Origin of the sequence: Burkholderia sp. TSV86 (assembly GCF_001522865.1) — a bacterium.
Taxonomy (GTDB): Bacteria; Pseudomonadota; Gammaproteobacteria; order Burkholderiales; family Burkholderiaceae; genus Burkholderia.
Window position 1 is genome coordinate 1 of sequence record NZ_LOWB01000021.1, and the last position, 56,706, is coordinate 56,706.

Sequence of the window (56,706 nt, forward strand, 5' to 3'; positions counted from 1 at the left end):
CATCCGTCAACAACTTTTTATCGCCGTCGCGCACTCGGGACTCACTTCCTACCTCAACCCGCCGATCACTTCCCGCTCATCTCGATCGGCCGGCCAAGCTTCCTTCCCTCCTTCACGCCTCGTTTCCGTTTCCGTGAAAGAGGCGTGATTCTAGTCAGCCCGCGCCCTTCGCGCAACCCCATATCGAAAAAAAGTTTGCATGCCTTCAATCGCATCCTGGTCGAGATAAAAATCCGATATTGGTTTTTTTGTTCTTCCCGCCAGTTTTTGTCGATCCCATCCGGGCATCACTGCAAATTGCATTCGGCGTAAAGATACAGGCACAGCATGCGCCAGTTGTAGCGCGACTACATAGGACGCGCGCCCACAAAAACGCCACCCCGCATTCGAAGATCAGGCGTGAATATAACGCGCCGCTCAAAGCTCCAATAAAGGCGACGTCGGCAAGCGAGCACATCAACACGGCTGCCGTACCCGCTGGGCGGCTTATTCAGAACCGCCCAGTCCGCCCCAAGCCATCCTCTCTTTTCCACCTCGCCCGTTTGTCTGAATTTTTCCTACACCTTTCAGCTAGGCCGACACTTCGTAAGTATTTTGTCATCATGGTGCAGGCGACACTCACCGTTTTCTCGATCAATCGGACAATCGGAGGCATACACATGAGGTTTCTGGTGCTCAATTCGGACGCGGAACGGCGCGACGGCTTGAAAACCCTGCTGCGGCAAATCGACCGGCACGCCGGCTATAACGATGCAAAAGATTGGCGACAGGCACAGCGGCTGATCAAGCAACAAAGTTTCGACCTGATCGCAATCGATTGGCGGGACATCGAGCGGCTCGGCGATCTGCATGCGCTTTGCAAAGCGTGCTCGCCGACGCCAGTCGCCGCGCTGACGGACGACGCGTCGCCTGAGCAGGCTCAAGCGCTTTTTGATGCCGGCGTGCTTGGCGTCATCCCGCGCTCGACGCGCCCGCACCTGATCATGCGCGCATTGGAGATCGTGCTGCTCGGCAGCTACTACGTGCCGCCGAGCGCATTCAATCTCGCAGAGCCATCCACACGCGTAAGCGACAGCCGCGCCGATTCGCTGGCCGGTCAACTTCCGGCCAGGAAGCGTTCACCGTGCAATTTGCTGTCGCCGCGCCAAGCGCAGATCATGCGATTTGTTCACATGGGCAGCACCAACAAGATGATTGCGCGCACGCTCGGCATCAGCGAAGGCACGGTCAAGATTCATTTGGCCAGCATCTTCCAGCAATTGGGCGCGAACAATCGCGCGTCGGCCGTCGCCATTTACAACGGCTGGCTACCGCCGCACCTCGAAGTGTTGCTGGCCGCGAACGAAGGCTCGCCAAGGCCGGTGCATGGCGCGCCCGGCCCCGTACCGCTGCGCGCCGTGAAAACGCGACACAAATACCCGCTCTCCGCCGAAAACGAATCAACCAGCGAACCTCTCATCGCGGCCGAACCGCCTGCTCCGTACAAAACGGATGAATAGCCCGTAAACCCGGCGCTTCCCGGCGGTTGCGCGAATCCATTCCCATCTTTTGTATTCAACGAGTAATATAAAAACATGGGTTTTCTCTATACGCCGCTTCCGTTCTGGGTTGCCGTGGGTGGCTGGATCGCCGCCGTGGGATTGCTCGTCCTCGCGTCATGGAGACGCCCGTTCGGCCGCCTGCAGGATCCGACTCTGCAGCACGTATGGCTTGCGCTCATCACGTCGATCACCGTGCTTTGGGCATCCAACGCATGGCTCGACGATGGCCTCGTCATGCATCTGCTCGGCGCCACGTTGCTCGTCACGCTGTTCGATTGGGCTCTATCTCTCATCGCCATGGCCGTCGTCATCGGTATCGCGGCGTTCGCATTCGACGCGACCTGGCAAGGCGTCGGACTCACCTATTTGATCTACGGCGCGCTACCTGTCGCGGCATCGGCACTGCTGCAGCGCACGGTACTCACGCGGCTGCCGCATAACCTGACCGCCCTCATCGCCGGTCAGGGCATCGTATCGCCCGCGGTCGCGTCGGGCGTGGTGTCGATCGCGGCAGCAGGCGTGCAGATCGCGCTCGCCAACGGCGCGTTCGTCGTCATACCGTCCGGCTATGTGCTCAGCGCGCTGCTGCTCACACTCGGCGAGGCGTGGTTCACCGGCGTCGCGACCGCATTGATCGCCGTCTACCGCCCCGCCTGGGTCACGACCTCCGACGTGCGCCGCTACCGTCTCGGCGGCCCCCGCCTGTAGCGCGCCGCCGCGAGTTGCACATCTGCGCGCGGGGCCAAAGATATCTGCCGAGCGCGCTACTGCGGCACTCAAAAATTACGCTAAGATGGAACCCTGCTCTTCATCGGGCATCTGACATGCCTGGTGTCTCGATCTCCGTTATCTCTACCCAGATGGACAGCTTCCCCGCCCCGCAACGCCTCCTTGGCGCGCTCGGCACGTTGACGGCCTGCATTGCCGGCCTGACGCTCGCCTTCGCCGCGCCCGCATTCGCCGATCTCCTTGACCAACGCGCGGAGCTCGTCAACAAATACATCAACGACATGCACGCCGATCCGCTCGTCGCGGATTGCGCGGCACACGGCAACTTCATTGCAAGCACGTCGAACAGTTTCGATCATGTCGAATTCCCGCCGAGCGCATTCGAAAGCGACAGCGCAACAATCGTCCCTTGGAACGATTCGTTCGACGAAGGCAAGCAACGCGTGAAAGTCGACAACGTCGTAACGGTCGAGGGGCTCGGCATGCGTAACGACGGCGGCGAGCCCGCGCATCTGAAATTCCGCTGCGGGTACGTCGGCACGCAGATGCTCGCGTTCAGCTGGAACGATCCATCGCCGCCAGTGAAACCGCGCGCCGCGCGGCCGGCAGCATCGAAGGCGAAGTTTCACAAGCACGCAGGCAAAGGCAAGGGAAAGGGTAAAGCAAAGGCATCGGGCAAAAGCGGCAAACGATCGTCGACGGTGAAGGCCGTGAAGAAACATTCGGCCCGCAAGGCACGATGATCGGCTGCCGCGGCCTGACCGGCCGATAAAACCGAATGAGACGCGCCGGTCGCCATTCACGAAAAAAAGCCGGAGCGCGGCAAGCTCACTCCGGCTTTTTCATGCGTCGGCGCATGGCATTCTTCCGCCGACGCGTGTCGATCGCGTCCGGGCAAGCGCTCAGGCGAACGTGCGCACGTGCTCGAGAATCGCAGTCAACATCGCCGCACCGAGCGCCGCACTACGCGCACCGCTCCAGCCGGCATGCCCGTCGGGCAGGTTCGCGTTGTCCTTGAACGGCATCTCGAGCGTCAACGACAGACAGCCGAACCGATTGCCGATGTACTTCGACGCGAGCTTGAGCGCCTCCTCGTTGTACTTGCTGGCCGCATAGCCATGCTCGTCCTGGAAGTCGGGGCTCGCGCGCTTGAATGCGTCGATGAATGCGCGCTGCTCGACGCGCTGACGTTCGGTGAAGCCCGGCAACATCTCCGAGCCGGCCACAAACACGTATGGCAGCGCCTCGTCGCCGTGGATGTCAAAAAAGAGATCGCAACCTGCGGCTTCGATCGCATCGCGCACGACGAGCACCTCGGGGCTGCGCTCGGCATCGGGCGCCATCCATTCGCGATTCAGGTTCGCGCCCACCGCATTCGTGCGCAGATTGCCGCGCACGCTGCCGTCGGGATTCATGTTCGGCACGATATAGAACGTCGCGTGATCGTAAAGCTTGCGGGCCACTGGATCGCCCGACCAGTCGCCCCAGCCGACGAGCCGCTTGACCAGCCCCTCGACGAACCACTCCGCCATCGATTCGCCCGGATGCTGGCGCGCGATGATCCAGACTTTCTTTTTCGCGACGCCATCCTCTTGCGGCGTGCCGAGCACGATAAGCGACAACGGCCGCCCGTCATGCGTGCGGCCCAGCTCGACGACGTTCGCCTGCGGCATCTGCTGAACGGCCCCCAGAAACTCCGAATGGCGTTCCTCGCTGTACGGCTCGAAATACGCGTAATAGATGCTGTCGAATTCGGGCGTGTGGTCGATCGTCAGAGTTTGGCCGTCATACGCCGTCGGCACGCGGAACCAGTTGACCCGGTCGTAGCTCGCGACCGCGCGATAGTCGCGCCAGCCGTCGGGGTATGCGCAGTCGTTCGCATTCTCGAACGTCATCACGCAGCGTTCGCCGCGCGCGCCCGCGACGCGGAAATAAAACCATTGCGCGAACTCGGAATGATTGTCGCCGCGCACGCGCAGCCGGATCGCGTCCGCCCGCTCGCACGACAGGACGTCGATCGCGCCCGCATCGAAATTGCTCGTGATCGAGAGAGTCATTGCTGCGTCTCCTGGTGACGGCGGCCGCGCACGGCCGCCCGGATTTCATACGGTTTCACGCGCCGGCTCGGCGGCGGAATACATAAGTGTCGTCGTTCGACGCGGCTTCGTCGAACGCATAGCCCTCCGACGAAAAGCGCGTCAGCGCGTCGGGCGACGCGAGCCGCCCTTCGACGACATAGCGCGCCATCAATCCGCGCGCGCGTTTCGCGTAGAAGCTGATGATCTTGTAGCGGCCGTCTTTCCAGTCTTCGAACACCGGCGTGACGACGCGCGCGCCGAGCAGCTTCGGCTTTACCGCCTTGAAATATTCGGCCGATGCGCAATTGACCAGCACGCGCGATGCGGCGTCGCGCTTGTCGAGTTCGGCGTTCAGCGCGCGCGTGATCCGCTCGCCCCAGAATGCGTACAGATCCTTGCCGCGCGCGTTGGCAAAGCGCGTGCCCATTTCGAGCCGGTACGGCTGCAACAGATCGAGCGGCCGCAGCAACCCGTACAGCCCGGACAGCACGCGCACATGCCGTTGCGCGTAATCGAGATCGGCCGCCGACAGCGAACGGGCGTCGAAACCTTCGTAGACATCGCCGTTGAACGCAAGCAGCGCCTGTTTGGCGTTCGCCGGCGTCGACGCGCGCGACCAGTCCGCGTAGCGTTGGAAATTGAGCCGCGCGAGCGGGTCGGAAATATTCATCAGCGTCGAGATCTGCTGCGGCGACAGCCGGCGCAGGGCGCCGATCAGTTCGGCCGCGTCGTCGATAAACTGCGGCAGCGTGTGGTCGGCGACGTGCGGCGGCGTTTCGTAATCGAGCGATTTCGCGGGAGACAGAACGATTATCATAGAGGTTTGCTGGCATGCCGTGCGATGCCGGGCAATCAAACGAAAACCCTCAATTGTAACGAATGCCTAGCCCCGACGCTTTATGCGACGGCCGCCGCGTGGTGCTCGATTCGAACGTGTGGATCGATATCCTCGTGTTCGACGACCCCGCCGCCCGTCCGATCCGCGCGGCCCTCGAAACCGGCGCCGTCACCGCGCTCATCGACGCCCGCTGCCTCGGCGAGCTCGAGCGCGTGCTCGATTACCCTCAGTTCAAAGCGCGCGCGGTCGACAAGGCCGCCGCGCTCGCGACGGTCGCGCGCTTGACGCAGCATGTCGCGGGGCCACGCGACGGCGGCGGCTCGTGCGCAGCGGCAACCGCCGGCACCGCAGCGAGCGGCCCGAATTCGGCCGCATCGGCCGCCGATACGCAGCAGCCTCCGCCGCCGGACGACGCGCCGCCGCGGCCGCTGCCCAAATGCAAGGATCGCGACGACCAGAAATTCCTCGAACTCGCTTACGCGGCGCGCGCTGGCTGGCTCGTGTCGAAAGATCGCGCGCTGCTGAAACTCGCGCGCCGCACCGAACGCGATTTCGGTTTCCGGATCGCGCCGCCCGAATCGTTCGCCGCGCGAGCGCTTTCGGCCGGCGCGCCGGAGCCGGCGTAAGCGCCCTTTCCGCCCGGTCTTGCACGCACGAGCCATGATGAACGCATCGCACGATATGCCCAACACACCTGCCTTCCCGTCCCGCCTACCCCATGTCGGCACGACGATCTTCACTGTAATGAGCGCACTCGCCGCGGAAAAAGGCGCGGTGAATCTCGGCCAGGGCTTTCCGGATTTCGACTGCGATCCGGCGATCGTCGATGCGGTTGCGCGCGCGATGCGCGGCGCCCATAACCAGTATCCGCCGATGGCGGGCGTCGCGCCGCTGCGCGAAGCGATCGCGGACAAGACCGAACAGCTCTACGGCCGCCGCTACGACGCGGCAACCGAAATCACGGTAACGGCCGGCGCAACGCAGGCACTCCTCACGGCGATCCTGTGCGCGGTGCATCCGGGCGACGAAGTGATCGTGATCGAGCCGACCTACGACAGCTATCTGCCGTCGATCGCGCTCGCCGGCGGCACGCCGGTCTTCGTCACGCTCGAGGCGCCCGATTACACGATTCCGTTCGACAAACTCGCCGCGGCGATCACGCCCAAAACGCGCGCGATCATCATCAACACGCCGCACAATCCGACCGGCACGATTTGGCGTGAAGCCGACATGCGCGCGCTCGAGGACATCGTGCGCGGCACCGACATCCTGATCGTGTCGGACGAAGTCTACGAGCACATGGTCTATGACGGCGCACGGCACGAGAGCGTCATTCGCTATCCGGAGCTTGCGGCGCGCAGCTTCGTCGTGTCGAGCTTCGGCAAAACCTTTCACGTGACGGGCTGGAAGGTCGGCTACGTGGCCGCGCCCGCCGCGCTGACGGCGGAGTTCCGCAAGGTGCATCAGTTCAACGTGTTCACGGTCAACACGCCGATGCAATACGGTCTGGCCGATTATCTGCGCCACCCCGCCCCTTATCTGACCTTACCCGCGTTCTATCAAAACAAGCGCGACTTCTTCCGCGCCGGACTCGCGAACACCCGTTTCAAGCTGCTGCCGTGCGCGGGCACGTACTTCCAATGCGTCGATTATTCGGCGATCAGCGATCTGCCCGAGGCCCAGTTCGCAAAATGGCTGACGGCGGAGATCGGCGTTGCCGCGATTCCTGTATCCGCGTTCTATCATGAGCCGCATGAATCGGGCGTCGTGCGTTTCTGCTTCGCGAAGCGGGAAGAAACGCTCGCCCTCGCGCTCGAGCGGCTAGGTCGTTTATAGCCGTCAAGCGGCGCATCCGGCGGGCGGGTTTGATCCGGCGGCGCGCCGCGTGCAAGCGCGCCGATCCCGCGCGCGGCGCTCGTGCCGCCCATGCCCCATTCGGCACTCAAGCAATCAAGCCGGCTTCGCGAGGCCCGCGACATAAGCCTTGCGATCCGCACTCACGCGCCGCGCGGCCGGATGCTGCGCCTCGATGCACTTGACATACGCTTTCCAATCGATTCCCGCTTCGATGACCAGATCGCGGCCATAGATCGGTTTGGTCGCAAGCGCGACGATCGGCAAATGGATGAACGCGGCAATATCGGCAACGCTGAACGTGTCGCCCAGCAAGTACGGCGAGAACGACGCGAGCCGCTTGAAGCCGTCAAGCGCATGCGGCAGGCGCTTTTCGACACGCGCCTTCGTGCCGTCGCTGATCTTGACGCCGAAAAACGCCTCCGGGAACAGATCGCGGGCACACCATTCGATATATAGCTCAAGCACGATCGTGATCTCGCGCGCCTTCGCCGCCGCATACGCATCGGCCGGGTAAATCCGCTTTTCCGGATAGCGCATCGCCAAATAATCGACGATCGCCTGCGACTCGCTGATTGGGCCGTGTTCCGTCTGCAGATACGGTACCTTGCCAAGCGGCGTGTCGGCCCGCTTCGCGGCGCCGTCGATCGGCGTCGTGACGAGCATCTCGTCGAACGGAATACCGTATTCGAGCAGCGCGAACTTGGCCTTGTTGTAATAGTTGGACAACGGAAAACCACAGAGCCTGAGCATCGATGACTCCTTGTTCATGGGAAAACCGCGCGCGATATGCTTCGCGCGTCGGGATCGGCCACCGCCGAAAAAGCACGTCCGTGTTATTCTAAAACGCTCGAATCGGACCGCGTCATCGCAACCGCTTCGAACCGCCACCATAAGCGCCGGCTAAACCGGCCGGCGCGTGAGTCGCGCGCCAGCCGGATGCCCGCCGCATCCCAGGAGACTGCCGCATGAGCGCAGAACTGCTCGCATCGCGCCCGACCGAAAGCGAATCGACGCTCGTCCTCACCCTTTCCAATCCCGGCGCGCGCAACGCGCTGCATCCGGACATGTACGCCGCCGGCCTCGAAGCGCTCAATACGGCCGAACGCGATCCGACGATCCGCGCGGTGGTCCTGACAGGCGCGGACCGCTTCTTTTGCGCAGGCGGTAATCTGAACCGGCTGCTCGACAATCGCGCGAAAGACCCGTCCGTGCAGGCAGCGAGCATCGATCTGCTCGGCGAATGGATCACCGCGCTCACCACCGTGACGAAACCGGTGATCGCCGCGGTCGAAGGCGCAGCGGCGGGCGCGGGCTTCTCGCTCGCGCTCGCGTGCGATCTGCTCGTTGCTGCCGACGATGCAAAGTTCGTGATGTCATATGCACGCGTCGGCCTGACGCCCGACGGTGGCGGTTCGTGGTTTCTCGCTCGTGCGCTGCCGCGCGCGCTCGCCGCCGAACTGATGTTCGAAGGCAAGCCGGCCGCCGCCGCCCGGCTGCACGCGCTCGGCGTCGTAAACCGCCTGAGCCGGCCGGGCGCCGCGCGCGACGAAGCGATCGCATGGGCCGACGAATTGGGCAGGATGTCGCCGAACGCGCTCGCGCGGATCAAATCGCTGATCGCCGACGCGCACGCGCAGCCGCTGGACGCGCATCTGATCGCCGAGCGGAATCATTTCGTCGAATCGCTGCGTCACGCAGATGCGCTCGAAGGCATCACCGCATTCCTCGACAAGCGCCCCCCCGTCTACAAACGCTAAAGCGAGCATCCTGACATGCCTTTTCAATTACCCAAGCGTCGCCGTATTTACCTGATGCGTCACGGCGACGTCACCTATTTCGACGAACGCGGCCGGCCATTCGATTCGGACAGCGTGCCGCTCAACGCACGCGGCCAGGCGCAGGCATCCGCCGCGGGGCGCGTGTTCGCCGAGCAGCGCGTGCAATTCGACCGCGTGATCGCGAGCGGCCTGCCGCGCACGATGGAAACCGCGCGGCGCGTGCTCGCCGAAACCGGTCAGTCGATCGACATCGGCATCGAGCCTGCGTGGCGCGAAATCCGCGGCGGCCACCTCGCCGACATTGCCCCCGACGAGCAGGAAGCCGCGTTCCTCAGCGCACTCGACGGGATCGTCGCGGAGCACACCCGATTTCTCGGTGGAGAGACGATCGGTGAGTTGATCGACCGCGCGCTGCCACCGCTCGCCGCGCTGCGGGCGGACCCGTCGTGGAGCACCGCGCTGCTCGTGCTGCACGGCGGCGTGAATTGCGCGCTGCTGTCGCATGCCATCGTGCCCGGACACCGCTTCTTCCTCGGCACGTTGTCGCAGGACACCGGCTGCATCAATGCGCTGGACGTCGGCGAGCGCAAGCATGATTGGGTCGTGCGGCTCGTCAACTATTCGCCGCCCGACGCACTGCACCGCGACAGCCGCAACACGACGATGGAAGTGCTTTATCACCAATTCGTACACGGCACGCGCGCGTAAGCGCATCGGTTCGCCCTCATATTCACACCCGGATTTCGCCACGGAGACAACGATGGCTTCGAACGAACAAACTTCTGCTCAAAACGTTTATGCCGCCTTCGAAGGCACCCGCCCGGTCGACGGCGCGCAGCGCTTCGACGTGAATGCGCTGAGCGCGTGGCTCGCCGAGCATATCGACGGCTTCGCCGGGCCGCTTTCCATCGAGCAATTCAAGGGCGGTCAGTCGAATCCGACGTTCAAGCTCGTCACACCGCAACGCAGCTACGTGCTGCGCGCGAAGCCCGCGCCGGCGGCAAAGCTCTTGCCGTCCGCACACGCGATCGAACGCGAATACCGCGTGATGGCCGCACTCGCCGCGACCGGCGTGCCCGTTGCACCGATGCTCGCGCTCTGCGACGACGAAAGCGTGATTGGCCGCGCGTTCTATGTGATGGCGTTTGTCGAAGGCCGCGTGCTGTGGGACCCGTCGCTGCCGAATCTGACGCCCGCCGAGCGCGCCCGCCATTACGACGAGATGAACCGGGTCATCGCCGCGCTGCACTCGATCGATCCGCATGCGATCGGCCTCGCTGATTACGGCAAGGCCGGCAACTATTTCGAGCGGCAGATCGCGCGCTGGAGCAAGCAATATCTCGCGTCGGAAACCGAGCCGATCGATGCGATGCGCAAGCTGATCGACTGGCTGCCGCAGCATCTGCCGCCCGAAACCGGGCATGGCGCGCGCGTGTCGATCGTGCACGGCGACTACCGGCTCGACAATCTGATCTTCGAGCCGCGCGAGCCGCGCGTGCTTGCGGTGCTCGACTGGGAACTGTCGACGCTCGGCGATCCGCTCGCCGATTTCGCGTATCACTGCATCGCGTGGCACGTTGAGCCGGGGCATTTCCGTGGAATCGCGGGGCTCGATCTGCCGTCGCTCGGCATTCCGGACGAAGCGCACTACGTCGCCCGCTACTGTGAGCGCACCGGCCTGAAGGTTCCGGACAACTGGAATTTCTATCTCGCGTACAACCTGTTCCGGATCGCGGCGATCCTGCAAGGCGTGATGAAACGCGCGGTAGACGGCACCGCATCGAGCGCGCAGGCGCTCGATGCGGGCCGGCGCGCACGGCCGCTCGCCGAGATCGCATGGCGCTACGCGCAACAGGCGCATTGACGGCACGGCGGCAAGGCGCGCCAGCGGCGCGCGGGCGCGTTGCCGAACGCGTGCGCGCCGTCTGCGGCGCGCGTCGATCTATGCTCTAATTTCCTCGTCCGTGCCGCGGCGCTCCGCCAAGCCGCGACGACCGAACCGCAAACGAGGAGCGACGATGATCGACGTTTATAGCTGGGCCACGCCGAACGGTCACAAAATCCACATCATGCTTGAGGAAACCGGGCTTGAATATCGCGCGCACCCGATCGATATCGGCGCGGGCGACCAGTTCAAGCCGGCGTTCCTGAACATCAGCCCGAACAATAAAATCCCCGCGATCGTCGATCATGACGGCCCCGGCGGCAAGCCGGTCTCGCTGTTCGAATCGGGCGCGATCCTGATCTACCTCGCCGAGAAGACCGGCAAGTTCCTGCCGTCCGAGCCCGTCGCGCGCTATGCAACGCTGCAATGGCTCATGTTTCAGATGGGCGGCATCGGCCCGATGCTCGGCCAAGCCCACCATTTCCGCCTCTACGCGCCCGAGCGGATCGACTACGCGGTCAACCGTTATACGAATGAAGCGAAGCGCCTGTATGGCGTGATGGACAAGCAGCTCGGCCAGTCCGCGTACCTCGCGGGCGACGGCTACACGATCGCCGACATCGCCGCCTACCCATGGACGCGTTCATGGCAAAACCAGGGCATCGCGCTCGAGGATTTTCCGAACGTGAAGCGCTGGCAGGACGCAATCGCCGCTCGCGGCGCGGTGCAGCGCGGCGTCGAAGTGCTGACGTCCGAACGCAAGCCGCTGCAGGACGACGCCCGCGCACGCGAAATATTGTTTGGCGCGACGCAATACACGCGCCGCTGAGCACGCTGCCGGCGCTCTCCAGCGCCGTTCCGGCCGGCGAGATGCGAGCCGCCGCTGCAGCGCAGCCTTCGGCGATCAGAAGAAGTGCAGCGTGACGAATTCCATCGCGCATGCCAGCTCCTGTTTCTCCGGATGCTCGATTTCGACCGATATCGACCATGTCACGCGCACGCTGCCCTGCGTGCCGTCGGTCGTATCCTTCACCCCGAAGCGCGCCCGCACGCGCGAGCCGACCGGCACCGGCCGCACGAAGCGCACGCGATTGAGTCCGTAGTTCACGCTCATGCGCTCGGCGAAACGGATCGTGCGGGACATCAGCGCCGGAATCAGCGACAGCGTCAAGAAACCATGCGCGACCGGGCCGCCGAACGGCGACTCGCGCCGCGCACGCTCAGGATCGATGTGAATCCATTGGCGATCGTCGGTCGCCTCGGCAAAGCCATCGACGCGCGGCTGGTCAACAACACACCAATCACTGACGAACGGCGCCGCGCCGACGAGATCGCGCAGCGCCTGCGCCGACGCAATCGTCGGCAGCGCCGCTTGCTCTTCTTGCGTCACATCGGCCATCATGCTTGCCCCTTCGGTTCGCGCAACCCGAACAGCACCTTCGAGCGCACCGTGATCACCGTCTCGCCGCGCTCGTTGACGCCTTCCCATTCGGTCGACACGATCCCGCGATCCGGGCGGCTCGCCGACACCCGCTTATCCAATATCTTGTTGTACATCGTGATCGTGTCGCCGACGCGCACCGGCTTTAGCCAGCGGATTTCGTCGATGCCGGGCGAGCCCATGCTCGTCGAGCCTTGCAGCACGTTGCGCACGAGCATTCCCATGAACACCGAGCAGGTGTGCCAGCCGCTCGCGACCAATCCGCCGAACATCGACGCCTTTGCCGCCGCCTCGTCGAGATGAAAAGGCTGCGGATCGTAGGCCTGCGCGAACGTCACGATCTCGTCGGCGGTAAACGTGTGCTTGCCGACTTCGGTCGCGCTGCCCACTATCAGATCTTCATAGCTGATGCCCATCAAACGTCTCCGTCAAAGTGAGTGATCCGCGCCGCGCTCAAGCAGCGTGCGGCGCCGTAAAATCCGGCAGCGAAGCAAAGCGTGCAACGTGATGATCGACGTCGCCGAGGGTCGTTTCGATGATTGACAGCCGCTTGAACCAATGCGCGGCCGCGACTTCATCAGTGACGCCCATGCCGCCGTGCAACTGCACGGCCTGCTGGCCGATGAAACGCGCCGCCTGCCCGAGCCGCGCCTTTGCCGCCGACACCGCGCGGCGGCGCTCGTTCGCGTCGCGGCTCGCATAGCGCACGGCGGCCAGGTAGGTGAGCGAGCGAGCCTGCTCGGCATGGATCAGCATGTCGACCATCCGATGCTGGAGCGCTTGAAAGCGCGCAATCGGTCCACCAAATTGTTCTCGCGTCTTCGTGTAATCGAGCGTCGCGTGATTGAGCGCATCGAGCGCGCCGAGCGCCTCGGCGCATAGCAGCACAGTGCCGTAATCGGCAATCTGCTCCCATGCGGCCTCGCTGGGCGTGCCGCCCGCGAGCGCACGGGCCGGCGCGCTCGACAAACGGATCGTCGCCGCGCGCTGGCCGTCGATCGTCCGGTAATCGGTCACGTCGACGCCCGCCGCGCCGCGCTCGATCGCGAACAGGCCGAGCGCGCCGTCAGGCAGCCGCGCTGGCACGATCAGCACGTCCGCTTGCGCGCCGTGCGTCACCACGGATTTCACGCCGCTCAACGCGAACGCATCGCCGTGCGGCCGCGCGCTCGTTTCGATCGCGAACAGGTCGTAGCGCGCACGCGGTTCGTGAAATGCGACCGCGAGCTTCGCGTCGCCTTGCGCAACCCGTTCGAGCAGCGCGGCGTCCGCCGCGCCACCCGAGCCCGCGATGCGCAACGCCTCGATGCCGACCGCCGTCGCCCAATACGGCTCGACGACGAGCGCGCGCCCCAATTCCCGCATCGCGACCAGCATATAAACGGCATCGCCGCCGAAGCCGCCGTGCGCTTGCGGCACCGGCAGCGCGGTCAAGCCGAGTTCGGCGAGCGCACGCCACTGGCCGGCGGATACGCCGGCCTCCGAGTGAATGATCGCGCGCCGTGCGTCGAAATCGTAGCGCTCGGTAAGATAACGGCGCAGTGCGTCGCCGAATTGCTGCTGCTCTTCGCTGAAAGTGAAATTCATCACTTGTCTCCTATGTCGGCCGGCATCAGCGCCTCTAGCACCTGGTCCCGCCGCATGCAACGCAGCCGACCGGATATTGGTCCGGCGCTGGCGCGTTCGCACCCGGTCTGGCCCGACGATGCAACGCCGCAGGCGTTCAGCGCCGGCGCCGCCCTCATCCCATGCTCACAATCCAAGCATCATCTGCGCGATGATGTTTTTCTGGATCTCGTTCGAGCCGCCGTAAATCGACGTCTTGCGATAGTTGAAGTAATACGCGGCGAGCGGCGCCGCGGCAGCGTCGTCGACGACGCTGCGCTCGCGCTCTCCGTCAAGAAACGGCACGTCGAACGGCGCGGCAAGCGGGCCGATCGCATCGACCATCAACTCGGTCAGCCCCTGCTGGATCTCGGTGCCCTTGATCTTCAGCATCGACGCCTCCTGCCCCGGCCCGCGCCCGCTCGCTTCGCTGCTGACCACACGCAGCACCGTCACCTCGAGCGCCATCAGTTCGATTTCGAGCGCGGCAATTCTTGCGGCAAACACCGGATCGTCGATCAACGGCCGGCCGTTCTTGCGCTCGCGTGACGCGAGCTGCTTCAGGAATGCGAGTTCGCGTTTGGACGCGCCGACGCGCGCGATCCCGGTGCGCTCGTGCCCGAGCAGATACTTCGCGTAGGTCCAGCCGCGATTCTCGTCGCCGACGAGATTATCGAGTGGCACCTTCACGTCCTCGAAAAACACTTCATTGACCTCGTGATCCTCGTCGAGCGTGATGATCGGCCGCACGGTGATGCCAGGCGTCTTCATGTCGATCAGCAGAAACGAGATCCCTTCCTGTTTCTTCGCGGCGGGATCGGTGCGCACGAGGCAGAACATCATATCCGCGTACTGGCCGAGCGTTGTCCAGGTTTTCTGGCCGTTGACGATGTAGTGATCGCCGTGACGCTCGGCGCGCGTGCGCAGCGACGCGAGATCCGAGCCCGAGCCGGGCTCCGAATAGCCCTGGCACCACCAATCGGTGCCGTCGAGGATGCGCGGCAGATAATGACGCTTCTGCGCTTCGCTGCCGTACTTCATCAGCACCGGCGCGACCATCGACACGCCGAACGGCAGCACGGGCGGCGCGCCGATCCGCGCGCACTCCTCTTCCCAGATATGACGCTCGATCGCATTCCAGCCCGGGCCGCCATATTCGACCGGCCACGCAGGCGCGGACCAGCCGCGCGCGCCGAGCAGCCGGTGCCAATTCGCGTAGTCTTCGCGATTCAAACGCTTGTGATCAAGAACTTTCGCTCGCAGCTCGCGAGGCAGATTCGCCTCGAGCCATGCGCGGATGTCGGCGCGGAACGCGTCGTCGGCGGGGGAATAATCGAAATCCATGCCGGTGTCTCCTCCAGGGCCTGGACCGCACCAGCGGCCGCCGAGGCCGCCCGGCAATCATGAACGATTACTGGAGAGGTTCCTTCAGCGCGGCCGGAACCGGCAGCGGCAGCACATCGATGCCTTCTTCAACCAAGGCTTGCGCGTCCTCAGGCGTCGTCACGCCACGAATGCTGCGCGCGGGCGCTTCGTTGTAATGAATACGCCGCGCTTCCTCGGCGAAGCGCTCGCCCACGTTCTCGGTCTTCGCCAGCACCTCCCGTAGCGCGCGCATCACCTGCGCCTGCAGCACGCGCGGATCAACCGGCTGCTCGCGCGTCGCGCCTGACAAATTCAGGCGAGGCGCGGACGGCATGCGGCTGACCTCAGTCGCCCCGCAAACCGGACATTCGACCAGCTTGCGAGACAACTGCGCGTCGAACTCGTCGGCTGACGCAAACCAGCCTTCGAATCGATGGCCATGGGGGCACTGTAAGTCGAGAACCTTCATGCTGAATCAGGGCGTGGTGCCAGTGTAGCGCAAAAAGAAATTTTGTGAACGATCGTGCTAAATTAGTTTGGTGAATGAGCGGCTCTCGCTATCACCACACTCACACCGATTGTATCGTGGTCCAAAATCTCCCGCTTGGCCCGCCCGCGAGCACGGGCTTACGGCCGCACGACCTCGCCGAGCGGCCACGCGCCCGACAGCGCCTTTTCGAGCCACATCGTCCCGATGATCGTCTTCACGTCGCTGATCCGTCCGGTGCGCACCCATTCGAGCAGATCCGGCAGCGTCGCCGTGAATGTCTCGAGGAATTCGCCGTCGTCGAGCTTGCGCTCGCCCGGCGTGAGGCCGCGCGCGAGATAAATGTCGATGAATTCGGTCGAATACGAAATGATCGGGTGGATACGCGTCAGAAACACGTATTCGCGCGCGGTGTAACCGGTTTCCTCGCGCAGTTCGCGGATCGCGCAGGCGAGCGCACCCTCGTTCGGATCGAGCTTGCCGGCCGGAAATTCGGTCATCACCTTGCCGATCGGATAACGATATTGGTTCTCCATCAGCACCCGGCCGTCGTCGAAGACCGGAATGACCATCACCGCACCGGGATGGGTCACGTATTCGCGCGTCGCATGCTTGCCGTCGGGCAGACGCACCGTATCGCGCTTCACTTTCAGGAACGTACCGTCGTAGGCGGCTTGGCTCTCGATACAGGTTTCGAAGAGCGTGGCGTCGTGATTCGGCAAATCGGCCATCGGCGGCTCCGGTTGGGGACGCGACGGCCAGTCCGTCAGCGCCGCTTGACTAGATATTGGAACGTGAAGCCGGGAAACGCGAACACGACAAAAAGACTGAACGTAATCGCATAGAACTGCCAGCCCTGTTCGAAACGGTTGCCGGCGCGCGATTCGAGCCAGAAGCCCAGCGCGCCGACCACGAAATACAGCACGATCAATTCGCCGATCCGGAGCCACGCGCTCTTTTTCGCCGCTGCCCCGCCATTGAGCGGCACGACGGCGAACAGGCGTTGATTCAGGAACGGCAGGTTGGCGCCCGCGAGCGCCAACAACACGATGAACCAGCCCGCAGCCGACATTACAACGGCAGCGTATGGCTGATTGCCTGCAGGCAGATCGTCATCAGCGGGCCCGGCAGAATGCCGAGCAGCACGACGGCGACGCCGTTCAGCACGAGCACCGTGCGCTTGCATGCGTCACCTGCGATCGGCGTCGTGTCTTGCGGTGCATCGAAATACATCAGCTTGACGATGCGCAGATAGTAGAACGCACCAATCAGCGACGTGATGACGGCCAGCACCGCGAGCCACGTGAGGCCGGCGTTGACCGTCGCCTCGAGCACCGCAAGCTTCGCGTAGAAACCAACCGTCGGCGGAATGCCCGCGAGCGAGAACATCATCGCCATCATCACGAACGCGAACACCGGGCTGCGCTTGTTGAGCCCCTTGAAGTCGTCGAGTGTTTCCGCCTCGAAATCTCGGCGCGCGAGCAGCATCACGACACCGAACGCGCCCATCGTCGTCACGAGATAGATGATCGAATAAAACATCGCCGAGCTGTACGCGCTCGCAGCCGATGACGGATTGCCGCCGATGACGCCCGCGAGCAGCCCGAGCAGCACGAAGCCCATGTTCGAAATCGCGGAGTACGCGAGCATGCGCTTGACGTTGCGCTGGACAATACCGGTCACGTTGCCCACGATCAGCGACAGCGCCGCCAGGATCACGAGCATCTGCTGCCAGTCGGCCGCGAGCGGCAACAGCCCCATCACGAGAAAGCGCAGCCCCCACGCGAATGCCGCCACCTTCGGGCCGCCGCCGACGAACAGCGTCATCGCGGTCGGCGCGCCCTGATAGACGTCCGGCACCCACATGTGGAACGGCACGGCGCCCAGCTTGAACGCGACGCCGGCGACGACGAAAATCACGCCGAACAGCAGCACCGCATCGTTGATGTGGCCCGACGCAACCGCCTTCAGCACTTCGTTCAATTCGAGCGAACCCGTCGCGCCGTACAGCATCGAAATCCCATACAGCACGAAGCCCGAAGCCAGCGCGCCGAGCACGTAGTACTTCATCGCCGCCTCGCTCGACTGCGCGGCATCGCGGCGCAGCGCGATCGTCGCGTACAGCGACAACGACATCAGTTCGAGGCCGAGGTACAGCGTCAGGAAGTTGTTGCCCGAGATCATCACGATCTGACCGAGCAGCGAGAACATTCCGAGCAGGAACACGTCGCCGCGGAACAGGTCGCGATCCTCAAGGTACTTACGCGAATAGACGAGCGACACGGCAAAGCCGAACGACACGACCGCCTTCATCACGCTCGCGAACGAATCGACGACGACCATCCGCGAGAAAAAATAGTACTGTTGCGGATCGAGCGCTTGCAGCGCGAACCAAACGCCCGCCGCGATCGACGAGACGACCGCGATCAGATACGTGACGCGTCGGCCGGCCGCGCCGGAAATGGTGTCGTTCAGCCAGGCGACGACGATGGCGGCCATCACCAGCGCATCAGGCAACAGAACATTCATAGGTGCGTTTTGCATGATCTTGATTTCCTCCGCTCGCGCTTACTGGGCCAGCGGCAGTTTCGACTGCGCGACATGGGAGAGGAGGTTTTCCACGGAAACGTGCATCACGTCGGTGAACGGCTTCGGATAGAGGCCCATCAGCAACGTGAACGCGGCAAGCACGGCGAGCATCGAGAATTCGCGGCGGCCGATGTCCGAGAGCTTCGCGACCTTGTCGCTCTTTACCGCGCCGAAGTACACGCGCTTGTACATCCAAAGCGTGTAGGCCGCGCCGAGAATCAGCGTGAACGCCGCCCCGAACGCAATCCAGAAATTGAACTGGACCGCCGCAAGAATCACCATGAATTCGCCGACGAAACCGGACGTGCCGGGCAAGCCGCAGTTGGCCATCGAGAACAACATCGCGAACGCGGCGAACTTCGGCATCACGTTGACGACGCCGCCGTAATCTGCGATCTGACGCGAATGCAAGCGGTCGTACAGCACCCCGATGCAAAGGAACATCGCCCCCGATACGAAGCCGTGCGAGATCATCTGAACGATCGCGCCTTCCACACCCAACTGATTGAAGATGAAAAAGCCGAGCGTGACGAAACCCATGTGCGCGATCGACGAATACGCGACGAGCTTCTTCATGTCCGCCTGCACCATCGCGACGAGGCCGATGTAGATCACCGCGACGAGCGACAGCGTGATCACGACCGGCGCGAAGAAGTGGCTCGCATCCGGCGTGATCGGCAGCGAGAAGCGCAGGAAACCGTATGCGCCGAGCTTCAGCATGATCGCGGCCAGCACGACCGAACCGCCTGTGGGCGCTTCGACGTGCGCGTCCGGCAACCACGTATGAACCGGCCACATCGGCACCTTCACCGCGAAGGCGAGGAAGAATGCGATGAACAGCAGAACCTGCGGCGTCATCTCGAGTTTCGCGTTCTGCCAGGTCGCGAGATCGAACGAATGCGTATGCGTATACAGATAGATCAGCGCGACCAGCATCAGCAGCGAGCCGGCAAGTGTGTACAGGAAGAACTTGAACGCCGCATACACGCGGTTCGGACCGCCCCACACGCCGATGATGATGTACATCGGGATCAGCGTGGCCTCGAAGAACACATAGAACAGCAGGCCGTCGGCCGCCGAGAACACGCCGATCATGATCCCCGACAGGATCAGGAACGCAGCGAGATACTGCGAGACATTCTCGGTGATGACTTCCCACGCGGCGATCACGACGATCACGGTGATCAGCGCGGTCAGCACGACAAACCACATCGAGATGCCGTCTACGCCAAGGTGATACGAGATGTTGAAGCGTTCGATCCACGTCGACTGCTCGACGAACTGCAACGCCGCGGTGCTCGAATCGAAGCCCGTGACGAGCGGAACCGTCACGGCCAGGCCGAGCAGCGAGCCGATCAGCGCGACCCCGCGCGCGACGCCCGGATTTTTATCGGAGCCGACCGCGAGCACGATGAGGCCGAAGACGATCGGCAGCCAGATCGCGGTACTGAGAATCGGAAAAGAGTGCATTAGTATCGTCTCCGCCTTATTTGCCGCCGAGCGTTACAAACAGGGTCAGGAGCCCCAGCATGCCGATGATCATGGCGAACGCGTAGTGATAGATGTAACCGGATTGCAGGAAGCGGATCACGCCGGCGAACCAGCCGATGAAGCGCGCGCTGCCGTTGACGAGGCCATCGATCACCACGACGTCGCCCTCCTTCCACAGCCCGCGGCCGATCGCGACCGCGCCCTTCGCGAACACGACCTCGTTGATCTTGTCCATGTAGTACTTGTTGTCAAGTAGCGTGTAGATCGGGCCGAACGCGCGACGGATCGACGCCGGCAGATCCGGACGCTTCAGATACAGGAACCATGCGACGACAACGCCAGCGAGCGCCAGATAAACCGGCAGCCCCGACACCGAATGCAGCCCCATCGCCGCCCAGCCGTGGAACTCCTCGGCCATCTCGGCAAGCGCCGGGTGATTCTGGCCGATGAAGATCACCTTGTCGAACGCGACGCCGTGCTGGAAGAAATCGCCGAACAGCATCGGGCCGATTGCCACCGCGCCGATCACAATCGACGGAATCGCGAGCAGCACGAGCGGCACCCAGACGACCCACGGCGTTTCGTGCGGCACATGCACGTGACCGTGGCCGTGATCGTCATGACCATGCGCGGCCGCCTGCGCCATCGGCGAATCCGGGTGCTTCGGCTTACGGAAGCGCTCTTCGCCGTGGAACACGAGGAAGTACATCCGGAACGAGTACAGCGCGGTGACGAACACGCTCGCGACGACCGCGAAGTACGCGAAGCCCGAACCCGGCAGGTGCGACAGCTTCACCGCGTCGATGATCGAGTCCTTCGAATAAAAGCCGGAGAAGAACGGCGTGCCGATCAGCGCAAGCGAGCCGATCAGCGACGTGATCCACGTGATCGGCATGTACTTGCGCAGGCCGCCCATGTTGCGCATGTCCTGATCGTGATGCATGCCGATGATCACCGATCCCGCGCCGAGGAACAGCAGCGCCTTGAAGAACGCGTGCGTCATCAGGTGGAACACGGCGACCGGGTACGCGGATACGCCGAGCGCAACCGTCATGTAGCCAAGCTGCGACAGCGTCGAATATGCGACGACGCGCTTGATGTCGTTCTGAACAATGCCGAGAAATCCCATGAACAGCGCCGTGATCGCGCCGATCACCGTGATGAACGACAGCGCCGCGTCGGACAGCTCGAACAGCGGCGACATCCGCGTGACCATGAAGATGCCGGCCGTCACCATCGTTGCCGCGTGAATCAGTGCGGAGATCGGCGTCGGGCCCTCCATCGAGTCAGGCAGCCACACGTGCAGCGGGAACTGCGCGGACTTACCCATCGCGCCGACGAAAAGGCAAATGCATGCGACCGTCAGCAAACCCCATTGCGTGCCCGGAAAGTGCAGCGTCGCGAGTTCCGCGCGCTTCGCGAACACTTCGCCGTAGTTCATCGAGCCCGCATACGCGAGGATGAGGCCGATGCCGAGCAGGAAGCCGAAATCGCCGACGCGGTTCACGAGGAACGCCTTCATGTTCGCGTAGATCGCGCTTTCACGCGTGAAGTAGAAGCCGATCAGCAGGTACGACACGAGACCCACCGCTTCCCAGCCGAAGAAAAGCTGCAGGAAGTTGTTGCTCATCACGAGCATCAGCATCGAGAACGTAAACAACGAGATGTACGAGAAGAAGCGCTGATAGCCGTCCTCTTCCGACATGTAGCCGATCGTGTAGATGTGCACCATCAGCGACACGAAGGTCACGACCACCATCATCATCGCGGTCAGCGTGTCGACGAGGAAACCGACCTCGAGCTTCAGCGAGCCGACGTTCATCCATTCGTAGACGGTCGCGTTGAAACTCGCGCCATCCAGCACCTGGAAGAACACCATCGCGGAAAGCACGAGCGAGATCGCGACGCCGAGAATCGTGACCCGGTGCGCGTTGCTGCGTCCGATCGCGTTCCCGAACAACCCCGCGATCAGCGAACCGGCGAGCGGCGCGAGCGGAATCGCCAACAGCAGGTTTTCATTGAGTGTCGTTGACATAACAGCCTTGCCTGAAATTAACCTTTGAGCTGATCGAGATCCTCGACATTGATCGTGTCGAGCTTGCGGAACAGCGTCACGAGAATCGCGAGGCCGATCGCGGCTTCCGCCGCCGCGACCGTCAGCACGAAGAACACGAAGATCTGGCCGTGCACGTCGCCCAGGTAGTGCGAGAACGCGACGAAATTGGTATTCACCGCGAGCAGCATCAGTTCGATCGCCATCAGGATCACGATAATGTTGCGGCGGTTCAGGAAGATTCCGACGATGCTGATCGCGAACAGGATCGCGCCGAGCACGAGGTAATGCGCCAAGGTCAACATAGTTTCTTTTCCTCCGCTTAGCCGTTGCCGCCGGCGGCGCCTGCTGCGCGCTCGGCCGTTTCCGGCTGCGGCTTGTCCGCTGCCATCTTCACGAGGCGCACGCGGTCCTGGCGGCGCACCTTCACCTGGTCGGACACACGCTGGCGCTTGCTGTCCTTGCCCTTCTGCGCAGTCAGCCCGACCGCCGCGATGATCGCGACGAGCAGCACCAGGCCCGCGATTTCGAACGCGAAGATGTAATCGGTATAGATCACCTTGCCGATCAACTTCGTATTCGACATGCCGGCCGCTGCGCCCGCGGCGATGTCGCGCACGGGCGACGACGTCGCACCATAGCCGCGCCAAAGAATCAGCGCCGTCTCGACGACGATGATCGCGCCCACCGCGGTCGCCATCGGCACGAAGCGCCGGAAGTCGCGGCGCAGCACGTCGATGTTGATGTCGAGCATCATCACGACGAACAGGAACAGCACCATCACCGCGCCCACGTAGACGAGCACCAGCAGGATCGCGAGGAATTCGGCCTCGAGCAGCATCCAGATCGCGGCTGCGTTGAAGAACGCGAGCACGAGGAAAAGCGCAGACGCCACCGGGTTGCGCGAAGTGATCACCTTCAGCCCCGATACCACGAGGAGCAGCGAGAAGATGTAGAAGAGTACGGTCGTGAAGTCCATGATTACCGGTTCATCATTAGGCCATTGTCAGGCGCGGTTGGCTGTCACCGCCGGGCGAGCCGCGGCGTCGCCGCGGTTTGGCCGACCCGCTCGCCGGGGCGGCCGTCGGTTCCCCGAAGGATCACCGATACCGCGCATCGGCGGCCTTCGCAGCCGCGATCTCCTTCTCGTAGCGATCGCCGACCGCGAGCAGCATTTCCTTCGTGAAATACAGATCGCCGCGCTTTTCGCCGTGGTACTCGAGAATCTGCGTTTCGACGATCGAATCGACCGGGCAGCTTTCTTCGCAGAAACCGCAGAAGATGCACTTCGTCAGATCGATGTCATAGCGCGTCGTGCGGCGCGTATTATCCGCGCGCGTTTCCGATTCGATCGTAATCGCCATTGCCGGGCACACCGCTTCGCACAACTTGCATGCGATGCAGCGCTCCTCGCCGTTCTCATAGCGGCGCAGCGCATGCAGACCGCGAAAGCGCGGCGAGATCGGCGTTTTCTCCTCGGGGAACTGCACGGTGAACTTGCGCTTGAACGTGTACCGCCCCGTCAGCGCGAGCCCCTTCAGCAGCTCGGTCAGAAAGAAGGTTTTAAAGAACTGTTGGATTGCCGTCATGATTTCGTCCGCCCCTTATTTCCAGATATTCAGCGGCGACATCATCCAGAAACCGACCACGACCACCCAAATCACGCATACCGGCAGGAATACCTTCCAGCCGAGGCGCATGATCTGGTCGTAGCGGAAACGCGGGAACGTCGCACGGGCCCAAATGAACACCGACAGCAGCGCGAAAACCTTCAGCACCAGCCAGAAGATGCCCGGAATGAACGACAGGAATTCGAACGGCGCGTCCCAGCCGCCGAGGAACATCGTCGCCGCCAGCGCCGAGATCACGATCATGTTGATGTACTCGGCCAGGAAAAACAGCGCGAAGGCCATCCCCGAGTAATCGATCATGTGGCCCGCGACGATTTCCGACTCCCCTTCCACCACGTCGAACGGATGGCGGTTCGTTTCCGCGATGCCCGAAATGAAGTAGACGACGAACACCGGCAGCAGCGGCAGCCAGTTCCACGACAGGAAATTGATACCGTGGTTCGCGAAGAAGCCTTGCTGCTGCGAGTTGACGATCTCCGACAGGTTCAGGCTGCCGGCCGTCATTAGTACGAGCACGAGCGCGAAGCCCATCGAGATCTCATACGACACCATCTGCGCGGCCGCGCGCATCGCACCGAGAAACGCGTACTTCGAGTTCGACGCCCAGCCGGCGAGAATCACCGCGTAGACGCCGACCGACGAGATCGCCATCGCGTACAAGAGGCCCGCATTCACGTTTGCGAGCACGGCGCCCGCTTGGAACGGGATCACGGCCCACACCGCGAACGCCGGCACGACCGTCATCACCGGCGCGATCAGATACAGCCAGCGGCTTGCCGCCGTCGGGTGGATCACTTCTTTGAGCAGCAGCTTCAGCACGTCGGCGATCGGCTGCAACAGGCCCGCGGGGCCGACACGGTTCGGACCGAGACGCACGTGCATCCAGCCGATCAGCTTACGCTCCCACAGAATCAGATATGCGACGGACAACAGGATCACGACGGCGACAACGAGAATGCGCACCAGCGCCCATACCGTCGGCCACGCCGCACCGAGAAGCTCGGCCCCGCCCGAGTTGATCGTATCGAACAAGCTCATTTACGCCTTCTCCACCACCAGTTCACCGGACAGGCTGCCGAGCGCCGCGCCGGCAGGCGTTGCCGCCGACACGCGAACGACATTTGCCGCAAGATTCTCGTCGCGCACGGCCGGCAATTGCACCGCACGATCACCTTGGCGCACGCGCACCGCGTCGCCGTCCTTCAAGCCGAGCTGGTCGAACAATGCGGCGGGCAAGCCGGCGTGGGACGCGACTTTCGCGGCGGCCGTCAGATGCAGCGCGCCAGCGCGACGCACGAGCGCGTCGGCGTGATAAATCGGCACGTCGGCAAGGCGTTCGAGCGCGCCGTTCGCCTTCGCCGCCGCACGCTCGACTGCGAGCTTCGTCCGGTTCGACAAACGCGGCACGATCTCGCCATCGCCAAGTGCGGCAATGCGCACCTCGTCGGACGTCTCGTATTCGAAATTCGGCAGGCCGAGCAAGTTGCCGAGCACACGCAGCACCTTCCACGCCGGACGCGTGTCGCCGAGCGGGCGCACGACGCCGTTGAACGACTGCACGCGGCCTTCCGCGTTGACGTAAGTGCCCGCCGTCTCGGTAAACGGCGCGATCGGCAACAGCACGTCCGCATAATCGAGACCGTATTTGAACGGCGACAGCACGACGACCGTTTCCGCCTGTTGAAGCGCGGCGAGCGCTTGCGCGGGACCGGCCGTATCGAATTCGGGTTCGACGTTGAGCAGCACATAGCCCTTGCGCGGCTGTGCAAACACGTCGCGTGCGTTCAAGCCGCCTTCACCCGGCAACGCGCCGACGAGATGCGCGCCGACCGTGTTCGCGGCTTCGGTCAGAAAACCGAGCGTCGCCCCGGTATTGTCGGCGATCCATTGCGCGAGCGCGTGGATCTGCGCGAACTGCGGATGCTGAACCGCGCCGTTGCCGAGCAGTACGACTCGGCGCTCGCCGCTTGCGAGCGATTGCGCGACGGCCTGCGCGGCGGCGGATGCTTCAACGCCCGCGAGCGCCTGCGGCAGCGCGACGCCGCGCGCTTGCGCGACCGCTGCCGCGATGCCCGTGAGTTCGTCGAGCCATGCCGACGGCGCGGCGACGATGCGCTTCGCGCTCGGAATCAGCGAATCGTCGCCGGTCGCATGCAGGAAGTGCAACTGCGCGCCGCCCTTCGCGGCCTGACGCAGACGCGCGGCGAGCAGCGGATGATCGCGGCGCAGCAGCGAACCGATCACGAGCGCGCCGCTGACGCCGGACAGCGCCGCGATCGGCATGCCGAGCCACGGTGCGCCTTCGGTCGCGGAAGAAAAATCGGACTGGCGCAAACGGATATCGATGTTCGGCGTCTTCAGGCCATGCGCGAGCGACTTCAGCAGGAACAATTCCTCGACCGTGCTGTGCGCGCTCGCCAGCGTCGCGAGCGCCGACGCGCCGTGGTCGGCCACGACGCCCTTCAACCCGCGCGCGACGTATTCGAGCGCGCTCTGCCAATCGACTTCACGCCATTGACCGCCTTGCTTGATCATCGGCTTGGTCAAGCGCTCGTCGCTATTGAGGCCTTCATACGAGAAGCGGTCCTTGTCCGAGATCCAGCACTCGTTGACGGCCTCGTTCTCGAACGGCAACACACGCATCACGCGATTGTTCTTCACCTGGACGACCAGATTCGCGCCGACCGAATCATGCGGGCTCACCGATTTGCGGCGCGACAGCTCCCACGTGCGGGCGCTGTAGCGGAACGGCTTGCTCGTCAGTGCGCCAACCGGGCACAGATCGATCATGTTGCCCGACAGCTCGGAGTCGACCGTCTTGCCGACGAACGTCGTGATTTCCGAATGCTCGCCGCGGCCCAGCATGCCAAGCTCCATCACGCCGGCGATTTCCTGGCCGAAGCGCACGCAACGCGTGCAGTGGATGCAGCGCGACATCTCTTCCATCGAGATCAGCGGGCCCACGTTCTTGTGGAACACGACGCGCTTCTCTTCGCTGTAGCGCGACGACGACTTGCCGTAGCCAACCGCGAGATCCTGCAACTGGCATTCGCCGCCTTGATCGCAGATCGGGCAATCGAGCGGATGGTTGATCAATAGGAATTCCATCACCGACTGCTGCGCCTTCGTGGCCTTTTCAGAGTTGGTGTGGACGATCATGCCGGCCGATACCGGCGTCGCGCACGCGGGCACGGCCTTCGGCATCTTCTCGACTTCGACGAGGCACATCCGGCAATTCGCCGCGACCGACAGCTTCTTGTGATAGCAGAAGTGAGGAATATACGTATCCGCCTTGTGCGCAGCCTGGATCACCATGCTGCCTTCAGGCACCTCGACCTTCTTGCCGTCTATTTCAAGTTCAACCATGATGGTGAATGGTCCTTAACCTATTACCGCTCGCCCGCTAACGCTCGTCCGGGCGCTCGAATTCCGCAATCGGATTGCGCGCTTTAGGCCGCGGCCGCGTGCGCGTGGCCGCCGACCATGCAACGCTTGTGCTCGACGTGGTACGCGAATTCGTCCCAGTAATGCTTGAGCATCCCGCGCACCGGCATCGCCGCGGCATCGCCGAGCGCACAGATCGTGCGGCCCATGATGTTCTCCGCGACCGAGTTCAGCAGATCCAGATCCTCCTGGCGGCCCTGGCCGTGCTCTATCCGATTGACGACGCGCCACAGCCAGCCCGTGCCCTCGCGGCACGGCGTGCACTGGCCACACGATTCCTCGTGATAGAAATACGACAGACGCAACAGCGAGCGCACCATGCAGCGCGTCTCGTCCATCACGATCACCGCGCCGGAACCCAGCATCGAGCCCGCCTTCGCGATCGAGTCGTAATCCAGATCAGTCTGCATCATGATGTCGCCGGGAATCACCGGCGCCGACGAGCCGCCCGGAATCACCGCCTTGATCTTCTTGCCGCCGCGCATCCCGCCTGCCAGCTCCATCAGCGTCGCGAACGGCGTGCCGAGCGGAACCTCGTAATTGCCCGGACGCTCGACATCGCCCGACACGGAGAAGATCTTCGTGCCGCCGTTGTTCGGCTTGCCCATCTCGAGATAATTCTGCGGACCGACCGCCAGCAGGAACGGCACCGCGGCAAAGGTTTCCGTGTTGTTGATCGTCGTCGGCTTGCCGTACACGCCAAAGCTCGCCGGGAACGGCGGCTTGAAGCGCGGCTGGCCCTTCTTGCCTTCAAGCGATTCGAGCAGCGCCGTTTCCTCGCCGCAGATATACGCGCCATAGCCATGATGCGCATGCAGCTCGAACGAGAAATCGGTACCCAGGATGTTCTTGCCGAGGAAGCCCGCTTCGCGCGCCTCTTCGAGCGCCGCCTCGAAACGGCGATAGACTTCGAAAATCTCGCCGTGAATGTAGTTGTAGCCGGCCGTGATGCCCATCGCATACGCGCCGATCGCCATCCCTTCAATCAGCGCGTGCGGATTCCAGCGCAGGATGTCGCGATCCTTGAACGTGCCCGGCTCGCCTTCATCCGAATTGCACACGAGGTACTTCTGCCCGGGAAACTGCCGCGGCATGAAGCTCCACTTCAGGCCAGTCGGAAAACCCGCACCGCCCCGGCCGCGCAGCCCCGACGCCTTCACATCGGCAATCACCTGCTCGGGCGGAATCTTTTCCTCGAGAATGCGGCGCAATTGCCTGTAGCCGCCGCGCGCGACGTAGTCGGCAAGACGCCAGTTCTCGCCGTTCAGGCCGGCGAGAATCAGCGGTTTGATGTGACGATCGTGGAGGGACGTCATTTCGAGAGCTCCTCAAGCAGCTGGTCGATCTTCTCGCGGCTCATGAAGCTGCACATTTTGTGGTTGTTGAGCAGCAGCACCGGCGCATCGCCGCACGCGCCGAAGCATTCGCCTTCCTTCAGCGTGAACTTGCCATCCGGTGTCGTTTCGCCAAAACCGATGCCGAGCTTGTGCTTCAGATATTCGGCCGTCGCTTGCGCGCCGCCGTGAGGCCCGAGCTGACACGGCAGATTCGTGCAGAGCGTGATCTTGTGGCGGCCGACAGGCGCAAGCTCATACATCGTGTAGAACGTCGCGACCTCCTGGACCGCGATCGCCGGCATGTCGAGATAGTCCGCGACGAACTGCATCAGTTCGGACGACAGCCAGCCATGCTCCTCTTGGGCGACGGCCAACGCGCTCATCACGGCGGACTGTTTCTGATCGGCGGGATACTTCGCGATCGCTCGATCGATTTCTTTCAGGCCTTCAGCTGAGATCATTTTCAGACACGACTCTTTCAATTCCTACCGCACGAACAACCTGCCGCATGGCCAATGCCGCGGCAGACCTGGCGTTCACTGTTGACAGCTTGCTGCGGCGGCGCGCCGGTCAGCCGCGCCGCGTGAGACTCGCCGCCCGTGCCCAATCCAGCCGGGCCGCAAGCGGTGCCCGACCGTCAGCGGTCGATTTCGCCGAACACGATGTCCTGCGTCCCGATGATCGTGACAGCGTCGGCAATCATGTGCCCGCGCGCCATTTCGTCGAGTGCGGACAGATGCGCATAGCCCGGCGCGCGGATCTTCAGGCGATACGGCTTGTTCGCCCCGTCCGACACGAGATAAATGCCGAACTCGCCCTTCGGATGCTCGACGGCCGCATACGCCTCGCCTTCGGGCACGTGAAAGCCTTCGGTGAAGAGCTTGAAATGGTGGATCAGATCCTCCATGTTCGATTTCATGCCAACACGCGACGGCGGTGCAACCTTGTGATTGTCGATGATGACGGGACCGGGATTCTTACGCAGCCACTCAATACATTGTTTCGCGATGCGGATGGACTGACGCATTTCCTCGACGCGCACCAAATAACGATCGTAGCAATCGCCGTTCACGCCGACGGGAATGTCGAAGTCGAGGCGATCGTACACTTCATACGGCTGCTTCTTGCGCAAATCCCATGCGATGCCCGAGCCGCGAATCATCGGCCCTGTCAGACCGAGCTGCAGCGCACGCTCCGGGCTCACGACACCGATGCCGACGAGACGCTGCTTCCAGATCCGGTTGTCGGTCAACAGCGTTTCGTATTCATCGACACACTTCGGAAAGCGCGTGAAGAAATCGTCGATGAAGTCGAGCACCGAGCCGCTGCGCGCCTCGTTCATCTTCGCGAGCGCCTTCTCGTTGCGAATCTTGGACGCCTTGTATTGCGGCATTGCGTCAGGCAGATCGCGATAGACGCCGCCTGGGCGATAGTACGCCGCATGCATGCGCGCGCCCGACACCGCCTCGTACACGTCCATCAGATCCTCGCGCTCGCGGAACGCGTACAGGAACACCGCCATCGCGCCGACGTCGAGCGCGTGCGCGCCGATCCACATCAAATGGTTCAGCACGCGCGTGATTTCGTCGAACAGCACGCGAATGTACTGCGCGCGCTCCGGCACCTCGATGCCGAGCAGTTTCTCGATCGCGAGCACGTAGCCGTGTTCGTTGACCATCATCGACACATAGTCGAGACGGTCCATGTACGGCACCGATTGAATGAACGTCTTGTTTTCGGCGAGTTTTTCGGTCGCGCGATGCAGCAGGCCGATGTGCGGATCGGCGCGCTGGATCACTTCGCCGTCGAGCTCGAGCACAAGGCGCAGCACACCGTGCGCGGCCGGGTGCTGCGGCCCGAAATTGAGCGTGTAATTCTTGATTTCAGCCATGACGTCCCCTTAATGTTTCAGACCGCCATAGCGATCCTCGCGGATCACGCGCGGCGTGATTTCGCGCGGCTCGATCGTCACCGGCTGATAGACGACGCGCTTTTCTTGCGGGTCGTAGCGCATTTCGACATAGCCGGAAACCGGGAAATCCTTACGGAACGGATGACCGATGAAACCGTAATCGGTCAGGATACGACGCAGGTCCGGGTGTCCCTCGAACACGATGCCGTAAAGATCAAATGCCTCGCGCTCATACCAGTTCGCCGAATTCCAAATGTCGACGACGGACGCGACGATCGGCAGATCGTCATCAGGCGCGAACACGCGCACGCGCAGACGCCAATTATTCGCGACCGACAGCAGATGCAGTACGGCGGCAAAGCGCGGGCCGTCGTAGGCGCCGTCGCCGTAGGTTTGATAGTCGACGCCGCACAGGTCGATGAGCTGCTCGAAGCCGAGCGTGCGATCGTCGCGCAACTGCTTCGCGACTTCGAGATAATCGCTTGCCTTCACGACGAGCGTAAGCTCGCCGACCGCTTCTACGAGGCTTACCACGCGCGCGCCGATGGCGGCCTCGAGGTTCGCCTTCAGGGTCTCGATTTTGCTTGCCATGTTATGTGGGGATTCGATGCTTTATTGACGGGCGATGGTGCTCGTGCGGCGGATCTTCGCTTGCAGCTGGATCACGCCATAAACGAGCGCCTCGGCGGTCGGCGGACAACCCGGCACGTAGACATCGACGGGAACGATCCGATCGCAGCCGCGCACCACCGAATACGAGTAGTGGTAATAGCCGCCGCCGTTCGCGCACGAGCCCATCGAGATCACCCAGCGCGGCTCGGCCATCTGGTCGTAGACCCGGCGCAGCGCGGGCGCCATCTTGTTGCAGAGCGTGCCCGCGACGATCATCACATCGGACTGACGCGGACTCGGGCGAAACACAACCCCGAACCGGTCGAGGTCGTAACGCGCGGCGCCCGCATGCATCATTTCCACTGCACAGCACGCGAGACCGAACGTCATGGGCCACAGCGAGCCGGTACGCGTCCAGTTGATCAGCTTGTCGGCCGTAGTGGTGACAAACCCTTCCTTCAAGACCCCTTCGATACTCATTTGCTATCCACTCCAGATAGGCGGCGACGCGTGGCCGCCCATGCAAACCGGCGATTGACCGTCACTCCCAGTCCAGGCCGCCCTTTCTCCAGATGTAGGCGAAACCAAGCAGGAATTCGAGCAGGAAAATCATCATTGCGATGAAACCGGGCCAGCCGATTTCGCGCAGGGCAACCCCCCACGGGAACAGGAACGCGGTTTCGAGATCGAAGATGATGAACAGAATCGCGACGAGGTAATAGCGCACATCGAACTTCATGCGCGCATCCTCGAATGCTTCGAAGCCGCATTCGTACGGCGAATTCTTATCGCTGTCGGGCTTGTTGGGACCGAGGATCTTGCCGATGCTGACCAGCGCTATACCTAAACCAGTGCCTACGAGGAGAAACAACAAGACGGGGTAATAGGCTGCGAGGTTCAAGGCTATCCTCTATTGGTTGGATCCGAGCGTTCCGGAGAATAACACTGATCCGGAAATCGGATCATTTCGGACTCCCGGCTAATCCAAGACAACCGCAAGGATACGCCGGAAATAAAAAATGCCAGCCCCACGAAGCGGCTGGCATTGAGCAACTTTGGTGCCGACGGCGAGACTCGAACTCGCACAGCTTTCGCCACTACCCCCTCAAGATAGCGTGTCTACCAATTTCACCACGTCGGCACTGCATGCAACTCGGGAAAAATCACATAACCCGCGAATCGCTTCAAGAATCAAATTCTAACCCGGTTCCTAGATTTGTTCAACGCACAAACCTGCATTTCTCGAAAATTTATTTCGGTACATCCTGGCCGGACGCGGATGCCGCCGATACTGCCGCGGGCACGGATGCGGCAGGCGCCTGCGATGCAGCAACCGCCGACGCGGGCGCCGTCGCCACCGTACCCAGCACGCCGACCGACGGCGCCGATTTGTACGAACCCAGGTAAGTCAGCGCGAGGGTCGCGATGAAGAAGATCGTTGCGAGCACGGCCGTCGTGCGCGACAGGAAATTCGCCGAGCCCGTCGCACCGAACAAACTGCCCGACGCGCCGCTGCCGAACGCCGCCCCCATGTCGGCTCCCTTGCCATGCTGCAGCAGCACGAGGCCAATCACGCCCAACGCGGACAGCAACTGAACCACAATAATCAAAACTTTCAAAAACGGCATACACCCTCACCTATTGGTTGATACAGCCGGCGTCTCCACCCGCTGCCCGACATCCCCGCAACTTCGCGAGCACTTACTGCGCGGCCCGGCAAATTGCCAGAAAATCTTCACTCTTCAACGACGCGCCGCCGATCAAACCGCCATCAATATCCGGCTGACCGAACAGCTCGACCGCGTTATCGGGTTTCACGCTGCCGCCATACAGCAGCGACACCTGCGGCGCCCCCTTCTGCTCGAGCCGCGAGCGCAAAAACGCGTGCACCTGCTGCGCCTGCGCGGACGTCGCGCTCTTGCCCGTGCCGATAGCCCACACCGGCTCATATGCGACGACGATACGCGCCGCATCTTGCGCCGACAGCACGGCGAGCACCGCATCGAGCTGAGTGCCGACGACCTGCTCGGTAGTCCCTGCCTCACGCTCGGCAAGCGTCTCACCGACGCAAACGACGGGCGTCAGCCCCGCGGTGAGCGCGCGCTGCGCCTTGGCCGCCGCCGCCTCGTTCGTTTCGCCGTGATACGCGCGACGCTCCGAATGCCCGACGATCGCATAGGCCGCGCCGAACTCCGCGACCATCGCCGCCGCCACTTCGCCCGTGTATGCACCCTGTTCGTGCGCCGACACGTCCTGAGCGCCCCACGCAACACGCCCGCCCATCAGCAACGACTGTGCCTGCGCAAGATAAGGAAACGGCACGCACACACCGACTTCGACGCCCTCGCGCACAGCCTGCGCCCCTTGAGCGACCTCGTTCAGCAATGCTTGGTTGCCGCTCAGGCGGCCGTGCATCTTCCAGTTGCCGATCACTCGCTGAATTCTTTGTTTCGACATGGTTTGTCTCGTCGTGGACACCCTGGAAAGGGCGTCGTGTTCATCTGGCGAAGCGAACCCGCAATTTTACTTCGGCGCTCAAGAACAGGTCAAACTGCCGATGTCAAGCATCGACGATCAGATATCGCCGGTTACGGATTCGCACCCCAAGCGAGCACGATCTTGCCGACGTGCTCGCTACTTTCCATCAACGCATGCGCATCGGCCACCTGCTCGGCCGGCAGCACGCGATAGATCACGGGCTTCACGCGGCCGTCGGCAACGAGCGGCCACACGCGCTCCTTCAATTGCGCGGCGATCCGCGCCTTGAACTCGACGGGACGCGGCCGCAGCGTCGAGCCCGTGACCGTCAGCCGGCGCCGCATGATCTCGGCGAGATTCATCTCCGCCTTCGCTCCGCCGATATGCGCGATCACCACCAGCCGTCCGCCGTCAGCGAGCGCCGTCAGCTCGCGCGGCGCATAGGCGCCCGCGACCATGTCGAGAATCACGTCGACGCCCCGATCGTGCGTCAGCGATTTCACGACGCCGACGAAATCCTCGGTCTTGTAATTGATCGCCCGCTCAGCGCCGAGCTGCTCGCACGCGCGGCATTTGTCGTCGGTGCCCGCGGTGGCGAATACGCGAAAACCGAGCGCATGCGCGATTTGAATTGCCGCGACGCCAATGCCGCTCGAACCACCCTGCACGAGCAGCGACTCCTGCGCGCCGCCCTCGCCCGCGCCAAGCTGGGCGCGGTCGAACACGTTGCTCCATACCGTAAAAAACGTCTCGGGCAGCGAGGCGGCCTCGACCTCGCTCAAGCCATCCGGCACCGGCAGACATTGCAGCAGCGGCACGGCCGCGTATTGCGCGTAGCCGCCGCCCGAGAGCAACGCGCAAACGCGGTCGCCGAGCTTCAGGCCGAACGGGTTCGACGCGCGGTCGGAAAGATCGCCGCCGACGATCTCCCCCGCAACCTCGAGCCCCGGCAGATCCGATGCGCCGGGCGGCGGCGCATACAAGCCCTTGCGCTGAAGCACGTCGGGACGATTGACTCCCGATGCGGCAACCTTGATCAGCACCTCACCACGCTTGGGCTCCGGCTTCGGACGCTCGGCCAGCCTCAGCACGTCGGGAGCGCCGAACTCGGCGATTTCAATGGCTCTCATCTGTATGGCTCCAGGATCGAAATGAGTGGGAAACGCCGACAACAGGAGATGCCGGGGCGGCGTCAATCGCGGCCCGATCCTACAGAAAAAACGGCCGGCGCGCTTCGCGCTGCCGGCCGTTGGTGCCGCCTACTTACTGCTGCGGAGGCACATCGGTTTGCTGTGCGGCCGCCTCATTCAGCAGCGCCTTCGCCGACAGCCGCACACGGCCCTTCTCGTCCGTCTGGATCACCTTGACCTTCACCTGCTGGCCTTCCTTCAGGTAGTCGTTGATGTCCTTCACCCGCTCGTTGACGATTTCAGAGATATGCAGCAGGCCGTCCTTGCCCGGCAGCAGGTTCACGATCGCGCCAAAATCGAGCAGCTTGAGCACCGAGCCCTCGTACACCTGGCCGACTTCGATCTCCGCCGTGATGTTCTCGATGCGCTTCTTCGCCTCGGCCATCCCTTCGCTGCTCGTGCTCGCGATCGTCACGACGCCGTCGTCCGAAATGTCGATCGTCGTACCGGTTTCTTCCGTCAGCGCACGGATCACCGAGCCGCCCTTGCCGATCACGTCGCGGATCTTCTCCGGGTTGATCTTGATCGTGATCATGCGCGGCGCGAATTCGGACAGCTGCGTGTTCGCCCCCGAGACCGATGCCTTCATCTTGCCGAGGATGTGCAGACGGCCTTCCTTCGCCTGCGCGAGCGCGACCTGCATGATTTCCTTCGTGATCCCCTGGATCTTGATGTCCATCTGCAGCGCCGTCACGCCGTCGGCCGTGCCAGCCACCTTGAAGTCCATGTCGCCGAGATGATCCTCGTCACCGAGAATATCGGTCAGCACCGCGAACTTGTTGCCTTCGAGGATCAGACCCATCGCGATGCCCGCGACGTGCGCCTTCATCGGCACGCCGGCGTCCATCAGCGCGAGGCAGCCGCCGCACACCGACGCCATCGACGACGAACCGTTCGACTCGGTGATTTCCGACACGACACGAATCGAATAGCCGAATTCGTCGGCGCTCGGCAGGCATGCGACGAGCGCGCGCTTGGCAAGGCGCCCGTGGCCGATTTCGCGGCGCTTGGGCGAACCGACGCGCCCAGTTTCGCCGGTCGCGAACGGCGGCATGTTGTAGTGAAGCATGAAGCGGTCACGGTACTCGCCTTCGAGCGCGTCGATGATCTGCTCGTCACCCTTCGTGCCGAGCGTCGCGACGACGAGCGCCTGCGTCTCGCCGCGCGTGAAAAGCGCCGAGCCGTGCGTGCGCGGCAGCACGCCCGTGCGGATCTCGATCGGGCGCACGGTGCGCGTGTCGCGGCCGTCGATGCGCGGCTCGCCATTCAGGATCTGCGAGCGGACAATCTTCGCCTCGAGATCGAACAGGATGTTGCCGACCGTCGCCGCATCGGCTGCTTCGGCGTTCGACGCCACCGCTTCCTCGGCCAGCTTCGCGGTCGTGGCCGCGTAGATTTCCTTCAGCTTCGCCGAGCGCGCCTGCTTTTCGCGGGTCTGGTACGCCGCTTGCAGATCAGCTTGCGCGAGTTCGGTCACGCGCGCGATCAGCGCTTCGTTCTTCGCGGCCGGCTGCCAATCCCACTCGGGCTTGCCGCCCTCGCGCACCAGTTCGTGGATCGCATCGATCGCCATCTGCATCTGCTCGTGACCGAACACGACCGCGCCGAGCATCACATCTTCCGGCAGTTGATCGGCTTCGGATTCGACCATCAGCACCGCGCGCTCGGTGCCGGCGACGACGAGGTCCAGGCGCGACGATTTCAGTTGTTCGCGCGTCGGGTTCAGCACGTACTGGTTATCGATGTACGCGACGCGCGCCGCGCCGACCGGGCCGTTGAACGGCAGGCCCGACACCGCGAGCGCGGCCGACGCGCCGATCAGCGCGGGAATATCGGCCGGAACCTCCGGGTTCACGGACAACACATGAACCACGACCTGCACTTCGTTGTAGAAGCCTTCCGGGAACAGCGGACGCAGCGGCCGGTCGATCAGGCGCGACGTCAGCGTCTCGTGCTCGGACGGACGGCCTTCGCGACGGAAGAAGCCGCCCGGAATCTTGCCGGCCGAATAGGTCTTTTCGAGGTAATCGACGGTCAGCGGGAAGAAATCCTGGCCCGGCTTCGCCGACTTCGCGCCGACGACGGTCGCGAGCACGACGGTATCCTCGACGTCGACGAGCACCGCACCGCTCGCCTGGCGCGCGATCTCGCCGGTTTCGAGGCGAACCTTGTGCTGGCCCCACTGGAATTCTTTCACCACCTTGTTGAACAGAGACATGGTCGCTCCTTTCGTTCGTTATCAGATGCCGCGCGCGGACGAAGCCGGCACGGCAGCGGCGCGACCGGGCCACATGGGAAGAGGTGTGTTTTTTATGCCATTCCAGCGCAGTGTTCGCCGCGTGCCGCCGCCGTCGAGCGAAGCGCGAACAGCGCGCTGGAATGACACAAAGCTCAACCCGTGTGTGCCTGGCCGGTTGTGGGCTTCGATAGCCCGGCGGCACGCGCGATGCGCGCCGCGAAAAAACAAAATGCCTGCATCAGAGCAACTGACACAGGCATCTTGCGAAGGCGAAAAGCGCCCCGTTTACTTACGTAGACCCAGCTTCTCGATCAGCGCGCGATAACGGTCGGCATCCTTGCCCTTGAGGTAGTCGAGCAGCTTGCGGCGGCGGCTCACCATGCGCAGCAAACCGCGGCGGCTATGGTGATCCTTCGCGTGGGTTTTGAAGTGCCCCGTCAGTTCCGTGATGCGCGCCGTCAGGAGTGCGACCTGAACTTCGGGCGAGCCCGTATCGTTTGCGCCACGGGCGAACTGAGCAACAACTTCCGACTTCTTGATATCAGCAACAGACATTTGATTTCCTTTTCGACTAAACAGGCGGACACGGAAGAAAGGCCGTGCCGTGATTACAACGGCGCGCATTGTAACACAAGTCACTCAGCCGGCGAATTCCACCCGGCGAACGCGTTTCATACGGCAGGCGCGGCGGTGACGCCGGTATCGATGCCGCGCGGATCGCCTCTTGCGCACCGCTTTTGCTGCCTTTGCCGCTTTCGCCTCCTTTACCCCGCCCTCCTGCGTGTTCGCCGCCCTTGCCGCGTTACGCCACGCCCGTCCACGCCGGCTGCGACCCGTCTCTTGTCGCGCGGCCCTCCCGGGCGCCGCCTCTGACAGCACATCGCGCGCCGAAACGCGGCGCGCGAAGGCCGCCCAGCCGCCACGCAAACTTCTCCCCGTCCCCATTGCGCGGCCAGGCAGCCGGCGTGATAAAACGTCCCCATCCGAGACTCATGGAGGAAAACCTATGTCAGCCCGTCTCCCGCTATTGTTCGTGTGCGCGGCGGCGCTTTTGGCCGGCTGCGCGCAGCCGTGGCAGCGCTTTCACGCGGGACAGGATTCGTCCGCGATCGTCGCGAGCCTCGGTCCACCGCGCGAAATCTACGATCTGCCGAACGGCGGCAAGCGCCTGATGTGGCCGACGCAACCGATGGGCGAAGTCACCGTGGCCGCGGACATCGATGCCGCGAGCCGGATCGTCAACGTGCGGCAGGTGCTGCAGCCGCTCGAGTTCTACCGCGCCGAAATCGGCACTTGGACCAAGACCGACGTGCTCGTGAATTTCGGCCGGCCGGTCGAAACCGCGTACTTTCCGCTGATGAAACGCGAAGTCTGGACGTACCGTTATCTCGAAGACAACGTCTGGTACATGCTCTACAACTTTTATTTCGACGACGCGGGCATCCTGCGCCTCACGCAGAAAACGCCCGACCCGCTGCACGATCCGGATCGCCGCACGCTGTTCTAATTCCGGTCCGGATGGAAAAAACGCCGGCTGCGAAGAAACCGTCGCGGCCGGCGCCGCCTTGCCGGCTCGGTCAGCATCGTATCGGCCGGGCTATCTGCCCGCTCAAGGCTCAAGGCGGCTTCGGGGCCGCACCCGCTCAACTCGAATTCGGCCCGCAATGCGCCAATCTCGAAATGACGACTCGAGCCGCATGCCAGCCTCGCGGCGCGACTGAGCCCGCTTCGCTTACGCGTGAGCGGATATACGGACGCAACCACATCCGCAACCGCCGCCTACACGCCATGCCTGCTCGGCGGCTGCGTGCGGCAGCGTCCACGCTTCGCCCCCAAATTCATCAAGCCGACGCGTCGAGCATTGGGCAGCTACGGCCGCGCCAAGCGCATGACCCGCAGCAGCGACTCCAGCTCGCGTCGGTGCGCTCCCGCTCCCTGAACGCACGGAGCATCGCCTCGCACAGTGATACACCGCACCGATTGAATCACCCTGCGCTCAATATGACGCTTTTTTCATGAAATTTCTGTTCACCACGCTTCGTGCCAATAAATCCTTTACCACTCGTTTCTTATATTTTTGTCATCTTTTTCCAAATGACAAATACCCCGACCAACGAGTCAATTAAAACAAAAAGAATGAAACTGCCGTCTCTAAGCCAGACCACACGAGCTTGAGCGGCGATGTCCATTTTAGTGCAGCATGCACCCGCTCCCGTCATTCTCGATGTACCGGTGGTGCAGCGGCGTCATTCACAAAAATAAATTGCAACAGAATATTTCAAACCGAACTTCTGATTCGGGCCTTCACCTAATATCGCAGTCACCAAGCTTTCAATTTAGAAAGACAGGCGTACCACGTCGAATGCAAGTTTGCGTCGCCGGACCACTCGTTCATGTATCCAGGAGTCCTCAATGAATCGCCCCAAAAGCATGCTCGTCGCCAATATCGCCTGGGCCCGCGAGACCGCCGAGCGTTCGCCCGCCTTCTTCGACTCGCTGTCGCGCGGCCAGAACCCCCGCGTGCTGTGGATCGGCTGCTCGGATAGCCGCGTGCCGGCGGAGACGATCACGCACAGCGTGCCGGGCGAGCTGTTCGTACATCGAAACATCGCGAACCTGTTCCACCCCGACGATGACAACAGCGCGAGCGTGCTCGAGTACGCGGTGCGTGTGCTCAAGGTCGATCACGTGATCGTCTGCGGGCATTATGGCTGCGGCGGCGTGCGCGCCTCGCTGCTGCCGCCGTCGCCGGGGCTGCCGCACGTCAACCGCCGGATCGCGCCGCTTTGTGCGCTCGCCCGCCGTCATCACGTCGAACTCGACGGCGTGCCGCCCGACGAAGCCGCCGATCGGCTCGCCGAGCTCAATGTAATCGAGCAGGTCCGTTTGTTGTCGAGCTCGCCGATCATTCGAGACGCCGATCCCGCGCCGCTCGTGCACGGCTGGATCTTCTCGCTCGCCGACGGTCGGCTCAAGGAACTCACGTCCGGTTACTCGCCGGCGGCCGAAGTCGGCCCGCCGGCCGAGCGCGCCGAAACCGCGGCCGCCTGAGCGAGCGCAAGCGCTGAAACCCGCGGCTGTCCGTGCCGCATCGCCCCTTGGCCCAATTACGTTTCCCGTTCACCATGAAGAATCTGAGTGCTTCGTTCTCTACATTTCCGCGCGACCTTGTCGCCGGCGTCGTCGTCTTCCTTGTCGCATTGCCGCTCTGCCTCGGGATCGCCAACGCGTCCGGCGCCGCACCGTTCGCCGGGCTCGTGTCCGGCATCATCGCCGGCCTCATCGTTGCGATCCTGAGCGGCTCGCAGTTGTCCGTCAGCGGCCCGGCAGCCGGTCTCGTCGTGATCGTCGTCGAAGGGATCGCGCGGCTCGGCAACTTCGAGGCGTTCCTGCTCGCCGTGCTGCTGTCGGGCGTTCTGCAAATCGTCTTCGGACTGCTGAAAGCAGGCCGCTTCGCCGCTTACGTGCCGTCGCCCGTCATCAAAGGGATGCTCGCCGCCATCGGGCTGCTGCTGATCATCAAGCAAGCGCCGTTCGCGCTCGGGCTGACCGGTGACGGCAATGCGCCCGGCCATGCGGTGCTCACCTCGAGCGCGATCGCGATCGTGTCGCTCGCGCTGCTTGCCGCATGGGACACGCGCGCGATGCGCCGCTTCAAGTTTGTACGCGTCGTGCCCGCGCCGCTCATTGTCGTGCTGATCGGCATCGGCGTGACCGCCCTGCTCGGCTTCGTCGCACCGAATGCCGTGCCACCCGTCGAGCATCGCGTTGCGCTGCCTGAACTCACGTCGTTCGCCGCGCTCAGCTCGGTGCTGCAAACCGCCGACTTCGGGCCGAATTTCGCGCAACTGCTGAATCCGGACGTCTGGCGCGTCGCGATCACGCTCGCGGTGGTCGGGAGCCTCGAGACACTGCTGAGCCTCGAAGCGGTCGAGCAAATCGATCCGCAGCGCCGCCCGTCGCAACCGAACCGCGAACTCAAGGCGCAGGGCGTCGGCAACTTCCTCGCCGGCATGGTGGGCGGCCTGCCGATCACGGCGGTCATCGTGCGCAGCTCGGTGAACGTGAATGCAGGCGGACAAAGCCGGATGTCGGCAATCGTGCATGGCGTGCTGCTGCTCGTCAGCGTGTTCGCGCTCACCGGCCTGCTGAATCTGATCCCGCTCGCCAGCCTCGCGGCGATCTTGATTCACACCGGCTTCAAGCTCGCGAAGCCTGCGCTCTTCGCATCCGTCGCCAAGCAAGGGCGCGGCGCATTTGTGCCGTTCGCCGTGACGATTGCCGGCGTGCTCGCAATCGACTTGCTCGCCGGCATCGCGCTCGGCATCGCGTGCTGCGTGCTCGCGGTCGCGATCGCAAACCTGCGCAGCCCGGCGACGCTCGCGCAGCACGACGATCATTACCTGCTGACGTTCCGCAAGGACGTGTCGTTTCTCGGCAAGGTACGGATCAAGCAGTATCTCGCGCAAATTCCGGATCGCGCGGTCGTCATCATCGACGCAACCCGGGTCGATTACATCGATCATGACGTGCGCGAGATGATCGACGCGTTCGTCGAAGACGCGCCGCGGCGCGCCATTACGGTCGACTATCGGCGCCAGGTCGAGCACGCTCGCGAAAGCGGCATGCGCTGGTTCTTCCGCAGCCCGACGATGCAGTAAGCGCTGCGTCCTGAACGACGACGCCCCGCACGGCCTGGCTGGCCGGCGGGGCGTTTTTCGTCCGGCATGCGGGCGGCGCAACCGGGCAGACGCGCCGCCATGCGCGCCGAATGCGTATCAAACTCGCATCACGCGCGCTGCGGATTGAGCTTGTCGTTCGAATGCAGCTTGTTCAGCGCCGCGATATACGCCTTCGCCGATGCCGCGACGATATCCGGATCGGTGCCGACGCCATTGACGATGCGCCCGCTCCTCGACAGCCGCACCGTCACCTCGCCTTGCGCCTGCGTGCCGGTCGTAATCGCGTTGACCGAATACAGCAGCAGTTCCGCGCCGCTGCCCACCTCGCTCTCGATCGCATTGAACGTCGCGTCGACGGGCCCGTTGCCGTTGGCCTCGCCCTCCACTTGCACGCCGCCCGCCGAGAATACGACCGTCGCCTGCGGCCGCTCGCCCGTCTGCGAGCGTTGCGACAGCGACACGAACCGGTAATGCTCGTGCTCGTGCGCCAGCGCCGATTCCTCCTCGGTGACGATCGCGATGATGTCTTCATCGAAGATTTCGGCCTTGCGATCGGCGAGATCCTTGAAGCGCGCGAACGCTGCGTTCAATTCGGCTTCGCTGTCGAGCGACACGCCAAGCTCCTGCAAACGCTGCTTGAACGCGTTGCGGCCCGACAGCTTGCCCAGCACGATCTTGTTCGCGGTCCAGCCGACGTCTTCCGCCCGCATGATCTCGTAGGTGTCGCGCGCCTTCAGCACGCCGTCCTGATGGATGCCCGACGCATGCGCGAATGCGTTCGCACCGACCACCGCCTTGTTCGGCTGCACGACAAAGCCCGTGATCTGCGATACGAGCTTAGACGCCGGCACGATCTGCGTCGTATCGATGCCCAGGTCAAGCCCGAAGTAGTCCTTGCGGGTTCTCACCGCCATCACGATCTCCTCGAGCGATGTATTGCCCGCGCGCTCGCCGAGACCGTTGATCGTGCACTCGACCTGCCGCGCGCCGCCGATCTTCACGCCCGCAAGCGAGTTCGCGACCGCCATTCCCAGATCGTTATGACAATGCACCGAGAAAACCGCCTTGTCCGAGTTCGGAATGCGCTCGCGCAGCGTCTTCACGAGGTTGCCGTACAGTTCCGGCACGCCGTAGCCGACCGTATCGGCAATATTGATCGTCGTCGCGCCCTCGTCGATCACCGCCTCCAGCACGCGGCAGAGGAAATCCATGTCCGAGCGGCTGCCGTCCTCGGGCGAAAATTCGATGTTGTCGGTGAACTTGCGCGCGAAACGCACGGCCAGACGCGCCTGTTCGAACACCTGATCGGGCGTCATCCGCAGCTTCTTCTCCATGTGCAGCGGCGACGTCGCGATGAACGTATGGATCCGGAAGCTGTTGGCGGGCTTGAGCGCATCGGCCGCGCGCTGAATGTCCTTGTCGTTTGCGCGCGCGAGCGAGCAGATCGTGCTGTCTTTGACCTGCTGCGCGATCGTGTGGATCGCGTCGAAATCGCCATTCGAGCTGGCGGCGAAGCCGGCCTCGATCACGTCGACCTTCATTCGCTCGAGTTGCTTCGCGATGCGGATTTTCTCTTCCTTCGTCATCGACGCGCCGGGCGACTGCTCGCCGTCACGCAACGTCGTGTCGAAAATGATCAGCTTGTCTGTCATGGGGGACTCCAGGTTTCGAATGGGGCAATACACGTGATGAAGCTCGCGCCACCGCAGGCGACACTGGAACAGCAGACGAAGCTCGACGGAGGGCGAAAACGGGGTCAGCGCGACAGGCGCGCTAGAGCTAGCGCGCGTAGCGGCGCACCGGCTAGAAGAAGAGAAAGGCGGGAGGATGCGGTCATGCTGGCGACTATAGCGGCATTCCGAGTGGCGCGCAATCGGAGGCTTCCCCAAGCAAGCGCTGCGCGCCGCGGCGCGGTTTTGCCCTGGACGAGCATCGGCGCAAAGCCGGGAACGGCATGCGCCGCAGGTGCGGCGCGCAGGAAAAACAACCGTCGCGGCTTGCCAAGGAAAACGGCGGCCAAGCCGGCCGCCGTCCCCGCTACATCGCGCTGCCGCGCATCAAGCGCGGCGGGCCGTCAATGCTCGCGCTGCGACGAGCGCGCCGGATTCGCCCGTCCACGCACCGCCATATACGCCCAAAACACATAGCCGGACAGCCCGTACAGCACGAACAGGCCGAACAGCATCAGCGGAGGATCGGACGAAACGAGCACGAACGCGACGACCACGAGCAGGATCGCCGCAAACGGCACCCGGTGGCGGACGTCGAGCGCCTTGCCGCTATAAAAGGGCGCATTCGACACCATCGTCACGCCCGCGTAAACCGTCAGCGCGAACGCGACCCACGGCAGCCAGCCGAGCTTCACCGGCACGCGATTGTCGACGGTGAGCCACACGAAGCCCGCGATCAGCGCGGCGGCGGCCGGACTCGGCAGCCCCTGGAAGAAGCGCTTGTCGACAACGCCGATATTCGTGTTGAAACGCGCGAGACGCAGCGCCGCGCCCGAGCAGTAGACGAATGCGGCAAGCCACCCCCAGCGGCCAAGATCCTTCAGCACCCATTCGTACATCACGAGCGCCGGCGCGACGCCGAACGACACCATGTCCGACAGGCTGTCGAACTGCTCGCCGAATGCGCTTTGCGTATGCGTGAGCCGCGCGACGCGGCCGTCCATTCCGTCGAGCACCATCGCTGCGAAGATCGCGATCGCCGCGGTCTCGAAACGGACGTTCATCGCCTGCACGACAGCAAAGAAACCGCAAAAAAGCGCGGCCGTGGTAAACGCGTTCGGCAGCAGATAAATGCCGCGCGTTCTCAGGAATTGCTGCCGGCGCGCGGCACGGCGTCCTTCGACGGGCGCCAGATCCGGCGCGGCGGCGACGGATTTGTTGCGGCGAAACGACCGCGGCCACGGGGCTTTGCCATTGCGCGGGCGGCGCGGTTTGAATGCAGCCATCGATACGTATTCCCGCTTACTGTTGCTCTGGCAGCTCGGCGAGGATCGTCGACGACGCGGACACCTTTTCGCCGATCGTCACGCGCGCGCGGCTGCCCTTCGGCAGATACACGTCAACGCGCGAGCCGAAGCGGATGAAGCCGTAGCGCTGGCCGCGCGTAACGGGTTCGCCCGCACGCACGTAGCAAAGAATCCGGCGCGCGACGAGACCCGCGATCTGCACGGCCGTCACCGTCTGGCCGTCCGTCGTCTGAATCACGACCGCGTTGCGCTCGTTCTCGGCCGACGCCTTGTCGAGCGCCGCATTCAGGAACGCGCCCGGAAAATACTCGACCTTCTGCACCGCGCCGTCGACGGGCGAGCGCTGCGAATGGACATTGAACACATTCATGAACACGCTGATCTTCAACGCTTCGCGCTGCGCATACGGGTCCTGCGTGATCTCGACCGCCACGACCCGGCCGTCGGCCGGGCAAAGCACCGCGTTCGGCTGGGTCGGAATCGGCCGCGGCGGATCGCGGAAGAACTGAACCACGAAGACAAGCAGCAGCCAGAACGGCCATGCGAGGCCGAACCCGCCGATGGCGTGGATCAGCAGCGTGACGACGGCCGCGATCGCGATAAACGGCCAGCCTTCGCGCGCAATGATCGGATGAGGATAATTCATGGTTCGTTCTTCGTTGAATGGCAAAGCCCGTAGGATAGCAAAAGCCGCCCGCGGCACTGACGCCTTCGGGCGGCTTTCGAGCCCGGCCCCGATCCGGGGCCGGATGAAGCGCGCGACTTAGTTCTTCGTCTGGTCGACGAGCTTGTTCTTCGCGATCCACGGCATCATCGCGCGCAGCTTCGCGCCGACCTGCTCGATCTGGTGCTCGGCCGTCAGGCGGCGGCGCGATTGCAGTGTCGGCGCGCCCGCCTTGTTCTCGAGAATGAAGCTCTTCGCGTACTCACCCGTCTGGATGTCCTTCAGGCATTGCTTCATCGCCTTCTTCGTCTCGTCGGTGACGACGCGCGGACCCGTCACGTACTCGCCGTACTCGGCATTGTTCGAGATCGAATAGTTCATGTTCGCGATGCCGCCTTCGTAGATCAGGTCGACGATCAGCTTCAGTTCGTGCAGACACTCGAAATACGCCATCTCCGGCGCGTAGCCTGCCTCGACCAGCGTCTCGAAACCCGCCTTGATCAACTCGACGGTGCCGCCGCACAGCACGGCCTGTTCGCCGAACAGGTCGGTTTCGGTCTCTTCGCGGAAGTTCGTCTCGATGATGCCCGCACGCCCGCCGCCGTTGGCCGCCGCATACGACAGCGCGATATCGCGCGCCGCGCCCGACTTATCCTGCGCGACCGCGATCAGGTGCGGCACGCCGCCGCCCTGCGAGTACGTGCCGCGCACCGTGTGGCCCGGCGCCTTCGGCGCGACCATGATCACGTCGAGATCCGCGCGCGGAATCACCTGGCCGTAATGGACGTTGAAGCCGTGCGCGAACGCGAGCGCCGCGCCTTCCTTGATATTGGCGTGCACTTCCTTTGCATAGACGTCGGCGATCTGCTCGTCGGGCAGCAGCATCATCACGACGTCCGCGCCCTTTACCGCTTCTGCGACCTCCTTGACCGCAAGGCCCGCGTTCTCGGCCTTGCTCCACGACGCGCCGCCGCGGCGCAGGCCGACCGTTACGTTCACGCCGCTGTCCTTCAAGTTCAGCGCGTGCGCATGGCCTTGCGAGCCGTAGCCGATGATCGTGACTTGCTTGCCCTTGATGAGGGAAAGGTCGGCATCCTTGTCGTAGAAAACTTTCATGATCGCTCCTTGGCTAATTCAGTAATTCAATGAGATTCGTGGTTCAGACTTTCAGCACGCGCTCGCCGCGACCGATACCCGAGCTGCCGGTGCGCACCGTCTCGAGAATCGAGCCCGCGTCCAGCGCTTGGATAAATGCGTCGAGCTTGTCGCTCGCGCCCGTCAATTCGATCGTGTAAGTCTTTTCGGTCACGTCGATGATGCGGCCGCGGAAGATATCCGCCATCCGCTTCATTTCTTCGCGCTCCTTGCCGACCGCGCGCACCTTGATCAGCATCAGCTCCCGTTCGATGTGCGCACCGTCGGTCAGGTCCACCACTTTCACCACCTCGATCAGGCGGTTCAAATGCTTCGTGATCTGTTCGATCACGTCGTCAGAGCCAATGGAGACAATGGTCAGACGCGACAGCGAGTGGTCCTCGGTCGGCGCCACCGTCAAGGTTTCGATGTTGTAGCCGCGCGCCGAGAACAGGCCGACGACGCGCGACAGCGCGCCCGGTTCGTTTTCGAGCAGCACGGAAATGATGTGTCTCATGTTCGCTTCTTCCAGTGTGTTCCGTATCGATTCGCCTGCGCCGCACGCCGCCCGCGCGCCGCGCCGCCCTTCATGGAGGCGGCCGCCCGCGAATCCGAGCGCGCGTCGCGCCGTTACAGAGTTACAGATCTTCGGATCCGAGCAGCATCTCGGTGATGCCCTTGCCGGCCTGAACCATCGGCCAGACGTTCTCGGTCGGATCGGTCTGGAAATCGAGGAACACGGTGCGGTCTTTCAAGCGCAGCGCTTCTTTCAGCGCCGGCTCGACGTCCGCGGTTTTCTCGATGCGCATCCCGACGTGGCCGTATGCTTCGGCGAGCTTCACGAAATCCGGCAGCGCATCCATGTACGAATGCGAATAGCGCTTGCTGTATTCGATCTGCTGCCACTGCCGGACCATGCCGAGATAGCGGTTGTTCAGCGAAATGATCTTGACGGGCGTGTCGTACTGCTTGCAGGTCGACAGTTCCTGGATGCACATCTGGATCGAGCCTTCGCCGGTGATGCACAGCACGTCGTCGTCCGGATGCGCCATCTTGACGCCCATCGCCGCCGGCAGGCCGAAGCCCATCGTGCCGAGGCCGCCCGAATTGATCCAGCGGCGCGGTTTGTTGAAGCGGTAGAACTGCGCGGCCCACATTTGGTGCTGGCCGACGTCGGAACACACGAACGCGTTGCCGCCCGTCAGTTCCCACGCCTTCTCGACCACGTACTGCGGCTTGATGATCTCGCTTTCGCGGTCGAACTTCAGGCAGTCCTTCGCGCGCCAGCCCTCGATGTCCTTCCACCATTGCGCGAGCGCGTCGGCATCAGGGCCGTGCTCGGCCGTCTGCAACTGCTCGATCAGCTCCTTGAGCACTTCCTTCACGTCGCCGACGATCGGAATGTCGACCTTCACGCGCTTGCTGATCGACGACGGATCGATGTCGATATGGATGATCTTGCGCGGCCGCGACGCAAAGTGCTCGGGATCGCCGATCACGCGGTCGTCAAAGCGCGCGCCGATCGCGATCAGCACGTCGCAGTGCTGCATCGCCATGTTCGCTTCATACGTGCCGTGCATGCCGAGCATGCCGAGAAATTTCTTGTCCGACGCGCGATAGCCGCCCAGGCCCATCAGCGTGTTCGTGACCGGATAGCCGAGCAGATCGGCGAACTGATTCAGCTCGCGCGACGCCTCGGCAAGCACGATGCCGCCGCCGGTATAGATATACGGACGCTTCGCGGCCAGCAGCAGCGAGACCGCCTTGCGGATCTGGCCCGAATGACCTTTGGTGACCGGGTTGTACGAGCGCAACGCCACGCTCTTGAGCGGCTCGTACTCGCACGGCGTCTTCGAAACGTCCTTCGGGATGTCGATGAGGACCGGACCGGGACGCCCGGTGCGCGCAATGTAGAAAGCCTTCTTAACGGTCGCCGCCAGCTCGCGCACGTCCTTCACGAGGAAGTTGTGCTTCACGCACGGGCGCGTGATGCCAACGGTGTCGCACTCCTGGAACGCGTCCTGGCCGATCGCCGCGGTCGGCACCTGGCCGCTGATCACGACGAGGGGGATCGAATCCATGTAGGCGGTCGCGATACCCGTGACCGCGTTCGTGACGCCCGGCCCGGACGTGACGAGGCAGACGCCGACTTTGCCCGTCGAGCGCGAATACGCGTCGGCGGCATGCACGGCGGCCTGTTCATGGCGCACCAGGATGTGCTGGATCTTGTCCTGCTTGTACAGCTCGTCGTAAATATAGAGAACCGAGCCGCCAGGGTAGCCCCAGACGAATTCGACATCCTCGTCGGCCAGTGCCTTCATGAGCACGGTGGCGCCGATGGAGCCGGTTTTCTGAGGAGAAAGGGATTCCGACGTGGAAAATTCCGCGCTGGGCATATTCATCGTAGACCTTTCGAATTTTCGGCAAAAAATTGATCGGGTGCTCTCTGCCGGGCTTGTGGCTCGGGTTCAAGCGGCGCGTCCATTTTGAAAGGCGGGCTTCTTGGGCCGGCCTCAATTGAGACTGTCACTTTATGTTGCGAACTGTCGACGATAGCGTCTCCCCGGCAAGCGGTCAAGTAGAAAATCCCGCAATGCATCAAACCCTGTTTCGGCACGCCGCGCGTCCAATATTCGCGCTCGAGGCGCCGCGCGGACGCGCCCGCTGCCCGAACGCGCGCGGCCCGCTTTTGCGGCGTCGCATTTGACCGATCCGGATGCCGGTGTTCGAATCCGCGCTTGATCGCGCGGTTGCGGCATCTGCGCCCGCTATTCGATTCGAGGTCCGCCGGATCGGCCCCTGCGCCCGATATCCGGCTGACCGGCTCGCCGCCGTGCGCCGCCCGTGTGACGCCCGTGTGACGCCTCCCGCCGCGGCCTCACGGCCCGCACCGCCGCAATGTGGCGCAAACCGCCGCACGCGCCGGCTCATGCGGCCGGAAGGCCCAAACAAGGTGCCCTCTCGCGCGAAAATTTGTTAGCATCCGCGGGTTTTACGAATTTTTTCCGACTTTTTACGCGACGAGAACGCAGCGCGGACCTTCACGGCATGGCATCAGAAAAGGAACTCGCCGATTTTCTGGCGGGCGTCGAGAGGCGCGCGTTCAAGCAGGCCGCTTATGCGGTGCGCGACGACGATGCGTCCCTCGACATCGTGCAGGACGCAATGATCCGGCTCGCGGAGAAATACGGCGACCGCCCGGCTGCCGAGTTGCCGCTCCTCTTTCAGCGCATCCTGCAGAACGCGATCCACGATCATTTCCGCAGACAAAAGGTGCGCAATACGTGGGTCAGCCTGTTTTCATCGCTGAACAGCACCGACGACGACGAATTCGACCCGCTCGAGACGCTAGAATCGGCGGACGGCGACGGTATCGAAAGCAGCGAAACCCGGCTCGAACGCGAACAGGTGCTCACGCTGATCGACGAGGAAATCCAGAAGCTTCCGGCACGTCAACGGGAAGCCTTCCTGATGCGTTATTGGGAAGATATGGATGTCGCCGAGACAGCCGCCGCCATGGGGTGCTCCGAAGGCAGCGTCAAGACGCACTGCTCGCGGGCCACTCACGCATTGGCGCTGGCGCTCAAGGCCAAAGGAATCACGCTATGAGCTCCGCTCCCGCCACGAAGGAAGAACTCGAACTTGCGTTCAAGATCCGGCGCGCCCTTGACGAGCGTGCGGCCGCGCTGCCCGCGTCGACGGTGCAGCGCCTGGCCGCTGCTCGCCGCGCGGCGCTCGCCCGCAAGAAACCCGATGCGTCGATCGTGCTCGTGCCCGCGCTCGCGGGCGGCACCGGCGCGCTCGAATTGCGCATGCCGGACAGCACGCCGCACCGCAAATCGCTCGGCCGCCGGCTGATCGGCGCGTGGCCGCTCGTGCTGCTGCTCGCCGGGCTCATCGGCATTGCGTACTGGGAGGACATGCAGCGCACCGCGGAGCTGGCCGACATCGACGCGGCCATGCTGAGCGACAACCTGCCCCTCGATGCGTATCTCGATCACGGGTTCAACGCCTATCTTTCGCACGCCCACTAACGCATAAGCAATAAGGGGAACGCACGGGTGAGTCAAAAACGGGGACTGGCTGTTTTTTTTGGCTGCGCGATCGCGCTTGCCGTCGCGTATGTCGCCACCTACCCGCGCTTTCATCCTCAGCCGGCGGCCGCGATAGCGGTCGCGAACGCGCCTGCGCTCGCGTCGGCGGCGCTTGCGTTGACGGGCGAGTTGCCTGCGCTGCCGGCGTCGGGGCCGCTGTCGTGGGCACGCCTCACGCCGCAACAGCGCGTCGCGCTCGCGCCGTTCGAGAATCAGTGGGATTCGTTCAGCGACGCGCGCAAGCGCAAATGGCTCAAAATCGCCGCCCGTTTTCCGAAGATGACGCCGGAGGCGCAAAAACGGCTGCAGGAACGAATGGCCGAATGGGTTCGAATGACGCCCGAGGAGCGCCGCGTCGCGCGCGAAAACTACCAAGTGTCGAAGGATCTGCCCGAGCAGGCGCGCGAAAAAGCATGGAAGGCGTACCAGCAGTTGTCGCCGGAGCAGAAGGAAAAGCTCGCGGCAGCCGAGCGCCGGCGCCGGCCCACTGTCGTCAGCGCGCCGCCTACCGGCAAGAGCGACCGTGACATCAGCCGGCTCGTGAATGCCCACGACCGGCATCCGGCGAGCGCGCCCGCCGCGGCGAATGCCGCGCCGCCCGCGGTGCCCGCGAGTGTGCCCACCGCCCCCGCGCCAGCCTCCACGCTGGTCATACCCGGCATCATCGCGCCCGTCACGCCGACCCCTGTCTCGCCGTCCGAGGCTCCGTCGATCTTCAACGGCTCGTAAGCGGACCATGCGCGCCGTGACGACGCCGCCCACCGCAGCCGACGCGCCGCCGAGCTTACGCCGCCGGCTCGCCGCGCTCGTCTACGAAAGCCTGCTGCTGTTCGGCGTCGTGTTTGTCGCCGCGCTTGCTTTCGGCATCGTATTTCAGCAGCACAACGGCCTCGATCACCGGCGGCTGCTCGCCGCGTGGATCGCGCTCGTCGCCGGCGCATACTTCGTCTGGTTTTGGACGCACGGCGGCCAGACGCTGCCGATGAAAACCTGGCGGCTGCGCGTCGAGACCGCCGGCGGCGCGCCGCTGCCGGTCGGTCGCGCGATCATGCGCTATGCGCTCGGCTGGCTATGGTTCCTGCCCCCGCTCGCGCTGCACCCGCTCGCGGACTTCCCGTTACCGCGCACGCTGGCGGCCGCAGCCGTCTGGTTTGCACTCTGGGTGCTCGCCGCGCGCGTGCATCCGAGCCGCCAATTCCCGCACGACCGCCTCGCCGGCACCCGCATCGTCGGCGTCCCGCGCGCGGGTAAAGTTGCAGCATAAGAACATTTCGTGACTGTCACGGCACAGTCACGCCCGCATGGCGCAATGCCGATAACGTCAATTGGCGCGAGTCATGCATGGGCAAAAGAACGTCCGCGGCTTCCTTATTTCGTCACCCCGGCGGCCTCGATACCGCCAGCGCATTTCTGTCAGGCTCGGCGGCAAGCGATATGCTCGCGCCGCCGCCTGCGCCTGCCGCCCCGGCCGCGCGGCATGAAGATTCGGAACCTGCGCCGCACCGCTATCGGACGATCTGGCTGTCGGATATCCACCTCGGCACGAGCGGCTGCCAGGCGGACTATCTGCTCGATTTTCTCAAGCACAACGAATCGGAATACCTGTATCTCGTCGGCGACATCATCGACGGCTGGCAACTGAGGAAAGGCTGGTACTGGCCGCAGACGCACAACGACGTCGTCCAGAAGATTCTGCGCAAGGCGAGAAAAGGCACGCAGGTCGTCTACATTCCCGGCAACCACGACGAGGCCGCGCGCCAATTCTGCGACCTCGCGTTCGGCGAGATCCAGGTGCGCGGCGAAGCGTTTCATACGACGCTGTACGGCAAACGTTTGTGGGTAGTGCACGGCGACCTGTTCGACGGCGTGATCCAGCATGCGAAGTGGCTCGCGTATCTCGGCGACACGCTCTATACGCTGATTCTGGTGCTGAACCGCTGGTTCAACCGGATCAGGAGCCGCTTCGGGTTCCAATACTGGTCGCTGTCGCAATACCTGAAGCATCAGGTGAAGAACGCGGTGAACTTCATCTCGTCGTTCGAGGCGGTGATGACCGACGAGGCGCGCCGCCGCGGCTGCGACGGCGTCGTCTGCGGCCACATCCATAAGGCCGAGATCCGCGAGATCGACGGCGTGCTGTACTGCAACGACGGCGACTGGGTCGAAAGCCTGTCCGCGCTCGTCGAGACGACGGAAGGCGAGCTGAAAGTCGTCCACTGGACCATCATCCGCTCGCCCGGCGCCGCGCAAGCGCGCAAGACGAAAGCCCCCGCATGAGCCTCGAAGGACTGCCTGCGATGAAAATCATGATCATCACCGATGCGTGGGAGCCGCAAGTCAACGGCGTCGTGCGCACACTGAAAAGCACCGCGCGCGAGCTGACCGCGCTCGGCCATCGCGTCGAGCTATTGACGCCGCTGGAGTTCCGCACCGTGCCATGCCCGACCTACCCCGAGATCCGGCTGTCGATTCTGCCGTACCGGCGCCTGCGCGAACGGCTCAACGCGTTCGCGCCCGACGCGCTGCACATCGCGACGGAAGGGCCTCTCGGGCTAGCCGCGCGCCGCTATGCGCGCGCGCGCAAGCTGCCGTTTACCACCGCCTATCACACGCGCTTTCCCGAATACGTGCACGCACGCTTCGGCATCCCGCTCACGACCACCTACCGCTTCTTGCGCTGGTTCCACGGCGCCTCGCTCGCGGTGATGGCGCCAACGCCCGTCGTCAAGGACGATCTCGAGCAACATGGCTTTCGTAACGTCGTGCTGTGGACGCGCGGCGTCGATCTCGACATCTTCCGCCCGATGGAGTCGAAAGTGCTGAACACGGCGCGACCGATCTTTCTGTATGTCGGGCGAGTGGCCATCGAGAAAAACGTCGAGGCGTTCCTGAAGCTCGATCTGCCCGGCTCGAAATGGGTCGCGGGCGAAGGCCCCGCACTCGCCGAACTCAAATCGCGCTACCCCGAGGCAAATTACCTCGGCGTGCTGTCCCAGGCGGAGCTTGCCAAGGTCTATGCGGCCGCCGACGTGTTCGTGTTTCCGAGCCGCACCGACACCTTCGGCCTCGTGCTGCTCGAAGCGCTCGCATGCGGCACGCCGGTTGCCGCATATCCGGTGACGGGGCCCGTCGACGTGCTCGGCAACGGCGGCGCGGGCTCGATGAGCGACGATCTGCGCGAAGCATGCCTCGAGGCGCTGAAGATCGAGCGGCATCATGCGCGGGCGTGGGCCGAGCGATTCTCCTGGCGTGCGGCGTCCGAGCAATTCGCCTCGCATCTGAAGCCGCTCGCGAAAACCGCCTGCTCCCGCCCTGAAGGCGCAGCCGTTTGAAACCGGTCATGCGCGCGAAAGCGCCCCACCCCAGCCCGCCGTCACGCCGGCCCGCCGCGCGCCCGACGCGCATGCCGGGCCCGCCGTCTGAAACGTTCGATGCGCACGAGCCGCTCGGACCAGACGATCCGCTCGCGCCGCTGCCGCACAATCCGTACAAGGGCAATCGCGGCGTCGTGCGCGCGTGGTACGCGCTCAAGCATTCGGTGAACGGCTTTCGCGTGGCGATCCGGGAGGAAAGCGCGTTCCGTCAAGAACTCACGTTCGCCGTGCTCCTGCTGCCGATCGGCGCGTTCGCGCCCGTCGAGCCGGCCTCGCGCGCACTGCTCATCGGTTCGGTGCTGCTCGTGCTGATCGTCGAGTTGCTGAATTCGAGCGTCGAAGCAGCCATCGACCGGATCTCGCTCGAGCGCCATGAGTTGTCCAAGCGCGCGAAGGATCTCGGCAGCGCGGCGGTGACGGTTGCACTCGGTGTGTGCGTGCTGACCTGGGCCCTCATCCTCGGGCCGCTCGTCTGGCACCGGCTTGCCGGCTGAGCGCGGCCAGCCGGACGTGCAACCCGGTGCACCTGTGTGCATCGCAACACAACCGGGTATGTCCGAATCACGAAATACCGCCGGACGCGCAACTGAGCGGTTTATAATCGGTCAATAGTTATAGAACAGCAACCGCACCGGACGATATAAGCAGCAAACATGGCAACGCCCGCCAAGTCCGGCGAACACTGGGCCGGACGACATGGAAGCGAAACCTCCCCGCCGGACGCGCGAACGGATTCTCGAGTTGTCGTTGAAGCTCTTCAACGAGATCGGAGAGCCGAACGTGACGACGACGACGATCGCCGAGGAAATGGAAATCAGTCCAGGCAACCTGTACTACCATTTCCGCAACAAGGACGACATCATCAACAGCATCTTCGCGCAGTTCGAGCAGCAGATCGAACGGCGCCTGCGCTTTCCTGATGATCACCGGCCAACGATCGACGAAACCTGGTCGTATCTGCAGTACATGGCCGACTTCATGTGGACCTATCGTTTCCTCTATCGCGATCTGAACGATTTGCTCGCACGCAATCGCACGCTCGAGACGCACTTCAAGCAAATCATCAGCCACAAGGTCCGCTTCGCGCGCGAGATGTGCGAGCTGCTCGCAGCCGACAACGAACTCGTCGCGGCGCCCGCCGAAATCGAAGTGATCGCGACCAACATGGCCGTCATCGCCACTTATTGGCTGTCGTATCAGTATGTGATGCACCCTCGCAAATACAATGATCAGGACGCGATCCGCGAGGAACTGCATCAGGTCAGCATGCACGTGATCTCGGTGATGGCGCCGTATCTGCGGGGCCGCTCGCGGCAGATCTTCGACGACATCGTGTCCGGCAAGCTGCCCAAGCGCGAGTTCCACGACTACCTGCCCCCGCGCGACGGTTCGCCGCGCAAGGATAAGGACGCGAAGCAATGAAGACGGTCTGTGTATATTGCGGCTCCGCGCACGGCGCCAAGCCCGCATATACGGATGCCGCGCGCGCGTTCGGCCGCGCGCTCGCCCAAGCGGGCTTGACGCTCGTGTACGGCGGCGGACGCGTCGGCTTGATGGGCGTGATCGCCGATGAGGTGCTCGCCTCGGGCGGCCGCGCGATCGGCGTGATCACCGAGTTGCTCGTCGACAAAGAGGTCGGCCACGCCGGCCTGACCGAGCTCCACGTCGTGCCCGACATGCATCACCGCAAGAAGATGATGGCCGATCTCGCCGATGCGTTCGTCGCGATGCCAGGCGGCGCCGGCACGCTCGAAGAGTTCTTCGAGGTCTACACGTGGGCGCAGCTTGGCTATCACCGCAAGCCGATCGCGCTCTACAACATCGATGCGTTCTACGAGCCGCTGCTTGCGCTGCTCAAGCACACGGTCGACGAAGGTTTCATGCAGCGCGTCTATTTCGACGCGCTGTGCGTCGACGCCGCGCCCGACGCGCTGATCGAGCAGATCGTCCGCTATCGGCCGCCGGCGCGCGACAAGTGGGAATATTTGTCCGAACAGGAAGCCTGAGTGCCGCCGGCGCTTCGCGCGCCGTTGCGTTGGCGCCGTTGCGTTGGCGCCGTGCGTTGGCGCCGTGCGTTGGCGGCGCTTCGCCCGCCTTCCCTGCCGACCATTCCATTAAGTGCCAAAAATCCAAGCCATGACGAATCCGTTATCCCAAGTCGTCCTCATCACTGGCGCAAGCCGCGGCATCGGCCGCGCGAGCGCGCTTGCCGCCGGCGCGCGCGGCTGGTCGGTTGGCGTCAACTACGCGCGCGACGCCGCGTCGGCTGAAGCGACCGCCGACGCCGTGCGCGCGGCGGGCGGCAACGCCTGCGTCGTGCGCGGCGACGTCACGCGCGAAGCCGACGTGATCGGGATGTTCGATGCGGTGCAGGCGGCATTCGGCCGGCTCGATGCACTCGTCAACAATGCGGGGATCGTCGCGCCGTCGCTGCCGCTCGCCGACATGGATCTCGCGCGCCTCTCGCGCGTGTTCGATACCAACATACTCGGCGCGTACCTGTGCGCGCGCGAAGCGGCGCGGCGGCTGCCGACCAACCGCGGCGGCGCGGGCGGCGCGATCGTCAACGTTTCGTCGATCGCCGCTCGCCTGGGCTCGCCGAACGAATATGTCGACTATGCGGGCTCGAAAGGCGCGATCGATACGCTGACGATCGGCCTATCGAAGGAACTCGGCCCGCATGGCGTGCGCGTGAATGCGGTACGCCCCGGCCTGATTGAAACCGAGATCCACGCAAGCGGCGGCCAGCCCGGCCGCGCCGCGCGGCTTGGTTCGCTCGCGCCGCTGGGGCGCGCCGGCGAGGCAGAGGAAGTCGCCGAGGCGATCGTCTGGTTGATCAGCGACGCGGCGTCATATGTGAACGGCGCGCTGCTCGACGTCGGCGGAGGACGCTAGCAGGTCAGCGCTTAGCCGCTTAGCCGCTTAGCCGCTTAGCCGCTTAGCCGCTTAGCCGCTTAGCCCGCAGCATACGTCACACGGCGGCATCCGGCACACGAAACCGGCCACGCATCGCGCACCATGCCGCCACACATGCTCACCACCGTTGCCGCCAAGCGGCCCCCGATGGTTGAGGTGCTCGAATACAAAACTCTACATTCCCTCTCACTTCGCTGCATTCCCTCACAATTTTCGTAAACATTCGTAACAACCCCGTGGTCTACTAACGTCCGGCGCGGGCTGGACTGCTGCATCCGCCTTTTC

General features: G+C 63.6%; 57 protein-coding genes and 1 tRNA gene. 22 read left to right on the forward strand and 36 right to left on the reverse strand.

The annotated features are described in order from the left end of the window. The first annotated feature begins 659 nt into the window (after window positions 1-659). The 3 genes from WS68_RS02090 (at window position 660) to WS68_RS02100 (ending at window position 3,013) form a co-directional block, all read left to right on the forward strand. A complete protein-coding gene (locus tag WS68_RS02090; RefSeq protein WP_059569549.1) occupies window positions 660-1,499 on the forward strand; it encodes a response regulator transcription factor in 840 nt (279 codons plus the stop codon). A 75-nt stretch (window positions 1,500-1,574) separates the two neighbouring features. Continuing rightward, window positions 1,575-2,249, forward strand: coding sequence for an energy-coupling factor ABC transporter permease (locus WS68_RS02095; protein ID WP_059569233.1), 675 nt, complete (start codon window positions 1,575-1,577; stop codon window positions 2,247-2,249). A gap of 152 nt (window positions 2,250-2,401) precedes the next feature. Next, window positions 2,402-3,013 (forward strand): BspC domain-containing protein, encoded by a 612-nt coding sequence (locus WS68_RS02100; RefSeq protein ID WP_059569234.1) that lies wholly within the window; start codon window positions 2,402-2,404, stop codon window positions 3,011-3,013. 159 nt (window positions 3,014-3,172) lie between these two features. Here WS68_RS02100 and WS68_RS02105 read toward each other — a convergent pair whose 3' ends face one another. Then, entirely contained in the window at window positions 3,173-4,327 is a 1,155-nt protein-coding gene (locus tag WS68_RS02105; protein WP_059569235.1) for a M14 family metallopeptidase, read from the reverse strand. Between the two features lie 55 nt (window positions 4,328-4,382). After that, complete coding sequence (yaaA, locus tag WS68_RS02110; RefSeq protein WP_059569236.1) at window positions 4,383-5,165, reverse strand: peroxide stress protein YaaA; 783 nt, start codon at window positions 5,163-5,165, stop codon at window positions 4,383-4,385. Between the two features lie 62 nt (window positions 5,166-5,227). Between yaaA and WS68_RS02115 the strand changes: the two genes are divergently transcribed. Continuing rightward, window positions 5,228-5,812: a PIN domain-containing protein gene (locus WS68_RS02115; RefSeq protein WP_059569237.1), complete on the forward strand. Its 585-nt coding sequence runs from the start codon at window positions 5,228-5,230 to the stop codon at window positions 5,810-5,812. A gap of 37 nt (window positions 5,813-5,849) precedes the next feature. Beyond that, window positions 5,850-7,022, forward strand: a complete 1,173-nt coding sequence (locus tag WS68_RS02120; RefSeq protein WP_059569550.1) for a pyridoxal phosphate-dependent aminotransferase — start codon at window positions 5,850-5,852, stop codon at window positions 7,020-7,022. A gap of 114 nt (window positions 7,023-7,136) precedes the next feature. On the opposite strand, the gene WS68_RS02125 is transcribed toward WS68_RS02120, so the two are convergent. Next, window positions 7,137-7,793 (reverse strand): glutathione S-transferase family protein, encoded by a 657-nt coding sequence (locus WS68_RS02125; protein ID WP_059569551.1) that lies wholly within the window; start codon window positions 7,791-7,793, stop codon window positions 7,137-7,139. A 215-nt stretch (window positions 7,794-8,008) separates the two neighbouring features. Here WS68_RS02125 and WS68_RS02130 point away from each other — a divergent pair, with 215 nt between their 5' ends. The 4 genes from WS68_RS02130 to WS68_RS02145 all read left to right on the forward strand — a co-directional run bounded on the left by WS68_RS02130 (window position 8,009) and on the right by WS68_RS02145 (window position 11,535). After that, window positions 8,009-8,800, forward strand: coding sequence for an oxepin-CoA hydrolase, alternative type (locus tag WS68_RS02130; RefSeq protein ID WP_059569238.1), 792 nt, complete (start codon window positions 8,009-8,011; stop codon window positions 8,798-8,800). Window positions 8,801-8,815: 15 nt separating this feature from the next. Then, window positions 8,816-9,529: a histidine phosphatase family protein gene (locus WS68_RS02135; RefSeq protein ID WP_059569239.1), complete on the forward strand. Its 714-nt coding sequence runs from the start codon at window positions 8,816-8,818 to the stop codon at window positions 9,527-9,529. Between the two features lie 52 nt (window positions 9,530-9,581). Next, entirely contained in the window at window positions 9,582-10,685 is a 1,104-nt protein-coding gene (locus WS68_RS02140; protein WP_059569240.1) for a phosphotransferase, read from the forward strand. Window positions 10,686-10,839: 154 nt separating this feature from the next. Then, window positions 10,840-11,535 (forward strand): glutathione binding-like protein, encoded by a 696-nt coding sequence (locus WS68_RS02145; protein ID WP_059569552.1) that lies wholly within the window; start codon window positions 10,840-10,842, stop codon window positions 11,533-11,535. Between the two features lie 75 nt (window positions 11,536-11,610). Here WS68_RS02145 and WS68_RS02150 read toward each other — a convergent pair whose 3' ends face one another. The 27 genes from WS68_RS02150 to rpsO form a co-directional block, all read right to left on the reverse strand. Continuing rightward, the gene (locus WS68_RS02150) at window positions 11,611-12,105 is read right to left on the reverse strand and encodes a MaoC family dehydratase (RefSeq protein ID WP_059569241.1); all 495 of its coding nucleotides are present in this window, start codon (window positions 12,103-12,105) and stop codon (window positions 11,611-11,613) included. Then, window positions 12,105-12,563, reverse strand: a complete 459-nt coding sequence (locus WS68_RS02155) for a MaoC family dehydratase (RefSeq protein WP_059569242.1) — start codon at window positions 12,561-12,563, stop codon at window positions 12,105-12,107. Before WS68_RS02155 ends, WS68_RS02150 begins: the two co-directional genes overlap by 1 nt. A 37-nt stretch (window positions 12,564-12,600) precedes the next feature. Then, a complete protein-coding gene (locus tag WS68_RS02160) occupies window positions 12,601-13,734 on the reverse strand; it encodes an acyl-CoA dehydrogenase family protein (RefSeq protein ID WP_059569243.1) in 1,134 nt (377 codons plus the stop codon). A gap of 165 nt (window positions 13,735-13,899) precedes the next feature. Next, window positions 13,900-15,096: an acyl-CoA dehydrogenase family protein gene (locus tag WS68_RS02165; protein WP_059569244.1), complete on the reverse strand. Its 1,197-nt coding sequence runs from the start codon at window positions 15,094-15,096 to the stop codon at window positions 13,900-13,902. A gap of 67 nt (window positions 15,097-15,163) precedes the next feature. After that, window positions 15,164-15,586 carry a DUF1178 family protein gene (locus tag WS68_RS02170; RefSeq protein WP_059569245.1) on the reverse strand — a complete coding sequence of 141 codons (423 nt, stop codon included), beginning with the start codon at window positions 15,584-15,586 and terminating at the stop codon, window positions 15,164-15,166. 158 nt (window positions 15,587-15,744) lie between these two features. Continuing rightward, a complete protein-coding gene (locus tag WS68_RS02175) occupies window positions 15,745-16,335 on the reverse strand; it encodes an NUDIX domain-containing protein (RefSeq protein WP_059569246.1) in 591 nt (196 codons plus the stop codon). A 35-nt stretch (window positions 16,336-16,370) separates the two neighbouring features. Continuing rightward, window positions 16,371-16,676: a DUF2818 family protein gene (locus tag WS68_RS02180; protein WP_059569247.1), complete on the reverse strand. Its 306-nt coding sequence runs from the start codon at window positions 16,674-16,676 to the stop codon at window positions 16,371-16,373. Beyond that, window positions 16,676-18,133, reverse strand: coding sequence for an NADH-quinone oxidoreductase subunit NuoN (nuoN, locus tag WS68_RS02185; protein ID WP_059569248.1), 1,458 nt, complete (start codon window positions 18,131-18,133; stop codon window positions 16,676-16,678). The genes WS68_RS02180 and nuoN overlap by 1 nt, the downstream gene beginning before the upstream one ends. 39 nt (window positions 18,134-18,172) lie before the next feature. Then, on the reverse strand, window positions 18,173-19,663 hold the full coding sequence (locus WS68_RS02190) for an NADH-quinone oxidoreductase subunit M (RefSeq protein WP_059569249.1): 1,491 nt from the start codon (window positions 19,661-19,663) through the stop codon (window positions 18,173-18,175). A gap of 16 nt (window positions 19,664-19,679) precedes the next feature. After that, on the reverse strand, window positions 19,680-21,719 hold the full coding sequence (nuoL, locus tag WS68_RS02195) for an NADH-quinone oxidoreductase subunit L (protein WP_059569250.1): 2,040 nt from the start codon (window positions 21,717-21,719) through the stop codon (window positions 19,680-19,682). A 17-nt stretch (window positions 21,720-21,736) separates the two neighbouring features. Further along, window positions 21,737-22,042 carry an NADH-quinone oxidoreductase subunit NuoK gene (gene nuoK, locus WS68_RS02200; protein ID WP_010102528.1) on the reverse strand — a complete coding sequence of 102 codons (306 nt, stop codon included), beginning with the start codon at window positions 22,040-22,042 and terminating at the stop codon, window positions 21,737-21,739. Between the two features lie 17 nt (window positions 22,043-22,059). After that, the gene (locus tag WS68_RS02205) at window positions 22,060-22,716 is read right to left on the reverse strand and encodes an NADH-quinone oxidoreductase subunit J (protein ID WP_059569251.1); all 657 of its coding nucleotides are present in this window, start codon (window positions 22,714-22,716) and stop codon (window positions 22,060-22,062) included. 121 nt (window positions 22,717-22,837) lie between these two features. Continuing rightward, a complete protein-coding gene (gene nuoI / locus WS68_RS02210; protein ID WP_009892165.1) occupies window positions 22,838-23,326 on the reverse strand; it encodes an NADH-quinone oxidoreductase subunit NuoI in 489 nt (162 codons plus the stop codon). A gap of 15 nt (window positions 23,327-23,341) precedes the next feature. Continuing rightward, window positions 23,342-24,406 (reverse strand): NADH-quinone oxidoreductase subunit NuoH, encoded by a 1,065-nt coding sequence (gene nuoH / locus WS68_RS02215; protein ID WP_059569252.1) that lies wholly within the window; start codon window positions 24,404-24,406, stop codon window positions 23,342-23,344. Beyond that, a complete protein-coding gene (gene nuoG / locus WS68_RS02220) occupies window positions 24,407-26,734 on the reverse strand; it encodes an NADH-quinone oxidoreductase subunit NuoG (RefSeq protein WP_059569253.1) in 2,328 nt (775 codons plus the stop codon). A gap of 83 nt (window positions 26,735-26,817) precedes the next feature. Then, on the reverse strand, window positions 26,818-28,128 hold the full coding sequence (gene nuoF, locus WS68_RS02225; RefSeq protein ID WP_059569254.1) for an NADH-quinone oxidoreductase subunit NuoF: 1,311 nt from the start codon (window positions 28,126-28,128) through the stop codon (window positions 26,818-26,820). Further along, a complete protein-coding gene (nuoE, locus tag WS68_RS02230; RefSeq protein ID WP_059569255.1) occupies window positions 28,125-28,610 on the reverse strand; it encodes an NADH-quinone oxidoreductase subunit NuoE in 486 nt (161 codons plus the stop codon). Before nuoE ends, nuoF begins: the two co-directional genes overlap by 4 nt. Before the next feature lie 176 nt (window positions 28,611-28,786). Then, window positions 28,787-30,040 (reverse strand): NADH-quinone oxidoreductase subunit D, encoded by a 1,254-nt coding sequence (locus WS68_RS02235; protein ID WP_059569256.1) that lies wholly within the window; start codon window positions 30,038-30,040, stop codon window positions 28,787-28,789. A gap of 9 nt (window positions 30,041-30,049) precedes the next feature. Next, window positions 30,050-30,652: an NADH-quinone oxidoreductase subunit C gene (locus WS68_RS02240; protein ID WP_059513185.1), complete on the reverse strand. Its 603-nt coding sequence runs from the start codon at window positions 30,650-30,652 to the stop codon at window positions 30,050-30,052. Between the two features lie 21 nt (window positions 30,653-30,673). Continuing rightward, window positions 30,674-31,153 carry a NuoB/complex I 20 kDa subunit family protein gene (locus tag WS68_RS02245; protein ID WP_004186402.1) on the reverse strand — a complete coding sequence of 160 codons (480 nt, stop codon included), beginning with the start codon at window positions 31,151-31,153 and terminating at the stop codon, window positions 30,674-30,676. A gap of 61 nt (window positions 31,154-31,214) precedes the next feature. Beyond that, window positions 31,215-31,574 carry an NADH-quinone oxidoreductase subunit A gene (locus WS68_RS02250; RefSeq protein WP_059513183.1) on the reverse strand — a complete coding sequence of 120 codons (360 nt, stop codon included), beginning with the start codon at window positions 31,572-31,574 and terminating at the stop codon, window positions 31,215-31,217. A 155-nt stretch (window positions 31,575-31,729) separates the two neighbouring features. Further along, a tRNA-Leu gene (locus WS68_RS02255) sits at window positions 31,730-31,814 on the reverse strand. Window positions 31,815-31,923: 109 nt separating this feature from the next. Then, a complete protein-coding gene (secG, locus tag WS68_RS02260) occupies window positions 31,924-32,301 on the reverse strand; it encodes a preprotein translocase subunit SecG (RefSeq protein WP_059569257.1) in 378 nt (125 codons plus the stop codon). Between the two features lie 73 nt (window positions 32,302-32,374). Beyond that, the gene (tpiA, locus tag WS68_RS02265; protein WP_059569258.1) at window positions 32,375-33,130 is read right to left on the reverse strand and encodes a triose-phosphate isomerase; all 756 of its coding nucleotides are present in this window, start codon (window positions 33,128-33,130) and stop codon (window positions 32,375-32,377) included. 131 nt (window positions 33,131-33,261) lie between these two features. Further along, a complete protein-coding gene (locus tag WS68_RS02270; protein ID WP_059569259.1) occupies window positions 33,262-34,281 on the reverse strand; it encodes an NAD(P)H-quinone oxidoreductase in 1,020 nt (339 codons plus the stop codon). Window positions 34,282-34,414: 133 nt separating this feature from the next. After that, window positions 34,415-36,559: a polyribonucleotide nucleotidyltransferase gene (pnp, locus tag WS68_RS02275; RefSeq protein ID WP_059569260.1), complete on the reverse strand. Its 2,145-nt coding sequence runs from the start codon at window positions 36,557-36,559 to the stop codon at window positions 34,415-34,417. Between the two features lie 306 nt (window positions 36,560-36,865). Then, a complete protein-coding gene (gene rpsO / locus WS68_RS02280; RefSeq protein ID WP_004185828.1) occupies window positions 36,866-37,135 on the reverse strand; it encodes a 30S ribosomal protein S15 in 270 nt (89 codons plus the stop codon). Window positions 37,136-37,586: 451 nt separating this feature from the next. Between rpsO and WS68_RS02285 the strand changes: the two genes are divergently transcribed. The 3 genes from WS68_RS02285 to WS68_RS02295 all read left to right on the forward strand — a co-directional run bounded on the left by WS68_RS02285 (window position 37,587) and on the right by WS68_RS02295 (window position 41,241). Then, window positions 37,587-38,087 carry a hypothetical protein gene (locus tag WS68_RS02285; RefSeq protein WP_059569261.1) on the forward strand — a complete coding sequence of 167 codons (501 nt, stop codon included), beginning with the start codon at window positions 37,587-37,589 and terminating at the stop codon, window positions 38,085-38,087. Between the two features lie 905 nt (window positions 38,088-38,992). After that, on the forward strand, window positions 38,993-39,631 hold the full coding sequence (locus tag WS68_RS02290; protein ID WP_059569262.1) for a carbonic anhydrase: 639 nt from the start codon (window positions 38,993-38,995) through the stop codon (window positions 39,629-39,631). Window positions 39,632-39,705: 74 nt separating this feature from the next. Next, window positions 39,706-41,241 (forward strand): SulP family inorganic anion transporter, encoded by a 1,536-nt coding sequence (locus tag WS68_RS02295; protein ID WP_059569263.1) that lies wholly within the window; start codon window positions 39,706-39,708, stop codon window positions 41,239-41,241. Between the two features lie 128 nt (window positions 41,242-41,369). Here WS68_RS02295 and WS68_RS02300 read toward each other — a convergent pair whose 3' ends face one another. The 6 genes from WS68_RS02300 to WS68_RS02325 form a co-directional block, all read right to left on the reverse strand. Next, window positions 41,370-42,914: a 2-isopropylmalate synthase gene (locus WS68_RS02300; protein ID WP_059513167.1), complete on the reverse strand. Its 1,545-nt coding sequence runs from the start codon at window positions 42,912-42,914 to the stop codon at window positions 41,370-41,372. Window positions 42,915-43,336: 422 nt separating this feature from the next. Next, window positions 43,337-44,218 (reverse strand): CDP-diacylglycerol--serine O-phosphatidyltransferase, encoded by an 882-nt coding sequence (pssA, locus tag WS68_RS02305; RefSeq protein ID WP_059569264.1) that lies wholly within the window; start codon window positions 44,216-44,218, stop codon window positions 43,337-43,339. 16 nt (window positions 44,219-44,234) lie between these two features. Beyond that, entirely contained in the window at window positions 44,235-44,885 is a 651-nt protein-coding gene (locus tag WS68_RS02310; RefSeq protein ID WP_059569265.1) for a phosphatidylserine decarboxylase, read from the reverse strand. Window positions 44,886-45,002: 117 nt separating this feature from the next. Continuing rightward, entirely contained in the window at window positions 45,003-46,019 is a 1,017-nt protein-coding gene (gene ilvC / locus WS68_RS02315; protein WP_059569266.1) for a ketol-acid reductoisomerase, read from the reverse strand. A gap of 43 nt (window positions 46,020-46,062) precedes the next feature. After that, a complete protein-coding gene (ilvN, locus tag WS68_RS02320; protein WP_059513160.1) occupies window positions 46,063-46,554 on the reverse strand; it encodes an acetolactate synthase small subunit in 492 nt (163 codons plus the stop codon). A gap of 121 nt (window positions 46,555-46,675) precedes the next feature. Further along, window positions 46,676-48,439, reverse strand: coding sequence for an acetolactate synthase 3 catalytic subunit (locus WS68_RS02325; protein WP_059569267.1), 1,764 nt, complete (start codon window positions 48,437-48,439; stop codon window positions 46,676-46,678). A gap of 646 nt (window positions 48,440-49,085) precedes the next feature. Between WS68_RS02325 and WS68_RS02330 the strand changes: the two genes are divergently transcribed. The 10 genes from WS68_RS02330 to WS68_RS02375 all read left to right on the forward strand — a co-directional run bounded on the left by WS68_RS02330 (window position 49,086) and on the right by WS68_RS02375 (window position 56,400). Continuing rightward, window positions 49,086-49,646 (forward strand): RNA polymerase sigma factor, encoded by a 561-nt coding sequence (locus WS68_RS02330; RefSeq protein WP_059513156.1) that lies wholly within the window; start codon window positions 49,086-49,088, stop codon window positions 49,644-49,646. Continuing rightward, the gene (locus WS68_RS02335) at window positions 49,643-50,071 is read left to right on the forward strand and encodes a DUF3619 family protein (RefSeq protein WP_059569268.1); all 429 of its coding nucleotides are present in this window, start codon (window positions 49,643-49,645) and stop codon (window positions 50,069-50,071) included. The genes WS68_RS02330 and WS68_RS02335 overlap by 4 nt, the downstream gene beginning before the upstream one ends. Before the next feature lie 27 nt (window positions 50,072-50,098). Then, window positions 50,099-50,860: a DUF3106 domain-containing protein gene (locus WS68_RS02340; protein WP_059569269.1), complete on the forward strand. Its 762-nt coding sequence runs from the start codon at window positions 50,099-50,101 to the stop codon at window positions 50,858-50,860. A 7-nt stretch (window positions 50,861-50,867) separates the two neighbouring features. Next, a complete protein-coding gene (locus WS68_RS02345) occupies window positions 50,868-51,395 on the forward strand; it encodes an RDD family protein (protein ID WP_059569270.1) in 528 nt (175 codons plus the stop codon). A 77-nt stretch (window positions 51,396-51,472) separates the two neighbouring features. Continuing rightward, on the forward strand, window positions 51,473-52,408 hold the full coding sequence (locus tag WS68_RS02350) for a UDP-2,3-diacylglucosamine diphosphatase (protein ID WP_059569271.1): 936 nt from the start codon (window positions 51,473-51,475) through the stop codon (window positions 52,406-52,408). A gap of 20 nt (window positions 52,409-52,428) precedes the next feature. Continuing rightward, the gene (locus WS68_RS02355; protein WP_059569553.1) at window positions 52,429-53,463 is read left to right on the forward strand and encodes a glycosyltransferase family 4 protein; all 1,035 of its coding nucleotides are present in this window, start codon (window positions 52,429-52,431) and stop codon (window positions 53,461-53,463) included. 8 nt (window positions 53,464-53,471) lie between these two features. Next, window positions 53,472-53,999 carry a diacylglycerol kinase gene (locus WS68_RS02360; protein ID WP_059569272.1) on the forward strand — a complete coding sequence of 176 codons (528 nt, stop codon included), beginning with the start codon at window positions 53,472-53,474 and terminating at the stop codon, window positions 53,997-53,999. Window positions 54,000-54,201: 202 nt separating this feature from the next. Beyond that, a complete protein-coding gene (locus tag WS68_RS02365; RefSeq protein WP_059569273.1) occupies window positions 54,202-54,927 on the forward strand; it encodes a TetR/AcrR family transcriptional regulator in 726 nt (241 codons plus the stop codon). Next, window positions 54,924-55,511 carry a TIGR00730 family Rossman fold protein gene (locus tag WS68_RS02370; RefSeq protein ID WP_059569274.1) on the forward strand — a complete coding sequence of 196 codons (588 nt, stop codon included), beginning with the start codon at window positions 54,924-54,926 and terminating at the stop codon, window positions 55,509-55,511. The genes WS68_RS02365 and WS68_RS02370 overlap by 4 nt, the downstream gene beginning before the upstream one ends. A gap of 130 nt (window positions 55,512-55,641) precedes the next feature. Next, complete coding sequence (locus WS68_RS02375; RefSeq protein WP_059569275.1) at window positions 55,642-56,400, forward strand: SDR family oxidoreductase; 759 nt, start codon at window positions 55,642-55,644, stop codon at window positions 56,398-56,400. Window positions 56,401-56,706: the final 306 nt, after the last annotated feature.

Coding starts and splice junctions, on each gene's coding strand:
- WS68_RS02235 (WP_059569256.1), bottom strand. CDS start 30,040: ATGGCTGAAATCAAGAATTACACGCTCAATTTCGGGCCGCAGCACCCG.
- secG (WP_059569257.1), bottom strand. CDS start 32,301: ATGCCGTTTTTGAAAGTTTTGATTATTGTGGTTCAGTTGCTGTCCGCG.
- WS68_RS02310 (WP_059569265.1), bottom strand. CDS start 44,885: ATGAATTATCCTCATCCGATCATTGCGCGCGAAGGCTGGCCGTTTATC.
- nuoI (WP_009892165.1), bottom strand. CDS start 23,326: ATGACGGCAATCCAACAGTTCTTTAAAACCTTCTTTCTGACCGAGCTG.
- WS68_RS02090 (WP_059569549.1), top strand. CDS start 660: ATGAGGTTTCTGGTGCTCAATTCGGACGCGGAACGGCGCGACGGCTTG.
- nuoL (WP_059569250.1), bottom strand. CDS start 21,719: ATGTCAACGACACTCAATGAAAACCTGCTGTTGGCGATTCCGCTCGCG.
- WS68_RS02365 (WP_059569273.1), top strand. CDS start 54,202: ATGGAAGCGAAACCTCCCCGCCGGACGCGCGAACGGATTCTCGAGTTG.
- WS68_RS02300 (WP_059513167.1), bottom strand. CDS start 42,914: ATGACAGACAAGCTGATCATTTTCGACACGACGTTGCGTGACGGCGAG.
- WS68_RS02105 (WP_059569235.1), bottom strand. CDS start 4,327: ATGACTCTCTCGATCACGAGCAATTTCGATGCGGGCGCGATCGACGTC.
- WS68_RS02270 (WP_059569259.1), bottom strand. CDS start 34,281: ATGAGAGCCATTGAAATCGCCGAGTTCGGCGCTCCCGACGTGCTGAGG.
- WS68_RS02375 (WP_059569275.1), top strand. CDS start 55,642: ATGACGAATCCGTTATCCCAAGTCGTCCTCATCACTGGCGCAAGCCGC.
- nuoH (WP_059569252.1), bottom strand. CDS start 24,406: ATGAGCTTGTTCGATACGATCAACTCGGGCGGGGCCGAGCTTCTCGGT.
- WS68_RS02285 (WP_059569261.1), top strand. CDS start 37,587: ATGTCAGCCCGTCTCCCGCTATTGTTCGTGTGCGCGGCGGCGCTTTTG.
- nuoG (WP_059569253.1), bottom strand. CDS start 26,734: ATGGTTGAACTTGAAATAGACGGCAAGAAGGTCGAGGTGCCTGAAGGC.
- WS68_RS02130 (WP_059569238.1), top strand. CDS start 8,009: ATGAGCGCAGAACTGCTCGCATCGCGCCCGACCGAAAGCGAATCGACG.
- WS68_RS02175 (WP_059569246.1), bottom strand. CDS start 16,335: ATGGCCGATTTGCCGAATCACGACGCCACGCTCTTCGAAACCTGTATC.
- yaaA (WP_059569236.1), bottom strand. CDS start 5,165: ATGATAATCGTTCTGTCTCCCGCGAAATCGCTCGATTACGAAACGCCG.
- WS68_RS02150 (WP_059569241.1), bottom strand. CDS start 12,105: ATGGCCGATGTGACGCAAGAAGAGCAAGCGGCGCTGCCGACGATTGCG.
- pnp (WP_059569260.1), bottom strand. CDS start 36,559: ATGTCTCTGTTCAACAAGGTGGTGAAAGAATTCCAGTGGGGCCAGCAC.
- ilvN (WP_059513160.1), bottom strand. CDS start 46,554: ATGAGACACATCATTTCCGTGCTGCTCGAAAACGAACCGGGCGCGCTG.
- tpiA (WP_059569258.1), bottom strand. CDS start 33,130: ATGTCGAAACAAAGAATTCAGCGAGTGATCGGCAACTGGAAGATGCAC.
- WS68_RS02205 (WP_059569251.1), bottom strand. CDS start 22,716: ATGGACTTCACGACCGTACTCTTCTACATCTTCTCGCTGCTCCTCGTG.
- nuoN (WP_059569248.1), bottom strand. CDS start 18,133: ATGAATGTTCTGTTGCCTGATGCGCTGGTGATGGCCGCCATCGTCGTC.
- WS68_RS02350 (WP_059569271.1), top strand. CDS start 51,473: ATGGGCAAAAGAACGTCCGCGGCTTCCTTATTTCGTCACCCCGGCGGC.
- WS68_RS02370 (WP_059569274.1), top strand. CDS start 54,924: ATGAAGACGGTCTGTGTATATTGCGGCTCCGCGCACGGCGCCAAGCCC.
- WS68_RS02135 (WP_059569239.1), top strand. CDS start 8,816: ATGCCTTTTCAATTACCCAAGCGTCGCCGTATTTACCTGATGCGTCAC.
- WS68_RS02145 (WP_059569552.1), top strand. CDS start 10,840: ATGATCGACGTTTATAGCTGGGCCACGCCGAACGGTCACAAAATCCAC.
- WS68_RS02330 (WP_059513156.1), top strand. CDS start 49,086: ATGGCATCAGAAAAGGAACTCGCCGATTTTCTGGCGGGCGTCGAGAGG.
- WS68_RS02180 (WP_059569247.1), bottom strand. CDS start 16,676: ATGTCGGCTGCGGGCTGGTTCATCGTGTTGTTGGCGCTCGCGGGCGCC.
- WS68_RS02115 (WP_059569237.1), top strand. CDS start 5,228: ATGCCTAGCCCCGACGCTTTATGCGACGGCCGCCGCGTGGTGCTCGAT.
- WS68_RS02125 (WP_059569551.1), bottom strand. CDS start 7,793: ATGCTCAGGCTCTGTGGTTTTCCGTTGTCCAACTATTACAACAAGGCC.
- WS68_RS02120 (WP_059569550.1), top strand. CDS start 5,850: ATGAACGCATCGCACGATATGCCCAACACACCTGCCTTCCCGTCCCGC.
- rpsO (WP_004185828.1), bottom strand. CDS start 37,135: ATGTCTGTTGCTGATATCAAGAAGTCGGAAGTTGTTGCTCAGTTCGCC.
- WS68_RS02155 (WP_059569242.1), bottom strand. CDS start 12,563: ATGGGCATCAGCTATGAAGATCTGATAGTGGGCAGCGCGACCGAAGTC.
- nuoE (WP_059569255.1), bottom strand. CDS start 28,610: ATGATCTCAGCTGAAGGCCTGAAAGAAATCGATCGAGCGATCGCGAAG.
- WS68_RS02295 (WP_059569263.1), top strand. CDS start 39,706: ATGAAGAATCTGAGTGCTTCGTTCTCTACATTTCCGCGCGACCTTGTC.
- WS68_RS02335 (WP_059569268.1), top strand. CDS start 49,643: ATGAGCTCCGCTCCCGCCACGAAGGAAGAACTCGAACTTGCGTTCAAG.
- WS68_RS02160 (WP_059569243.1), bottom strand. CDS start 13,734: ATGAATTTCACTTTCAGCGAAGAGCAGCAGCAATTCGGCGACGCACTG.
- WS68_RS02355 (WP_059569553.1), top strand. CDS start 52,429: ATGAAAATCATGATCATCACCGATGCGTGGGAGCCGCAAGTCAACGGC.
- WS68_RS02095 (WP_059569233.1), top strand. CDS start 1,575: ATGGGTTTTCTCTATACGCCGCTTCCGTTCTGGGTTGCCGTGGGTGGC.
- WS68_RS02240 (WP_059513185.1), bottom strand. CDS start 30,652: ATGGCAAGCAAAATCGAGACCCTGAAGGCGAACCTCGAGGCCGCCATC.
- WS68_RS02290 (WP_059569262.1), top strand. CDS start 38,993: ATGAATCGCCCCAAAAGCATGCTCGTCGCCAATATCGCCTGGGCCCGC.
- WS68_RS02190 (WP_059569249.1), bottom strand. CDS start 19,663: ATGCACTCTTTTCCGATTCTCAGTACCGCGATCTGGCTGCCGATCGTC.
- WS68_RS02325 (WP_059569267.1), bottom strand. CDS start 48,439: ATGAATATGCCCAGCGCGGAATTTTCCACGTCGGAATCCCTTTCTCCT.
- WS68_RS02140 (WP_059569240.1), top strand. CDS start 9,582: ATGGCTTCGAACGAACAAACTTCTGCTCAAAACGTTTATGCCGCCTTC.
- WS68_RS02345 (WP_059569270.1), top strand. CDS start 50,868: ATGCGCGCCGTGACGACGCCGCCCACCGCAGCCGACGCGCCGCCGAGC.
- WS68_RS02360 (WP_059569272.1), top strand. CDS start 53,472: ATGCGCGCGAAAGCGCCCCACCCCAGCCCGCCGTCACGCCGGCCCGCC.
- ilvC (WP_059569266.1), bottom strand. CDS start 46,019: ATGAAAGTTTTCTACGACAAGGATGCCGACCTTTCCCTCATCAAGGGC.
- WS68_RS02165 (WP_059569244.1), bottom strand. CDS start 15,096: ATGGATTTCGATTATTCCCCCGCCGACGACGCGTTCCGCGCCGACATC.
- WS68_RS02170 (WP_059569245.1), bottom strand. CDS start 15,586: ATGAAGGTTCTCGACTTACAGTGCCCCCATGGCCATCGATTCGAAGGC.
- WS68_RS02100 (WP_059569234.1), top strand. CDS start 2,402: ATGGACAGCTTCCCCGCCCCGCAACGCCTCCTTGGCGCGCTCGGCACG.
- WS68_RS02245 (WP_004186402.1), bottom strand. CDS start 31,153: ATGAGTATCGAAGGGGTCTTGAAGGAAGGGTTTGTCACCACTACGGCC.
- nuoF (WP_059569254.1), bottom strand. CDS start 28,128: ATGACGTCCCTCCACGATCGTCACATCAAACCGCTGATTCTCGCCGGC.
- pssA (WP_059569264.1), bottom strand. CDS start 44,218: ATGGCTGCATTCAAACCGCGCCGCCCGCGCAATGGCAAAGCCCCGTGG.
- nuoK (WP_010102528.1), bottom strand. CDS start 22,042: ATGTTGACCTTGGCGCATTACCTCGTGCTCGGCGCGATCCTGTTCGCG.